The organism is Pseudomonas sp. S1(2024) (assembly GCF_046557535.1).
Map to the genome: position 1 here is coordinate 1 of NZ_JBKGFP010000096.1, position 55944 is coordinate 55944.

Annotated in this window: 51 protein-coding genes, 2 tRNA genes and 3 pseudogenes (1 of these 56 only partly in view); 34 read left to right on the forward strand and 22 right to left on the reverse strand. The window is 63.2% G+C overall.

The genetic code is table 11. The features are described from left to right. Nucleotides 1–133: 133 nt before the first annotated feature. From ruvC to ACLCGK_RS26540, 13 genes are all read left to right on the forward strand, one after another. Nucleotides 134–658: a crossover junction endodeoxyribonuclease RuvC gene (gene ruvC, locus ACLCGK_RS26480; RefSeq protein WP_004375291.1), complete on the forward strand. Its 525-nt coding sequence runs from the start codon at nucleotides 134–136 to the stop codon at nucleotides 656–658. Between the two features lie 109 nt (nucleotides 659–767). Next, nucleotides 768–1385: a Holliday junction branch migration protein RuvA gene (gene ruvA, locus ACLCGK_RS26485; protein ID WP_015271473.1), complete on the forward strand. Its 618-nt coding sequence runs from the start codon at nucleotides 768–770 to the stop codon at nucleotides 1383–1385. After that, nucleotides 1382–2428 carry a Holliday junction branch migration DNA helicase RuvB gene (ruvB, locus tag ACLCGK_RS26490; protein ID WP_004375289.1) on the forward strand — a complete coding sequence of 349 codons (1047 nt, stop codon included), beginning with the start codon at nucleotides 1382–1384 and terminating at the stop codon, nucleotides 2426–2428. Before ruvA ends, ruvB begins: the two co-directional genes overlap by 4 nt. Nucleotides 2429–2553: 125 nt before the next feature. After that, on the forward strand, nucleotides 2554–3006 hold the full coding sequence (ybgC, locus tag ACLCGK_RS26495) for a tol-pal system-associated acyl-CoA thioesterase (RefSeq protein WP_023662944.1): 453 nt from the start codon (nucleotides 2554–2556) through the stop codon (nucleotides 3004–3006). A gap of 2 nt (nucleotides 3007–3008) precedes the next feature. Beyond that, nucleotides 3009–3704, forward strand: coding sequence for a protein TolQ (gene tolQ, locus ACLCGK_RS26500; RefSeq protein ID WP_015271471.1), 696 nt, complete (start codon nucleotides 3009–3011; stop codon nucleotides 3702–3704). 14 nt (nucleotides 3705–3718) lie between these two features. Then, entirely contained in the window at nucleotides 3719–4171 is a 453-nt protein-coding gene (gene tolR, locus ACLCGK_RS26505) for a protein TolR (RefSeq protein WP_003254760.1), read from the forward strand. Continuing rightward, the gene (gene tolA / locus ACLCGK_RS26510) at nucleotides 4171–5277 is read left to right on the forward strand and encodes a cell envelope integrity protein TolA (protein ID WP_013973804.1); all 1107 of its coding nucleotides are present in this window, start codon (nucleotides 4171–4173) and stop codon (nucleotides 5275–5277) included. Before tolR ends, tolA begins: the two co-directional genes overlap by 1 nt. Before the next feature lie 26 nt (nucleotides 5278–5303). Further along, on the forward strand, nucleotides 5304–6575 hold the full coding sequence (tolB, locus tag ACLCGK_RS26515; protein WP_038408273.1) for a Tol-Pal system beta propeller repeat protein TolB: 1272 nt from the start codon (nucleotides 5304–5306) through the stop codon (nucleotides 6573–6575). Between the two features lie 53 nt (nucleotides 6576–6628). Further along, entirely contained in the window at nucleotides 6629–7129 is a 501-nt protein-coding gene (pal, locus tag ACLCGK_RS26520; RefSeq protein WP_003254755.1) for a peptidoglycan-associated lipoprotein Pal, read from the forward strand. Nucleotides 7130–7135: 6 nt separating this feature from the next. Next, nucleotides 7136–7942: a tol-pal system protein YbgF gene (ybgF, locus tag ACLCGK_RS26525; protein ID WP_023662947.1), complete on the forward strand. Its 807-nt coding sequence runs from the start codon at nucleotides 7136–7138 to the stop codon at nucleotides 7940–7942. A gap of 160 nt (nucleotides 7943–8102) precedes the next feature. Beyond that, nucleotides 8103–8750 (forward strand): 7-carboxy-7-deazaguanine synthase QueE, encoded by a 648-nt coding sequence (gene queE / locus ACLCGK_RS26530; protein ID WP_015271468.1) that lies wholly within the window; start codon nucleotides 8103–8105, stop codon nucleotides 8748–8750. Nucleotides 8751–8767: 17 nt separating this feature from the next. Then, the gene (gene queC, locus ACLCGK_RS26535; RefSeq protein ID WP_013973801.1) at nucleotides 8768–9442 is read left to right on the forward strand and encodes a 7-cyano-7-deazaguanine synthase QueC; all 675 of its coding nucleotides are present in this window, start codon (nucleotides 8768–8770) and stop codon (nucleotides 9440–9442) included. A 60-nt stretch (nucleotides 9443–9502) separates the two neighbouring features. Beyond that, nucleotides 9503–9578: transfer RNA gene (locus tag ACLCGK_RS26540), tRNA-Lys, on the forward strand. A 177-nt stretch (nucleotides 9579–9755) separates the two neighbouring features. Here the strand turns inward: ACLCGK_RS26540 and ACLCGK_RS26545 are convergent. The 4 genes and pseudogenes from ACLCGK_RS26545 to ACLCGK_RS26560 form a co-directional block, all read right to left on the reverse strand. Next, a complete protein-coding gene (locus tag ACLCGK_RS26545; RefSeq protein WP_015271466.1) occupies nucleotides 9756–10715 on the reverse strand; it encodes a cation diffusion facilitator family transporter in 960 nt (319 codons plus the stop codon). Between the two features lie 155 nt (nucleotides 10716–10870). Beyond that, nucleotides 10871–11626 carry a methyl-accepting chemotaxis protein gene (locus tag ACLCGK_RS26550; protein ID WP_371035244.1) on the reverse strand — a complete coding sequence of 252 codons (756 nt, stop codon included), beginning with the start codon at nucleotides 11624–11626 and terminating at the stop codon, nucleotides 10871–10873. 102 nt (nucleotides 11627–11728) lie between these two features. Continuing rightward, nucleotides 11729–12997 (reverse strand): annotated as a pseudogene (locus ACLCGK_RS26555) (HAMP domain-containing protein); the annotation flags it as partial. Between the two features lie 3 nt (nucleotides 12998–13000). After that, a complete protein-coding gene (locus tag ACLCGK_RS26560) occupies nucleotides 13001–14353 on the reverse strand; it encodes an APC family permease (RefSeq protein ID WP_013973798.1) in 1353 nt (450 codons plus the stop codon). A 445-nt stretch (nucleotides 14354–14798) separates the two neighbouring features. On the opposite strand from ACLCGK_RS26560, the gene ACLCGK_RS26565 reads away from it, so the two are divergent. Further along, entirely contained in the window at nucleotides 14799–16307 is a 1509-nt protein-coding gene (locus ACLCGK_RS26565) for a YdgA family protein (protein ID WP_410953301.1), read from the forward strand. A gap of 296 nt (nucleotides 16308–16603) precedes the next feature. Next, nucleotides 16604–17662 carry a quinolinate synthase NadA gene (gene nadA, locus ACLCGK_RS26570; RefSeq protein ID WP_266031675.1) on the forward strand — a complete coding sequence of 353 codons (1059 nt, stop codon included), beginning with the start codon at nucleotides 16604–16606 and terminating at the stop codon, nucleotides 17660–17662. A gap of 46 nt (nucleotides 17663–17708) precedes the next feature. On the opposite strand, the gene ACLCGK_RS26575 is transcribed toward nadA, so the two are convergent. After that, entirely contained in the window at nucleotides 17709–19145 is a 1437-nt protein-coding gene (locus tag ACLCGK_RS26575; RefSeq protein ID WP_025340255.1) for a M48 family metalloprotease, read from the reverse strand. A 122-nt stretch (nucleotides 19146–19267) separates the two neighbouring features. Here ACLCGK_RS26575 and ACLCGK_RS26580 point away from each other — a divergent pair, with 122 nt between their 5' ends. Continuing rightward, nucleotides 19268–19507 carry a sulfurtransferase TusA family protein gene (locus ACLCGK_RS26580; RefSeq protein ID WP_004375233.1) on the forward strand — a complete coding sequence of 80 codons (240 nt, stop codon included), beginning with the start codon at nucleotides 19268–19270 and terminating at the stop codon, nucleotides 19505–19507. 19 nt (nucleotides 19508–19526) lie between these two features. Continuing rightward, on the forward strand, nucleotides 19527–20597 hold the full coding sequence (locus ACLCGK_RS26585; RefSeq protein WP_015271461.1) for an AI-2E family transporter: 1071 nt from the start codon (nucleotides 19527–19529) through the stop codon (nucleotides 20595–20597). Between the two features lie 114 nt (nucleotides 20598–20711). On the opposite strand, the gene ACLCGK_RS26590 is transcribed toward ACLCGK_RS26585, so the two are convergent. Both ACLCGK_RS26590 and ACLCGK_RS26595 read right to left on the reverse strand, forming a co-directional pair. Next, a complete protein-coding gene (locus ACLCGK_RS26590; protein WP_004375231.1) occupies nucleotides 20712–21185 on the reverse strand; it encodes a peroxiredoxin in 474 nt (157 codons plus the stop codon). A gap of 11 nt (nucleotides 21186–21196) precedes the next feature. Next, a complete protein-coding gene (locus tag ACLCGK_RS26595; protein ID WP_013973793.1) occupies nucleotides 21197–21757 on the reverse strand; it encodes a glycine cleavage system protein R in 561 nt (186 codons plus the stop codon). Nucleotides 21758–22016: 259 nt separating this feature from the next. Here ACLCGK_RS26595 and dapA point away from each other — a divergent pair, with 259 nt between their 5' ends. The 5 genes from dapA (at nucleotide 22017) to ACLCGK_RS26620 (ending at nucleotide 25722) form a co-directional block, all read left to right on the forward strand. Next, a complete protein-coding gene (dapA, locus tag ACLCGK_RS26600; RefSeq protein WP_023660687.1) occupies nucleotides 22017–22904 on the forward strand; it encodes a 4-hydroxy-tetrahydrodipicolinate synthase in 888 nt (295 codons plus the stop codon). A 15-nt stretch (nucleotides 22905–22919) separates the two neighbouring features. Continuing rightward, nucleotides 22920–24041 (forward strand): outer membrane protein assembly factor BamC, encoded by a 1122-nt coding sequence (gene bamC / locus ACLCGK_RS26605; protein WP_004375223.1) that lies wholly within the window; start codon nucleotides 22920–22922, stop codon nucleotides 24039–24041. Further along, entirely contained in the window at nucleotides 24042–24800 is a 759-nt protein-coding gene (locus ACLCGK_RS26610; RefSeq protein WP_015271459.1) for an MBL fold metallo-hydrolase, read from the forward strand. A gap of 30 nt (nucleotides 24801–24830) precedes the next feature. Further along, nucleotides 24831–25541 carry a phosphoribosylaminoimidazolesuccinocarboxamide synthase gene (purC, locus tag ACLCGK_RS26615; RefSeq protein ID WP_004375217.1) on the forward strand — a complete coding sequence of 237 codons (711 nt, stop codon included), beginning with the start codon at nucleotides 24831–24833 and terminating at the stop codon, nucleotides 25539–25541. Between the two features lie 91 nt (nucleotides 25542–25632). Next, nucleotides 25633–25722 (forward strand) — tRNA-Ser (locus ACLCGK_RS26620). A 167-nt stretch (nucleotides 25723–25889) separates the two neighbouring features. On the opposite strand, the pseudogene ACLCGK_RS26625 reads toward ACLCGK_RS26620, so the two are convergent. From ACLCGK_RS26625 to ACLCGK_RS26635, 3 genes and pseudogenes are all read right to left on the reverse strand, one after another. Further along, nucleotides 25890–25970 (reverse strand): annotated as a pseudogene (locus tag ACLCGK_RS26625) (chloride channel protein); the annotation flags it as partial. Between the two features lie 38 nt (nucleotides 25971–26008). Then, nucleotides 26009–27370, reverse strand: a complete 1362-nt coding sequence (nhaA, locus tag ACLCGK_RS26630; RefSeq protein WP_410953302.1) for a Na+/H+ antiporter NhaA — start codon at nucleotides 27368–27370, stop codon at nucleotides 26009–26011. 161 nt (nucleotides 27371–27531) lie between these two features. Beyond that, nucleotides 27532–28986 (reverse strand): annotated as a pseudogene (locus tag ACLCGK_RS26635) (TrkH family potassium uptake protein). 220 nt (nucleotides 28987–29206) lie between these two features. On the opposite strand from ACLCGK_RS26635, the gene ACLCGK_RS26640 reads away from it, so the two are divergent. Next, nucleotides 29207–29398 carry a YhfL family protein gene (locus tag ACLCGK_RS26640; protein ID WP_003254720.1) on the forward strand — a complete coding sequence of 64 codons (192 nt, stop codon included), beginning with the start codon at nucleotides 29207–29209 and terminating at the stop codon, nucleotides 29396–29398. Between the two features lie 152 nt (nucleotides 29399–29550). Here the strand turns inward: ACLCGK_RS26640 and ACLCGK_RS26645 are convergent, their stop codons facing one another. After that, nucleotides 29551–30603, reverse strand: coding sequence for a proline racemase family protein (locus ACLCGK_RS26645; RefSeq protein WP_410953303.1), 1053 nt, complete (start codon nucleotides 30601–30603; stop codon nucleotides 29551–29553). A 404-nt stretch (nucleotides 30604–31007) separates the two neighbouring features. Between ACLCGK_RS26645 and mqo the strand changes: the two genes are divergently transcribed. From mqo to ACLCGK_RS26660, 3 genes are all read left to right on the forward strand, one after another. After that, nucleotides 31008–32645 (forward strand): malate dehydrogenase (quinone), encoded by a 1638-nt coding sequence (mqo, locus tag ACLCGK_RS26650; protein WP_013973787.1) that lies wholly within the window; start codon nucleotides 31008–31010, stop codon nucleotides 32643–32645. A 261-nt stretch (nucleotides 32646–32906) separates the two neighbouring features. Next, nucleotides 32907–33551: a hypothetical protein gene (locus tag ACLCGK_RS26655; protein ID WP_410953304.1), complete on the forward strand. Its 645-nt coding sequence runs from the start codon at nucleotides 32907–32909 to the stop codon at nucleotides 33549–33551. Next, complete coding sequence (locus tag ACLCGK_RS26660; RefSeq protein ID WP_410953305.1) at nucleotides 33551–34168, forward strand: helix-turn-helix transcriptional regulator; 618 nt, start codon at nucleotides 33551–33553, stop codon at nucleotides 34166–34168. The genes ACLCGK_RS26655 and ACLCGK_RS26660 overlap by 1 nt, the downstream gene beginning before the upstream one ends. 119 nt (nucleotides 34169–34287) lie before the next feature. Here the strand turns inward: ACLCGK_RS26660 and ACLCGK_RS26665 are convergent, their stop codons facing one another. Next, nucleotides 34288–34623: an ArsR/SmtB family transcription factor gene (locus ACLCGK_RS26665; RefSeq protein ID WP_003259528.1), complete on the reverse strand. Its 336-nt coding sequence runs from the start codon at nucleotides 34621–34623 to the stop codon at nucleotides 34288–34290. Nucleotides 34624–34673: 50 nt separating this feature from the next. On the opposite strand from ACLCGK_RS26665, the gene xenA reads away from it, so the two are divergent. Beyond that, nucleotides 34674–35765 carry a xenobiotic reductase XenA gene (xenA, locus tag ACLCGK_RS26670; RefSeq protein ID WP_015271369.1) on the forward strand — a complete coding sequence of 364 codons (1092 nt, stop codon included), beginning with the start codon at nucleotides 34674–34676 and terminating at the stop codon, nucleotides 35763–35765. Nucleotides 35766–35898: 133 nt separating this feature from the next. On the opposite strand, the gene ACLCGK_RS26675 is transcribed toward xenA, so the two are convergent. From ACLCGK_RS26675 to ACLCGK_RS26695, 5 genes are all read right to left on the reverse strand, one after another. Continuing rightward, nucleotides 35899–37146, reverse strand: coding sequence for an NAD(P)/FAD-dependent oxidoreductase (locus ACLCGK_RS26675; protein WP_410953306.1), 1248 nt, complete (start codon nucleotides 37144–37146; stop codon nucleotides 35899–35901). Between the two features lie 2 nt (nucleotides 37147–37148). After that, entirely contained in the window at nucleotides 37149–38726 is a 1578-nt protein-coding gene (locus tag ACLCGK_RS26680) for an aldehyde dehydrogenase (NADP(+)) (RefSeq protein ID WP_410953307.1), read from the reverse strand. A gap of 152 nt (nucleotides 38727–38878) precedes the next feature. Then, nucleotides 38879–39826: a dihydrodipicolinate synthase family protein gene (locus ACLCGK_RS26685; protein ID WP_410953308.1), complete on the reverse strand. Its 948-nt coding sequence runs from the start codon at nucleotides 39824–39826 to the stop codon at nucleotides 38879–38881. Between the two features lie 44 nt (nucleotides 39827–39870). Continuing rightward, nucleotides 39871–40797 carry a 4-hydroxyproline epimerase gene (locus ACLCGK_RS26690; RefSeq protein WP_410953309.1) on the reverse strand — a complete coding sequence of 309 codons (927 nt, stop codon included), beginning with the start codon at nucleotides 40795–40797 and terminating at the stop codon, nucleotides 39871–39873. Nucleotides 40798–40945: 148 nt separating this feature from the next. After that, nucleotides 40946–42562, reverse strand: coding sequence for an APC family permease (locus ACLCGK_RS26695; RefSeq protein WP_015271365.1), 1617 nt, complete (start codon nucleotides 42560–42562; stop codon nucleotides 40946–40948). Nucleotides 42563–42941: 379 nt separating this feature from the next. Between ACLCGK_RS26695 and ACLCGK_RS26700 the strand changes: the two genes are divergently transcribed. Beyond that, nucleotides 42942–43724: an AraC family transcriptional regulator gene (locus ACLCGK_RS26700; RefSeq protein ID WP_013973777.1), complete on the forward strand. Its 783-nt coding sequence runs from the start codon at nucleotides 42942–42944 to the stop codon at nucleotides 43722–43724. Here ACLCGK_RS26700 and ACLCGK_RS26705 read toward each other — a convergent pair. After that, a complete protein-coding gene (locus ACLCGK_RS26705; protein WP_085665272.1) occupies nucleotides 43712–44599 on the reverse strand; it encodes a LysR family transcriptional regulator in 888 nt (295 codons plus the stop codon). The two genes, ACLCGK_RS26700 and ACLCGK_RS26705, sit on opposite strands and share 13 nt — an antisense overlap. 140 nt (nucleotides 44600–44739) lie before the next feature. On the opposite strand from ACLCGK_RS26705, the gene moaB reads away from it, so the two are divergent. Further along, the gene (moaB, locus tag ACLCGK_RS26710) at nucleotides 44740–45279 is read left to right on the forward strand and encodes a molybdenum cofactor biosynthesis protein B (RefSeq protein ID WP_003259533.1); all 540 of its coding nucleotides are present in this window, start codon (nucleotides 44740–44742) and stop codon (nucleotides 45277–45279) included. A 130-nt stretch (nucleotides 45280–45409) separates the two neighbouring features. On the opposite strand, the gene ACLCGK_RS26715 is transcribed toward moaB, so the two are convergent. Both ACLCGK_RS26715 and moaA read right to left on the reverse strand, forming a co-directional pair. Continuing rightward, nucleotides 45410–46309 carry a bestrophin family protein gene (locus tag ACLCGK_RS26715; RefSeq protein ID WP_015271362.1) on the reverse strand — a complete coding sequence of 300 codons (900 nt, stop codon included), beginning with the start codon at nucleotides 46307–46309 and terminating at the stop codon, nucleotides 45410–45412. 20 nt (nucleotides 46310–46329) lie between these two features. Beyond that, nucleotides 46330–47334 (reverse strand): GTP 3',8-cyclase MoaA, encoded by a 1005-nt coding sequence (gene moaA / locus ACLCGK_RS26720; RefSeq protein WP_039613983.1) that lies wholly within the window; start codon nucleotides 47332–47334, stop codon nucleotides 46330–46332. Between the two features lie 349 nt (nucleotides 47335–47683). Between moaA and ACLCGK_RS26725 the strand changes: the two genes are divergently transcribed. Further along, entirely contained in the window at nucleotides 47684–50014 is a 2331-nt protein-coding gene (locus ACLCGK_RS26725; RefSeq protein ID WP_410953310.1) for an FdhF/YdeP family oxidoreductase, read from the forward strand. 188 nt (nucleotides 50015–50202) lie between these two features. Here ACLCGK_RS26725 and ACLCGK_RS26730 read toward each other — a convergent pair whose 3' ends face one another. Beyond that, nucleotides 50203–50664, reverse strand: a complete 462-nt coding sequence (locus ACLCGK_RS26730) for an Lrp/AsnC family transcriptional regulator (protein ID WP_015271359.1) — start codon at nucleotides 50662–50664, stop codon at nucleotides 50203–50205. A gap of 92 nt (nucleotides 50665–50756) precedes the next feature. Between ACLCGK_RS26730 and ACLCGK_RS26735 the strand changes: the two genes are divergently transcribed. Beyond that, on the forward strand, nucleotides 50757–51941 hold the full coding sequence (locus ACLCGK_RS26735; RefSeq protein ID WP_410953312.1) for a trans-sulfuration enzyme family protein: 1185 nt from the start codon (nucleotides 50757–50759) through the stop codon (nucleotides 51939–51941). A 146-nt stretch (nucleotides 51942–52087) separates the two neighbouring features. On the opposite strand, the gene ACLCGK_RS26740 is transcribed toward ACLCGK_RS26735, so the two are convergent. Further along, entirely contained in the window at nucleotides 52088–52327 is a 240-nt protein-coding gene (locus tag ACLCGK_RS26740) for a YdcH family protein (RefSeq protein WP_054573758.1), read from the reverse strand. Nucleotides 52328–52444: 117 nt separating this feature from the next. On the opposite strand from ACLCGK_RS26740, the gene ACLCGK_RS26745 reads away from it, so the two are divergent. From ACLCGK_RS26745 to rnd, 3 genes are all read left to right on the forward strand, one after another. After that, on the forward strand, nucleotides 52445–52810 hold the full coding sequence (locus ACLCGK_RS26745; RefSeq protein ID WP_085665276.1) for a 5-carboxymethyl-2-hydroxymuconate Delta-isomerase: 366 nt from the start codon (nucleotides 52445–52447) through the stop codon (nucleotides 52808–52810). 165 nt (nucleotides 52811–52975) lie between these two features. Then, nucleotides 52976–54613: a phosphoethanolamine transferase gene (locus tag ACLCGK_RS26750; protein WP_410953311.1), complete on the forward strand. Its 1638-nt coding sequence runs from the start codon at nucleotides 52976–52978 to the stop codon at nucleotides 54611–54613. Between the two features lie 275 nt (nucleotides 54614–54888). Continuing rightward, nucleotides 54889–55944 carry the 5' portion of a ribonuclease D gene (gene rnd / locus ACLCGK_RS26755; RefSeq protein WP_013973768.1) on the forward strand. The gene runs 78 nt beyond the window's last position, so only the first 1056 of its 1134 coding nucleotides appear in the window; it begins with the start codon at nucleotides 54889–54891; the stop codon falls past the right edge of the window.

Consider the following 55944-nt stretch of genomic DNA (forward strand, 5'->3'; position numbering starts at 1 on the left):
CCGACAAACCACCCCCAACAGGCACAGCCCCCCCCCCAATTCTTCCACTGCACTTGTGGGAGCTGGCTTGCCGGCGTTGGGCCGCGCAGCGGCCCCAATGGTGTTAAAACATGAGCTTTGTACGACGGGCACTATGACTCTGATTCTTGGTATCGACCCCGGCTCGCGCATCACCGGCTATGGCGTGGTACGCCAGACCGCCCGTGGTTGCGAGTACGTGGCGTCGGGCTGCATTCGCACCGGCAGCGGCGAGCTGCACGAACGGTTGCAGATCGTTTTTCGTGGCGTGGGTGAAATCATCGCCCAGCACGGCCCGGTAACCATGGGCATCGAGCGGGTGTTCATGGCCCGTAACGCCGACTCGGCGCTCAAGCTCGGCCAGGCCCGTGGCGCGGCCATCGTCGCAGCCGCCGAAGCCGGCCTGGAAATCGCCGAGTACAGCGCCACCCAGGTCAAGCAGGCGGTAGCCGGTACCGGGGGGGCGAACAAGGAGCAGGTGATGATGATGGTCATGCACCTGCTGAAACTGACGCAGAAGCCGCAGATCGACGCCTCCGACGCCCTGGCTATCGCCCTGTGCCACGCCCACACCCGTTCCAGCCTGGTGCCGCATGGCCTGGCCACGGCACGGCGGCGCGGCGGGCGCTTGCGTCTGTAGGCGCTTCATGCGCTGATACACATTTTGTTCGGGTGATGCGTTCACCCGCTGCATTTGCTGATAGGGTTGAGCGGTCTTTGACCGGCTCCCCGAGAGGAAGGATCGGAACGTGATTGGACGTTTGCGCGGCACCCTGGCGGAAAAACAGCCGCCGCACCTGATTATCGACGTCAACGGCGTAGGTTACGAACTGGAAGTTCCCATGACCACGCTGTACCGTCTGCCCAAGGTGGGCGAACCCGTAACCGTGCACACCCACCTGGTGGTGCGCGAGGATGCTCACCTGCTCTACGGTTTTGCCGAAAAGCGTGAGCGCGAGCTGTTCCGCGAGCTCATCCGCCTGAACGGCGTAGGGCCGAAGCTGGCCCTGGCGCTCATGTCCGGGCTGGAAGTGGACGAACTGGTGCGCTGCGTGCAGGCCCAGGATACTTCGGCCCTGGTGCGCGTGCCCGGTGTCGGCAAGAAGACCGCCGAACGCCTGCTGGTCGAGCTCAAGGACCGCTTCAAGGCTTGGGAAACATCCCCGGCCATGTTTACCCTGGTCTCCGACGGGCCGCTGCCGGTCGCCAGCGCATCCACAGCAGAAGCCGATGCCGTCAGCGCCCTGGTTTCGCTGGGCTACAAGCCGCAGGAAGCCAGCAAGGCAATCGCCGCGATCAAGGACAAGGCCGGCCTGAGCAGTGAGGAACTGATTCGTCGCAGCCTGAAAGGGATGATTACCAAGTGATCGAAGCCGACCGCCTGATCGCCGCCAGTGGCCGCGACCGTGAAGAAGTCCAGGACCGTGCGATTCGCCCGCTGCGGCTGGACGAGTACATCGGCCAGCCAGTGGTGCGCGAGCAGATGGCGCTGTTCATCCAGGCCGCCCGTGGCCGTAGCGAGTCGCTCGACCACACGCTGATCTTCGGTCCGCCCGGCCTGGGCAAGACCACCCTGGCCAACATCATCGCCCAGGAAATGGGTGTGTCGGTCAAGAGCACTTCGGGGCCCATTCTCGAGCGCCCGGGCGACCTCGCGGCGATGCTGACCAACCTCGAACCGCACGACGTGCTGTTCATCGACGAGATCCACCGGTTGTCACCGGTCGTCGAAGAGGTGCTGTACCCGGCGATGGAGGACTTCCAGCTCGACATCATGATCGGCGAAGGCCCTGCGGCCCGTTCGATCAAGCTGGACCTGCCGCCGTTCACCCTGGTCGGTGCCACCACCCGTGCCGGCATGCTCACCAACCCGCTGCGGGACCGCTTCGGTATCGTCCAGCGCCTGGAGTTCTACAGCGACAAGGACCTGGCCACCATCGTCAGCCGTTCGGCCGGCATCCTTGGCCTGGCCATCGAAGACCAGGGTGCCTACGAGATCGCCCGCCGGGCCCGTGGCACGCCACGTATCGCCAACCGCCTGCTGCGCCGCGTGCGCGACTACGCCGAAGTGCGCGGCAAGGGCCAGATCACCAAGGCCGTGGCCGACATGGCGCTCAACCTGCTGGACGTCGACGAGCGTGGTTTTGACCACTCCGACCGCCGCCTGCTGCTGACCATGATCGAGAAGTTCGACGGTGGCCCGGTCGGCGTGGACAACCTGGCGGCAGCCATCAGTGAAGAGCGCCATACCATCGAGGACGTGCTCGAGCCGTACCTGATCCAGCAAGGCTACATCATGCGCACGCCGCGCGGCCGCGTGGTCACCCGACATGCCTACCTGCACTTCGGCCTGAACGTGCCCGGGCGCCTGGGGGAGGGTGGGGATTTTTCCGAAACGGGCGATGAGTGACAGATCGAAAACGGCTTTTCGTGGTCCTACCGCTGGCATGCCGAGGGTGCGCTGGCAATAAGACATTAATGAAGAAAAAACAGTTGCCACAGCGGATTGGCAAGCTGAGGAGTAAGCACTAGAGTATGCGCGCGCAAAATGGCCTGGAACCGTTCGCACACCGTTGTCGAGTCTATTACGAAGATACCGATGCCGGTGGCGTGGTGTATTACGTCAATTACCTGAAATTCATGGAGCGCGCGCGTACCGAGCGGCTGCGGCACCTGGGCTTTTCCCAGGCGCAGCTGGCCAAAGACAACCTGCTGTTCGTGGTCCACTCCAGCGAAGCGCGCTATCACGCGCCGGCGCGGCTGGACGACGAGCTTCGGGTGACCGCGCAAGTACTTGAACTCAATCGCGCCAGCCTGCGCTTCGTGCAGCAGGTCTGGCGGGAAAAGGATGAAACGCTGCTCTGCGAAGGGCAGTTCCTGGTGGCCGCCGTGCGCGCCGACACTTTCAAACCCCGAGCCATACCCCCGGAGCTGCGTGACGCCTTTGTGGCGGACGGCTCGGGTACTCAATCGAATGCAGGAGAATAAGCGTGGAAGCTAACGTCGTCGACCATACCTCCATGTGGAGTCTGGTCAGCAATGCCAGTGTGCTGGTACAGCTGGTAATGCTGACCCTGGTGGCCGCCTCGGTCACCTCATGGGTCATGATCTTCCAGCGCAGCACCATGCTGCGCGCCGGTCGTCGTGCGCTGGATGCCTTCGAGGAGCGCTTCTGGTCGGGCATCGACCTGTCCAAGCTGTACCGTCAGGCAGGCAGCAACCCAGACCCGGATTCCGGTGTCGAGCAGGTCTTCCGTGCCGGCTTCAAGGAATTCTCGCGCCTGCGCCAGCAGCCTGGCGTTGACCCGGACGCGGTCATGGAGGGCGTTGCCCGTGCCATGCGCGTAGCCATCTCGCGCGAGGAAGAAAAACTCGAGCAGAGCCTGCCGTTCCTGGCCACCGTCGGTTCGACCAGCCCGTACATCGGCCTGTTCGGTACCGTATGGGGCATCATGAACTCCTTCCGCGGCCTGGCCAGCGCCCAGCAGGCCACCCTGGCCACGGTCGCCCCGGGTATTGCCGAAGCGCTGATCGCCACCGCCATCGGCCTGTTCGCGGCAATTCCGGCGGTCATCGCCTACAACCGCTTCTCGGCGCGCAGCGAAGTGCTGATCGGCCGTTACTACACCTTCGCCGACGAGTTCCAGGCGATCCTGCACCGCAAAGTGCACACCAGCGAAGAGTAATCAGGTAGAAGCCCATGGCCCGAGTTCGCCACAAACGCAAGCCCGTCGCCGAGATGAACGTGGTGCCCTACATCGACGTGATGCTGGTACTGCTGGTCATCTTCATGGTGACGGCGCCCATGCTCAACCAGGGCGTCAAGGTAGACCTGCCCAAGGTTTCCAGTGAAGCCTTGCCGCAGGACAACAACGTCCAGATCCTCACCATCTCCATCAAGGCCGACAAGACCTACTACTGGAACCTCGGCAGCGAAGTCGATACCGACAAGCAGATGGACAAGGCCATGACCTTGCCAGCCATGACCGACGCGGTGACCAAGATCATTGCCGCCGGCCGTGACCAGGGCAAGCAGACCCAGGTGTTCATTCGTGGCGACAAGGCTGTCGACTATGGCGCGGTCATGGGTGCCATGGGCGGGTTGCAGAAGGCCGGTGTCGGTAACGTTGGCCTGATTACCGAGGCGCCCTGATGCAACAGCGAGAGCCATCCGCCTCGGAAAGCTACTTCTGGCCCAGTATCTGGGCCATCGGCCTGCATGTGCTGGTGTTCGCCCTGCTGTTCGTCAGTTTTGCCATGACGCCTGAGCTGCCGCCATCCAAGCCGATCGTCCAGGCTACCCTGTACCAGCTCAAGTCCAAGAGCCAGGCGACTACCCAGACCAATCAGAAGATTGCCGGGGAAGCGAAGAAAACCGCTTCGCGCCAGACCGAAGTCGAGCAGCTGGAACAGAAGAAGGTCGAGCAGGAGGCCGTGAAGGCCGCGGAACAAAAGAAAGCCGACGCTGCTCAAAAGGCCGAGGAGGCCCGCGAGGCCGCCGAAGCCAAGAAAGCCGAGGCAGCTGCCGAGGCCGCCAAGGCCGCCGAGGCCAAGAAAGCCGCCGAAGCCAAGAAGGCCGAAGAGGCGAAGAAGGCTGCCGAGAAGCAGCAGGCCGACATCGCCAAGAAGAAGGCCGAGGAAGAAAAGAAAAAAGCCGAAGAAGAGGCCAAGAAAGAGGCCGCTGAAGAGGCGAAGAAACAAGCCGCCGAGGACGCCAAGAAAAAGGCGGCCGAAGAGGCCAAGAAGAAAGCAGCCGAGGACGCCAAGAAGAAAGCGGTAGCCGAGGAAGCGAAGAAGAAGGCAGCTGAAGAGGCCAAGAAAAAGGCCGCTGCAGATGCCCAGAAGAAAAAGGCACAGGAAGCGGCCCGCAAGGCGGCGGAAGACAAGAAAGCCCAGGCCCTGGCCGAGCTGTTGTCCGACACCACCGAACGGCAGCAGGCGCTGGCCGACGAGCAGGGTGACCAGGTGGCCGGCGACTTCGACGACCTGATCCGCATGCGCGCGGCCGAGGGCTGGGCTCGTCCGCCTTCCGCGCGCAAGGGCATGACGGTGGTCCTGCAGATCAACATGTTGCCGGACGGTACCATCACCAGCGTCAGCGTGGCCCGGTCCAGTGGTGACGGCCCGTACGACAGCTCGGCGGTGGCAGCAGTGAAGAACATCGGTCGTCTGACCGAGATGCAGGGTATGAAGCCGAGCGATTTCAACCAATATCGTTCGTTCAAGATGACATTTACACCTGAGGATCTAGCGTTGTGATTAAACGTCTGAGAGGACTGCTGGTCATGCTGTGCTGCGTGGCAGGCATGGCCGTGGCAGAGGAAAAGAACATCCTGGTCACCAGCGGCAGCGACCGGGCCACGCCCATCGCGGTAGTGCCGTTCGGTCTGCAGGGCGGCAGCGTGCTGCCGGAAGACATGGCCGACATCATCGGCAACGACCTGCGCAACTCCGGCTACTACTCGCCGATTCCGCGGCAGAACATGATCAGCCAGCCGTCCCAGGCCAGCGAAGTGATCTTCCGTGACTGGAAAGCGCTGGGTGCGCAGTACGTGATGGTTGGCAGCATCGTGCCGTCGGGCGGTCGCCTGCAGGTGCAATACGCGCTGTTCAACGTCGCCACCGAGCAGCAAGTGCTGACCGGTAGCGTGGCGGGCAGCGTCGACCAGCTGCGCGACATGGCCCACTACATTGCCGACCAGTCGTTCGAGAAGCTCACCGGCATCAAGGGTGCGTTCTCCACCCGCATGCTGTACGTGACGGCCGAGCGCTTCTCCACCAACAACACCCGCTATACCCTGCAGCGTTCGGACTATGACGGTGCACGTGCGGTCACCCTGCTGCAATCGCGCGAGCCGATCCTGTCGCCACGCTTTGCACCGGATGGCAAGCGCATCGCCTATGTCTCGTTCGAGCAGAAGCGTCCGCGCATCTTCGTCCAGCACATCGATACCGGTCGCCGCGAGCAGGTCACCAACTTCGAAGGCCTGAACGGTGCGCCAGCCTGGTCGCCGGATGGCACGCGCCTGGCGTTCGTGCTGTCGAAGGACGGCAACCCGGACATCTACGTGATGAACGTGGCTTCGCGCCAGATCAGCCGTGTCACCGCTGGCCCGGGCATCAACACCGAGCCGTTCTGGGGCAAGGATGGCAACACCCTGTACTTCACCTCCGACCGTGGCGGCAAGCCGCAGATCTACAAGCAGTCGGTCGGTGGCGGTGGTGCCGAGCGTGTAACTTTCGTGGGTAACTACAACGCCAACCCGAAACTGTCGGCGGACGAAAAGACCCTGGTGATGATCCATCGCCAGCAGGGCTTCACCAACTTCAAAGTTGCGGCCCAGGATTTGCAACGCGGAAGTGTAAAGATTCTCTCTGAAACGAGTCTTGATGAGTCTCCCACTGTTGCGCCAAACGGCACCATGCTAATCTACGCCACCCGCCAGCAGGGCCGGGGAGTCTTGATGCTCGTGTCGCTTAATGGCCGCGTGAGGCTCCCACTTCCTACCGCTCAAGGCGAAGTCAGAGAACCGTCCTGGTCCCCTTACCTGAACTGATTGCGGCGTAATACTTTTGCTTAACACACTGGGGTTTCATTAGGAGTTTCACGATGGAAATGCTGAAGTTTGGTAAATTTGCTGCGCTGGCTCTGGCCATGGCCGTAGCTGTAGGTTGCTCCTCGAAGGGCGGTGACAACGCAGGCGAAGGCGCTGCTGTAGATCCGAACGCTGGCTACGGTGCCAACACTGGCGCTGTTGACGGCTCCCTGAGCGAAGAAGCTGCCCTGCGCGCAATCACCACCTTCTACTTCGAATACGACAGCTCGGACCTGAAGCCAGAAGCCATGCGCGCCCTGGACGTTCACGCCAAGGACCTGAAAGCCAACGGCAACCGCGTTGTCCTGGAAGGCAACACCGACGAGCGCGGCACCCGCGAGTACAACATGGCTCTGGGTGAGCGTCGTGCCAAGGCCGTTCAGCGTTACCTGGTTCTGCAGGGCGTTTCCCCTGCTCAGCTGGAACTGGTCTCCTACGGTGAAGAGCGTCCGGTTGCCACTGGCAACGACGAGCAGTCCTGGGCTCAGAACCGTCGCGTAGAACTGCGTAAGTAAGTTCTTATGCGTATGGGCCGCCGTGTAGTAACCGTCCTCGCACTCAGCCTGCCGCTTGCGGCCTGGGCTGAGGTCCCTGTAGTTGATGACAACGCAGGCAGCTATCCGCCTGCGGGTTATGGCACGAGCGGCGCCTATGCCGGGTCAGGGGCTTCGGCCCCTGCCTCTGCACAGGGCCAGCTGTTCATGCAGCTGCAACAGATGCAGGATCAGCTTTCCCGCCAGCAAGGCATCATCGAAGAGCTGCAGAACGATGTGTCGCGCATGAAGCAGGAAAACCTGGAGCGTTACCAGGACCTGGACCGTCGCATCAACAGTGGCGCCGCGCCTGCCGCGACCCCTGACAATTCCTCCGGTGGTGGTGCATCCAATGCCGCCCCCGATGCAGCAGCAGGTGCTGCTGCGCAACAACCGGCCGCCAGTAGCGAGCCCGGTGATCCGGCGAAAGAAAAGCTCTACTACGATGCCGCTTTCGACCTGATCAAGCAGAAAGACTTCAACAAGGCCAGCCAGGCGTTCAACGCCTTCCTGCGCAAGTACCCCAACAGCCAGTACGCCGGCAATGCCCAGTACTGGCTGGGTGAAGTGAACCTGGCCAAGGGCGACCTGCCGGCTGCCAGCCAGGCCTTCGCCCAGGTCAGCCAGAAGTATCCGAAGCACAGCAAGGTGCCGGATTCGCTGTACAAGCTGGCCGACGTCGAGCGCCGCATGGGCCACACCGACAAGGTCAAGGGTATCCTGCAGCAGGTCATCACCCAGTACCCCGGCACCTCGGCCGCGCAACTGGCCCAGCGTGACCTGCAGAAGCTCTAAACAGTACCGCTTGAAAGAAACCCGCGCTTGTCGCGGGTTTTTTCGTTAGAATCAATGCCCTTTTTTCGTAAACACGCTGCTGCGGATAACGCTATGTCGAGTCCGCGACAGTGCCTGACGGAGGCGGGCAGCCTGTTTAGCTGTCACGCCCGTGGCGAGCATGCAAGACACATTACGCATCACCGAAGTCTTTTACTCTTTGCAGGGTGAAACGCGAACGGCTGGGTTGCCCACGGTATTCGTGCGCCTCACCGGTTGCCCCCTGCGCTGCCAGTACTGTGACAGTGCCTATGCCTTCAGTGGCGGCACCGTTCGCACCCTCGATTCGATCCTTGAGCAGGTCGCCGGCTTCAAGCCGCGCTACGTTTGCGTCACCGGCGGCGAGCCATTGGCCCAGCCCAACGCCTTGCCGCTGTTGCAGCGCCTGTGTGACGCCGGTTACGAGGTGTCGCTGGAAACCAGCGGCGCGCTGGATATTGCCGGCACCGACACCCGCGTCAGCCGCGTGGTCGACCTGAAGACCCCAGGCTCCGAAGAGTCGCACCGTAACCGCTACGAGAACATCGAGCAGCTGACCCGCAACGACCAGGTCAAGTTCGTCATCTGTTCCCGTGAGGACTATGACTGGGCGGTCTCCAAGCTGATCCAGTACAACCTGGCCGAGCGTGCCGGCGAGGTGTTGTTCTCGCCCAGCCACCACCAGGTGAACGCCAGCGAGCTGGCGGACTGGATCGTCGCCGACAACCTGCCCGTACGCTTCCAGCTGCAGCTGCACAAGCTGCTGTGGAACGACGAACCCGGACGTTGATTGAGGAGCAAGCACACATGACCGACAAACGCGCAGTAATCCTGTTGTCCGGCGGCCTGGACTCGGCCACCGTGGTCGCCATGGCCAAGGCCGAAGGCTACAGCTGCTACACCATGAGTTTCGACTACGGCCAGCGCCACCGCGCCGAACTGAACGCCGCCGCCCGCGTTGCCCGTGACTTGGGCGTGGTCGAGCACAAGGTGATTGGCCTGAACCTTGACGGCATCGGTGGCTCGGCATTGACCGACAGCAGCATCGACGTACCGGAAACCCCGGGTGAAGGCATCCCGGTCACCTACGTGCCGGCGCGCAACACTGTGTTCCTGTCCCTGGCCCTGGGCTGGGCAGAGGTGCTGGAAGCCCGTGACATCTTCATTGGTGTGAATGCCGTGGATTACTCCGGCTACCCCGATTGCCGCCCCGAGTTCGTCGAAGCCTTCGAGCGCATGGCCAACCTGGCGACCAAGGCTGGCGTCGAAGGGCAGGGCTTCCGCATCCAGGCGCCGCTGCAGAACATGAGCAAGGCGCAGATCGTGCAGGCCGGCATGGCTCGCGGCGTGGACTACAGCCTGACCGTTTCCTGCTACCAGGCCGATGATGACGGCCGTGCCTGCGGTAAATGCGACAGCTGCCGCCTGCGTGCCGACGGCTTCAAGGCCGCCGGAGTCGAAGATCCGACGCGGTATTTTTGAAAAAAGTTTGATGGGGTGTTGATTTCCCGTTAGAAATCAGTATTATACGCGCCATCCGACGGGTCGTTAGCTCAGTTGGTAGAGCAGTTGGCTTTTAACCAATTGGTCGTAGGTTCGAATCCTACACGACCCACCATATGCAGTACGTCAAAGCCCGCTACCGGTAACGGTGGCGGGCTTTTTCGTTTTCGGCTGCTTGTACTGGCCTCATCGCAGGCAAGCCAGCTCCCACAGGGCTTGCGCATGACTTGGGGCTAATGCGGTCGAGGTGGGAGCTGGCTTGCCGGCGAAAGGGGCGCAAAGCGCCCCCAGCTTACTCAGCCCACTCCGGATCCCCGGTAAACACCACCGTCAGCCAGCGGTCCGGCCCTTCACCACCCACGGCATCACCGATCTCGTTGCGCCACGCATCCCATTCATCGATGGTTTTCGCGGCCATGGCCTTCGGCACGATGAAATACAGTTCGATCTCCCGCGAGCGCCCGACCTTGGCCACATAGGCGCGGTACGACTGCAACCCATGGCGTGCGACGAAGGCCTTGGCGACTTCATCCACGTGCAGCTTGAGGTCGCCAGGGGTCACCAGGAAAATTTCCGACAGGGCCTGGCGCACCACCGACATCGGCAACGGCACGATCACCAGGCAGACCAGCGCCAGCACCGCCGGGTCGATATACGGCGACACCCACTCCAGCGATGTGCCTTGCACCGCATAGCCAAAGCAGAAGGCGATCAGCAGCGCGGCGGTGATGCTGGCTGACATCACCCAGCCCTTGACGTCCATGCGCACGAAGTCCGAGCCCAGCTTGCGGTTGGCGCGGGCCTCGACAACAGCGATGGTCACGCAGGCGATCACGGTCAGCACCGCGTAGACCATGGCGATGCCGAACTCCAGGTGGCGCCCGCCTTGCAGCAGGCTGCTGACGGCGTTGATCAGCGCATAGATGGCCACGCCGCTGAGCAGGATGCCGTTGAGCGCCAGCACCATCGGCTCCAGGTGCCAGAAGCCCATGGTGAAGCGCTCGCGCAACTTGCGTGACATCTGCACGCTGGTGGTATGGGCGGTAATCAGCCTGACCACCACCAGCGACAGCCCGCTCATGCTGGCATCGACCAGCGAATAGACGCCGTCGAACACGATGGAGAACGAGCCGGAGGCCAGGCCGAAGGCGATGCCGATGACGGCGATGAACAGGGTGACGGCGATCGAGGTGCGTAACAGGCCCTGTTCGCTGCTGATGTCGAAGAAGGTGGGGCGAGTTGGGTTTTGCATAGGTTGTGCTCGATAAAATCAATAATGCTGTATTGCCTGTTGGGGCCTCTTCGCGGGCTCGCCCGCTCCCACAGGGTATGGCGCCACCCCGAAGGGCTGGGCATTTCCTGTGGGAGCGGGCATGCCCGCGAAGAAGGCGCACTGGCCCTGACAGGTTAGACGCGGAACTGCTCCATCAGCGCCTGCTGCTGGTTGGCCAGCCGGTTCAGGGCCTGGCTGATCCGCGCTGACTCATCGGCCTGGCCTGCCAGCGATTCGGTCACATCGCGAATGCCAGCCACATTGCGGTTCACCTCTTCGGCTACTGCGCTCTGCTCTTCAGCCGCCGAGGCAATCTGCAGGTTCATGTCGCTGATCACTGCCACTGCCTCGCCAATACGTTGTAGCGCCGGCAGCGCCTGTTCCATCCGCGCGGCGCTGTCCTGGGCCTGGCGCTGGCCTTCCTGCATCGCGCCCACCACATCCTGGGTGCCTTGCTGCAAGCCTTCGATGACCTGGCGAATTTCCTCCACCGACAACTGGGTACGCTGGGCCAGACCACGCACTTCATCTGCCACCACGGCAAAACCACGCCCGGCTTCGCCTGCACGGGCGGCTTCGATGGCGGCGTTGAGCGCCAGCAGGTTGGTTTGCTCGGCAATGGTGCGGATCACTTCCAGCACCGATCCGATCTGCCCGCTGCGGCCTTCCAGCGCGCGCGCCTCGTCCATGGCGGTGTTCATGCCAGCGGCCAGGCGGTCGATGCCCTGCCGGGTGCTGTCGATCAGCTGCAGGCCCTCGCGGCTGGCTTGGTCGGCAGCGCGTGCGGCCTGGGCCGCCTGCGAGGCGTTATGGGCGACATCCAGGGCGGTGGCGCTCATTTCATTGGCGGCGGTGGCCACCTGTTCGATTTCGCGGTGCTGTTGCTGCATGCCGGTGCTGGTCTGGCTGGCGATGGCTGCCGACTGGTCGGCGGTGCCGCGGGCTTCCTGCAGTGAGCCTTTGACCTGGGCTATGACTGGCTGCAGCTTGTCGAGAAAGCGGTTGAACCAACCGGTAAGCTGGCCCAGTTCGTCCTGGCGGGCATACTCCAGGCGGCGGGTAAGGTCGCCTTCGCCGCTGGCGATGTCTTCCAGGCGCGCGGCCACGGCCAGGATTGGCCGGGTCACCCCGCGTGCGGTCAGCCACACCAGCAGCAAACCGACTACCGCAGCGCCCAGGCCAACCAGCAGGCTGGTGAGGTTGGCGCTGTGGTTGTGCGCATCCAGGCGCTGGTTGAGGGCGACGGCTGGCGCCTGCAGCACGCTTTCCGGCAGTTCCAGCAATACCTGCCAGGGGGCGGCATCAGGGATTGGCGTGAACGGGTGGGCAACACGCAGCAGGCCGTCGGCTACCACCTTGTCCATGGGCTCGCCGAGCTTGCTGTCGTCGCGGCTGTTGCCGGCCAGCAGGCCGGCCGCGCTAGCGATACTGACCTGGCCCTGGCCGTCGAACAGCTCCCGGCGGCCGTCCAGGCTCAGCTGTTGCAGGTTGGCCAGGCCGATGTCCAGGCCGACCACGCCGACCACCTTGCCGTGCTCCAGCAGCGGCAGGGCGATACTGGTCATCAGCACCTGGCGGCCATTCACTTCGTCGAGGTATGGCTCGAGCATGCAAGTTCTGGCGGTATCCTGCGGGCAGGTCAGCCAGCGGTTCTTCGCCACGCCGTTGCTGCCGATGCTGGCGTCTCCGAGCATCGATTCCGGCATGGCTTCAAGCTCCAGGGTGCCGGGGCGGGGTTGTGACCAGTACAGCGAGAAGCGCCCGCTCTCGTTGCTGCCCATTGCATCCTGGCCGAGGTACTGGCTGTCCGGGTCCAGGGCGTTGGGCTGGAACACCAGGTACAGGCCGATCACATCCGGGTTGCCGGCCAGGCTGGCGCGGGCCTGGCGCGTCAGTTCGGCGCGCAGGTCGTTGCCGCCACGGGCCTTGAGCACCTGCACCAGGCGGGCAAAGCCATTGCCGTACTGGTAGGCGTCCATGAAATAGCGCTGGATGCGCAGGGCCTGGGTTTCGGCATGGGCCTGCAGGCGCAGGCGTGCGCTGCTGTCGAGCATTTCGGTATTGGCCTGGTTGACCAATGCCGCGCTGCGCCGCGCCTGGGCCAGCGATGTGGTTACCAGCAGGGCGACGATGGCCAGCAGGCACAGGCCGGCGAGCAGGGTGATCTTCCACTGGATGGAGAGGCGACGCAGCGGCATGAGGGCTTTCCTTTTCGAGCAAATGCAACGCCCGCGATCAGGCGCGGGCGTTGTCGGCAGCATGGGTCATTCAGCGATGTAGTTGGGCGGGGAGTCCCTGAAGGCTTTGGTCAACCAGGCCAGGTACAGCAGGCCGAGCAGTGCCCAGACGCCACCGAACAGCAGCGAATGTGCGTTCAGGTCCAGCCACAGCGAGACGATGATGCAAAAGCCGATGGTCGGGGCCACCAGGTACGTCAGCTGGTTGGCAAGTCCCTGGCGCCTGCCTTCACGCAGATAGCAGTGGTTGATCACCGACAGGTTGACGAAGCTGAACGCGACCAGCGCACCGAAGTTGATGATCGAGGTGGCGGTAACCAGGTCGAAGAAGATCGCCGACAGTGAAATCAGCCCCACCACCGCAATATTCAGCACTGGCGTCTTGTAACGCGAGTGCAGGCGGGCGAACAGGCTGGCCGGGATCACATTGTCGCGGCCCATCACGTACAGCAGGCGCGACACGCTGGTCTGCGAGGCCAGGCCCGAGGCGATGGTGTTGATCACGGTGCAGGCGATGAAGATCGACTGGAACAGCTTGCCGCCGACGTACAGGGCGATTTCCGGCAGTGCCGCTTCCTGGTCGTGGAAGCGGGACATGGTCGGGAAGTAGGCCTGGATGAAGTACGACACGGTGATGAACACCAGGCCGCCAATCAGGGCGGTGAGGAAGATCGCGCGAGGGATGGTCTTGCCCGGGTCGCGGGTTTCTTCGGACAGGCAGGTCACCGCGTCGAAGCCGAGGAACGAGAAGCACAGGATGGTCGCACCGGCGGCCAGGGCGCTGAGCTGGGTCTGATTGTCGGCGAACGGCAGCAGGCTCCAGGCGGTACCTAGCCCTTCACCCTGGTCCAGGCCGCGCACGCACAGGTAGATGAACACGGCGATGATCGCCACCTGCACGGCCACGAACAGCAGGTTGAAGTGCGCCACCAGGTTAACGCTGCGCATGTTGATCAGGCTGATCAGGGTGACGAAGCCGGCCACCCACATCCACTCCGGTACTTCCGGGAACATGGCCGAAAGGTACAGCTTGGCCAGCAACGCATTGACCATTGGCAGCAGCAGGTAGTCCAGCAACGACGACCAGCCGACCAGGAAGCCGACGTGCGGGTTGATCGCGCGCTGGGTGTAGGTATAGGCCGAGCCCGACTGCGGGAAGCGCCTTACCAGGGTGCCGTAGCTCACGGCGGTGAACAGGATCCCGGCCAGTGCCAGGATGTAGGCGCTGGGTACGTGGCCGGCAGTTATACCGGAAACGATGCCGAAGGTGTCGAACACGGTCATCGGGGTCAGGTAGGCCAGACCGATGATGATCACGTGCCAGAGACGCAGGGTTTTACGGAGTTGGCCGTTGCCGGAAGCGCTGTGGTCAGGCTGCATGCTGGCATGGCTCCTGCGGCTGGGCGTAAACGGCGGGCACGGTGTACTGCGCATGCGGCAAGGGCGAGCGGGTGGGCTCCATGTTGTTCACCTTTATTGTTGGAGCAGCGGGGGCGCGGGGGAGCGCGCAAAGTGGTGAAAATAAAAAACGATGGGTAGCTTGGTGTCAAGTTAAACATGACAAGATGTTGCTGGATTGAAATATTTATCGATTAAAGTGGGGTTTTGTTCGGTTTTTGCGCGTTTTTTTGCGGTTGTGATCAATTTTGGTGTTCGCAAAAATTAACGAATGCCGGTCTCCCTTGGCAGGTCTGTCAGGCGTTTCCCAAAAACCGGATTTCTCGAGCCTGGCCAGCGCCAGGGCTGGGCGGCAGTGGTACTCTTGGCGTCCTGTGTGGCCCTTGGCCGCCTACGAAGCCCATATGGACAGCAATCGGTTCTATTCATGAAGAAATCAGTTGGCATCCTTTCCGGCCTGGCTATCGCCATCGCCGTCGCAACCACCGCTGGCGCCTGGTACACCGGCAAGCAGCTGCCTGCGGAGCTGGACAACGCCCTGGTCCGCAGCAACGCGGAACTCAAGAAGGCCCTGGTGAGCACCGGTGGCAGCATGAGCATCGAACGGGTGTCGCTGGAGCAGCATTTCTTCAGCAGTACCGCCCAGTACCGGCTCAAGGCCCGCGATATCAATCTGGGCGAAGGCGAAGTGGTGAATTTCGACGTTGGCGTGACCGACCAGATCGAGCACGGCCCGTTCCCCTGGTCGCGGGTAAAGGCACTGAAGCTGATGCCGGTGCTGGCAGTCAGCAACAGCACGCTGCAGAAGGACGACGCCACCGCGCCGTGGTTCGCCGCAGCGGGCGAGCAGGCCCCGGTCAGCGCACAGACCAGCCTGGGCTACGACGGCAATGTGGTCAGCCAGGTGCAGCTGGCCCCGGTCAAGCTCGACGAAGCGGATGGCAACAGCCTCGACTTCTCGGGCATGCAACTGCAAGTCAGTGGTGACCAGGAAGGCAAGGCCTCGAGCTTCCACGGCCAGGCCGATCGGTTCGTGATGAAACTGGTACGCGATGACCAGCCGCCTGCCACCTTCGAGCTCAATGGGCTGAAGGTCGGCGGCCAACTGGCGGCCACCGCGCACGAGGCCATCTACGTTGGCAACGTCGACCTGGCACTGGCCGAAACCAAGGTCACCCTGGGGCCGAAACAGCAGGTGCTGGTGGTCAAGGGGCTGGAGCAGAACGCCCTGCAAACCCTTGAGGGCCCGGATACCGTGGGTGGCCGCGTGGAGTACAAGGTCGGGGATATCACCTGGGATGGCCGTGCGGTGGGCAAGGCGCAGATGGCGGTGAGCATCACGTCGGTCAACGCGCCGGCGCTACAGGCGTTGTCGACGTGGTACCAGGCGCACCTGCCGGAATTCGAGGCCGCAGCTGCCGCTGGCCAGCCGGTGCCGGAAATCCAGATGGACGATGAGGAGAAGGCCAGGTTCCAGGGCGAGCTGCAGAAACTGCTGGCTGCCAAGCCCCGGGTGGCGGTGGAAAACCTGTCGTTCAGGACTGCCAATGGTGAAAGCCGCTTCGACCTGTCGATGGGCTTCGCCGCCCCGGCCAGCTTCGACCTGCCGCCTGACCAGTTGAGCAAGCAACTTATCACCGAGGTGAAGAGCAAGCTGTCGTTGTCCAAGCCGATGATCGGTGACCTGGCAACCTTGCAGGCACTGCTGGATGGCCAGACCGACGCCCAGGCCATTGCCATGCAATCGAGCCAGGCCGGGGAAATGGTCGGCATGATGGCGCTGCAGAGCGGCATGGCCACTGTGCAGGGCAATGATGTGGTGAGCAGCCTGCACTATGCCGACGGCATGGTCGACTTCAACGGCAAGAAGATGACCGTGGAAGAGTTCGCCATGCTCATGGCGGCGCAGCTGGCGGCCCTGTCGCCGCAGGGCTGATCGTTTCTCCTGTTCCGGCCTCTTCGCGGGCGCGCCCGCTCCCACAGGTTACTCTCTGCCCCCTGGGGCAGCGCTGTACCTGTGGGAGCGGGCGTGCCCGCGAAGAGGCCGGAACAGGCAACACAAAAACCACTTTAGAATTCGCTGGATTGTCTGTAGCCTTCGGCCTCCGATAATAATCCGCGCCCGCAGAGGGCCGTGGCGGCCTTTGTGCCGTCCGGCACCCTTAGCCGATCTGTCAGGGCCGGGTGATACACTCGATTTGACGCGCGCACGCGCCTGCAGGTCCAGCGATCATGACCCAGATTTCCGAACGCCTGTTGGTTCAGGCCCACCTCGACGCCAAGCAGCCAAACCCGCTGACAGCCGAGCAGGAGGCCGAATACCGTGCGGCCATCGCTGCCGAGCTCAAGGCCCAGAACGCCGTGCTGGTCGCCCACTATTACTGTGACCCGGTCATCCAGGCGCTGGCCGAAGAAACCGGCGGTTGCGTGTCCGACTCGCTGGAAATGGCCCGTTTCGGCAAGAACCACCCGGCCGAAACCGTGATCGTTGCCGGTGTGCGCTTCATGGGCGAGACGGCGAAAATCCTAACCCCGGAAAAGCGCGTGCTGATGCCCACCCTGGAGGCCACCTGCTCGCTTGACCTGGGTTGCCCGGTAGAAGAGTTCTCGGCCTTCTGTGACCAGCACCCCGAGCGCACCGTGGTGGTTTACGCCAACACTTCCGCAGCCGTGAAGGCCCGTGCCGACTGGGTGGTGACCTCGAGCTGCGCGCTGGAAATCGTCGAAAGCCTGATGGACAACGGCGAAACCATCATCTGGGGCCCGGACCAGCACCTGGGGCGCTACATCCAGAAGCAAACCGGTGCCGACATGCTGCTGTGGGACGGTGCCTGCATCGTTCACGAAGAGTTCAAGTCACGCCAGTTGGCCGACATGAAGGCGCTGTACCCGGATGCGGCGATTCTGGTGCACCCCGAGTCGCCTGAAGCGGTGATCGAGCTGGCCGACGCGGTGGGCTCCACCAGCCAGCTGATCAAGGCTGCCCAGACCCTGCCGAACAAGACCTTCATCGTTGCCACCGACCGCGGCATCTTCTACAAGATGCAGCAGCTGTGCCCGGACAAGGCGTTCGTCGAAGCCCCCACCGCCGGTAACGGCGCGGCATGCCGCAGCTGTGCGCACTGCCCGTGGATGGCGATGAACACCCTGGAGCGTGTACTGGATTGCCTGCGTAATGGCACGAACGAGATCTTTGTCGACCCGGCGCTGGTGCCAAAGGCGATCAAGCCGTTGAACCGGATGCTGGACTTTACCCAGGCAGCGCGCCTGAAGTTGTCCGGTAACGCCTGACGCCAGACCGAGTCGCTTTCTTCGCGGGCGTGCCCGCGAATGGCCCTCAGCGCCCCATCATTTCCTGAACCATGCGCTGCTGCTCCATGATCTCGCGCTGGCGCTGGTCAATCTGTGCTGCCAGCGGGAAGTTCCCACCCGACCGGCGCTTGGCGTAATCCAGCTGCTGGATGGCCTGGTCGAAATCGCCCACCAGGGTGAAGTACTCGGCCCGCGCCCGGTGCAAGCCAATGGTATTGCCCGAAAGGCCCCGCACTTCGGCCATGTCGTACCACACATCCGGGTCATCCGGCCGGCTCTTCACCAGTTCGTTCAGCACCTTTTCCGCCTCGGCGGGCTTGTTCAGCTTCACCAGCAGATCGGCACGCACTTGCTTCAGCGGGTAGTTGCCCGGGTACAACCCCTGCATGCGTTCGGCGCGCTGCTGCGCGTCGGCCAGGCGGTTGTTGGTGATGTCCAGGTCGATCTGCGCCAGGTTGTAGGTAATGTCGTTGGGTGCCTTGGCCAGCAGCGGCTTGAGCAGTTCACGCGCCTCGTTCAGCTGGCCGCCCTTGATCTGCGCCAGGGCCAGGCCGTAACGCGCGGCGTCCAACTTGGGGTCTTCGTCCAGCTGGGCGCGGAAGCGTTTGGCCGCCAGCCCCGGGGTGCCTTCGTAGGTCAGCGCCACCCGGGCACGGATCAGCTGGTAGCGCATGCTGTCCTCGACGCCGCCCTTGGGGGCCTGCTCGGCGCGGTTGCGGGTGTCGGCGATACGCGACTCGGTTACCGGGTGGGTCAGCAGGAACTCCGGCGGCTTGGCGTCGTAGCGGTACTGCCGGGCCAGGCGCTCGAACATGGTTGGCATGTTGCGCGGGTCGTAGCCGGCCTTTTCCAGGTTCTGGATGCCGATGCGGTCGGCTTCCTGTTCGTTCTGCCGCGAGAAGCGCCGCTGTTCCTGGATCGCCGCCGCCTGGGTGCCGGCGATCACACCGATACCGGCATCACCGCCGCCACCTGCCGCCAGCACGATACCGGCCAGCAGCGCTGCCATCATCGGCAGTTGCATGCGCTGCTGGGCCTCGACGCCGCGGGCGAAGTGGCGCTGCGACAAGTGCGCCAGTTCGTGGGCCAGTACCGAGGCGTACTCGCCTTCGGTCTGGGCGTTGAGGAACAGCCCGCCGTTTACCCCGACGATGCCGCCGGGGGCGGCAAAGGCGTTGAGCTCGCGGCTATCGATGAGGATGAATTCCAGGCGGCGGTCCTGCAGCTGGCTGGTTTCGGCCAGGCGGTACACGCTGGTTTCGACGTAGTCCTTCAGCTGCGGGTCGTTGAGCTGGTTGACCTGGCCGCGCAGCAGGCTCAGCCAGGCACGGCCGAGCTGGTGCTCCTGTTGCGGCGAGACGATCGCGGAACTGGCATCACCCAGTGATGGCAGGTCGTCAGCATGGCCGGGAAGGGCCAACAGGCAGGCCAGCGTCAGCAGGGTAGGGCGCAGTAGATTCATGCATGAAGCTCGCGTCGGTCAAAGATACCTACTGTAGCGGGCTCACACGTTGGCGACCAGTGGCGCTATCCTAGCCGGCCAAATCCAGATACAGCCTGGTAATGCCTTTGGAGAGCCCCGCAATGAGTGAAACCCTGACCTGTGACGCCGAACTGGACGCCAGCGGGCTGAATTGCCCTTTGCCGCTGCTGAAGGCCAAGATGGAGCTCAACCGCCTGGCCAGCGGCGCGGTGCTCAAGGTAATCGCCACCGACGCCGGCTCCCAGCGCGACTTCCGCACTTTCGCCCAGTTGGCCGGTCATACCCTGCTGCGGGAAACGGCCGAGGCCGGTACCTACACTTACTGGCTGCGCAAGGCCTGAGTCTTTCCAAGGATCGTCAATGTTCAAAGTGCTTCGCGACTGGATGCAGCGCTACTTCTCCGATGAGGAAGCGGTGGTGCTGGCGGTCCTGTTGTTCCTGGCTTTTACTGCGGTACTCACCCTGGGTGGCATGCTTGCGCCGGTGCTGGCGGGCATGGTGCTGGCGTTTCTGATGCAGGGGCTGGTCAATGCCCTGGAGCGCTTGCGGGTACCCACCCGGTTGGCGGTGATGCTGGTGTTCGCCCTGTTCATGGGCGCGTTGGCGGTGTTCATGCTGGTGCTGGTGCCGCTGCTGTGGCACCAGTTGATCACCCTGTTCAACGAACTGCCGGGCATGCTCGGCAAGTGGCAGTCGCTGCTGTTGCTGTTGCCCGAGCGCTACCCGCACCTGGTGTCGGACGAGCAGGTGCTGCATGCCATCGAGTCGGTGCGCGGGGAAATCGGCAAGTTCGGCCAGTGGGCGCTGACCTTCTCGCTATCGAGCCTGCCGCTGCTGGTCAACGCCATGATCTACCTGGTGCTGGTGCCGATCCTGGTGTTTTTCTTTCTCAAGGACCGCGAACTGATCGGCCGTTGGGTCAGCGGCTACCTGCCGCGTCAGCGCAGCCTGCTGAACCGGGTGGGCAGCGAGATGAACCGGCAGATCGCCAACTACATCCGCGGCAAGGGCATCGAGATCCTGATCTGCGGCATTGCCACCTACATCGCCTTCATCAGCCTGGGGCTCAACTACGCCGCGTTGCTGGCGCTGCTGGTGGGGCTGTCGGTGGTGGTGCCTTACGTGGGCGCGGTTGTGGTGACCGTGCCGGTGACGTTGATCGCACTGTTCCAGTGGGGCTGGGGTGACCAGTTCATCTACCTGATGACGGTGTACGCGATCATCCAGGCGCTGGACGGCAACGTGCTGGTGCCGCTGCTGTTCTCCGAGGCGGTGAGCCTGCACCCGGTGGCGATCATTTGCGCGGTGTTGCTGTTTGGCGGGTTGTGGGGGTTCTGGGGGATCTTCTTTGCCATCCCGCTGGCGACCTTGATCAAGGCCGTGCTGGATGCCTGGCCGCGGCAGGAGCCTAGTGTGTCACCGATGCTGTAATTTTGGGGCTGCTTTGCAGCCCATCGCGACACAAGGCCGCTCCTACAGGGATACGCGATTTCCTGTAGGAGCGGCCTTGTGTCACGAAAGGGGCGCAAAGCGCCCCCAACGATCTCAAGCCTTGTTCAGGGCCTGGGCAGCAGCCAGTACTGCATCCACATGCCCTGGCACCTTCACCCCGCGCCATTCGTGGCGCAGCACACCGTCCTTGTCGATCAGGAAGGTGCTGCGGTCAACGCCCATATATTCCTTGCCATACAGCTTCTTCAGCTTGATCACATCGAACAGCTGGCACAGGGCTTCGTCCTTGTCGCTGATCAGCTCGAACGGGAAGCCTTGCTTGGCCTTGAAGTTCTCGTGCGACTTGATGCCATCGCGCGACACGCCGAACACCACGGTGTTGGCTGCGGCAAAGGCATCGTGCTGGTCACGAAAACCCTGGCCCTCGGTGGTGCAGCCCGGGGTACTGTCCTTCGGGTAGAAGTACACCACCACCTGCCGGCCCTTGAGCTCGGCCAGGCTGACGGTTTGCCCGCTGGTGGCCTGGGCCTGGAAGTCGGCAACGGGTTGGTCGAGTGCTACGGCCATGGTTGGTTTCCTTACATTGGGTTCTGTGGACGCCATGGCTCGATCAGCGCATCGAGGTTCAGGGCATCGGCAAAGTCCAGGAACTGGTCACGCAGCCAGCTGATCTGGGTGCCGGCAGGCAGAATCACGGTGAACTGGGCGTTGAGCATGCTGCTGCCGGTCTGCGGTGCCAGGTAGGTATCGCAGGTCATGGCTTCCAGCTCGACGCGGTGGTCGAGGAAGAACTGGCACAGCTCGTTGATGATGTCCGGCCGGTAGGCGGCGCTGACGTAGGCGACGTAGGGCAGGGCCTGCGGGCGCACTTCCTGGTCGGCGCTGCGCACCACGTCCAGGGTCAGGCCGTGCTTCTTGCCCAGGCCCGGCAGCATGGCTTCGAGGCGTGCCAGGGCGTCCCAGCTGCCACCTACCTGCAGTACCAGGGCGCTGGTCTCGCCGTGGCGGCTCAGGCGCGAGGTGACCACCGCGCAGCGGTTCTCGAACGCAGCGCGGCTGAGGACGTTGGCCAGTTCCATGGGGTTCGGGCCCAGGGCACTGATGACAAGGAATTGTTCGCGGACGGTGGGGGTGGACATGCAGCATTCCTAAAGCGATGAGCGGTCGGCACAGGACGGGCGAAAGCCTCCTGTCGGCAGGGCCCGGGGCTCGCATGCGAGGTCGTGGACGCTGGCGGGGAGCAAGGTCGACGGCCCGGCGGGCCGCGCTGCACCGATCAAAGCATCAAGGGTAGCGAAATAAGGCGCCGAGGGGAATGCTCCGCCCGCCTGCTTCGCTTGTGCAAGGCCGATGCCCCCAGTACCATTACCGCTCTCTTTTTCCGGCAGGAGCAGTTACATGATTGCGGGCAGTATGGTGGCATTGGTCACTCCCATGGATGCACAAGGGCGTCTTGACTGGGACAGCCTCGACAAACTTGTAGACTTCCACCTGGAAAACGGCACCCATGCGATCGTCGCTGTCGGCACCACCGGTGAGTCCGCCACGCTGGATGTCGAAGAACACATCCTGGTCATCAAGCACGTGGTTGAGCGCGTCAAGCGCAGCAGCCGCCGCATCCCGGTCATCGCCGGCACCGGTGCCAACTCCACTGCCGAAGCCGTGCACCTGACCCAGAACGCCAAGAATGCCGGCGCCGACGCCTGCCTGCTGGTGGTACCGTATTACAACAAGCCGACGCAAGAAGGCCTGTACCAGCACTTCAAGCACATCGCCGAAGCCGTCGACATCCCGCAGATTCTCTACAACGTACCCGGCCGCACCTCCTGCGACATGCAGGCCGATACCGTGATCCGCCTGTCGAAGGTCAAGAACATCATCGGCATCAAGGAAGCCACCGGCGACCTGGTACGCGCCAAGGCCATCCTCGATGGCGTCGACAAAGACTTCATCGTCATGTCCGGCGACGACCCGACCGCCGTCGAGCTGATCCTGATGGGCGGCAAAGGCAACATCTCCGTCACCGCCAACGTCGCCCCGCGCGAAATGGCCGACCTGTGCGAGGCCGCCCTTGAGGGCAATGCCGAGAAGGCCCGCGCAATCAACGAAAAACTCATGCCGCTGCACAAAGACCTGTTCTGCGAGTCCAACCCGATCCCGGTGAAATGGGCGCTCGTCGAAATGGGCCTGATGCACAAAGGCATTCGCCTGCCGCTGACCTGGCTGAGCGAAGGCTGCCACGAAAAAGTCCGTACTGCCTTGCGCCAGTCCGGCGTACTGGTTTAAGAGGAAGTACACCGCATGAAGCGACTGGCTGGTCTTTCCGCCCTTGCCCTGATCATTTCCAGCACCAGTGGGTGTGGCTGGCTGTGGGGCGAGGATGGCTATTTCCGCGACCGCGGCAGCGATTACCTGCAAGCGCGCCCGACTGCGCCGATGCAGCTGCCGCCGGACGCCAGCAACGTCAAGCGCCTTGACCCGCTGCTGCCGATCCCGCGCAACGTCGCCGACGACAGCGCCACCGGTGAGTTCGAGGTGCCGCGCCCGCAACCGATGACCGGTGGCGCCGCCCAGGTTACCGACTACAGCCTGCAGCGCAGCGGCAGCAGCCGTTGGGTGCTGGCCCAGCATTCGCCGGCCGAGGTATGGCCGGTGGCTCGCCAGTTCTTCGAGGACAATGGCTTCCGCATCGCCGAAGAGCGCCCGCAGACCGGTGAATTCAACACCACCTGGCAGCGTTTCGACGAACTGTCGGCTTCGCTCGGCCAGCGCCTGGCCAGCACTGCCAGCAGCGCTGACAGCGAAGTGCGCGTGCGTGTACGCATGGAACCTGGCGTGCAGCGCAACACCTCCGAGGTGTATGTGGTCAGCGTCGAGCGCCCGGCCGGCAGCACTGCCGAGCCCGATTTCCCGTCCACCTCCAGCAACACCGGTGCCGATGCCCTGCTGGTCGACGAAATGCTTGCCAGCATGAACCGCAGCGCCGAGAAGGGCGGTTCGGTATCGCTGCTGGCCGCGCGCGATTTCGATGCGCCAAGCCGCGTCAGCCTGAGCGAAGACGGCAGCGGCAACCCGGTGCTGTACCTGGGCGCCGACCTGGACCGCGCGTGGTCCAGCGTGGGTCGTGCCCTGGAGCAGGGGGGCGAGTGGCGTGTCGAGGACATCAACCGCAGCCTTGGCCTGTACTACATCAACCTGTCTGAAAAGCCTGAAGACAAGCAGAACCAGCCTGGCTTCTTCGGCCGCATGTTCGGCAGCGAACCGACCAAGGAAGAGCGTGAAGCCCGTGCCGAGCGCTACCAGGTTCGCCTGAGCAAGGTGGGTGAGAGCGTGCAGGTCACGGTCGAGAAGAACATCAACACTGTGGCCCCGGCCGATGTCGCCCGCCGCGTGCTGAGCGCCATTCAGGACCACCTGGGCTAAGTGCGCTTCGCGGTACTCGGAAGCGGCAGCCAGGGAAACGGCACGCTGATCGCCAGTGGTGACACGTTCATCCTGGTCGATTGCGGGTTCTCCCTGCGCGAGACCGAGCGGCGCCTGGCGCTGCTCGGCGTGTCGGCGGCACAGCTCAGTGCGGTACTGGTCACCCACGAACATGCCGACCACGTGCATGGGGTCGGCTTGCTGTCACGGCGCTACAATGTACCGGTCTACCTCAGCCAGGGGACCTTGCGCGGCATGCGCAAGCCGGTGGAGGTGGCCGGTTTTCTCGCTTGTGGCCAAAGCCTGCGTATCGGCAGCCTGGAAGTGACCGCGGCGCGGGTCGAGCACGACGCCTACGAGCCGCTGCAGTACGTGGTCAGCGACGGCCAGCGGCGCTTCGGCATGCTGACCGACCTGGGCTCGTACGACGCGCTGCTGCTGGAGCGTTACCAGGGCCTGGATGCGCTGCTGATCGAGGCCAACCACTGCCGCGACCTGCTGGCACGCGGTCACTACCCGGCCTTCCTGAAGCAGCGGGTGGGTGGCATGCAAGGACATTTGAACAATCACCAGGCCGCGCGCCTGGTGCACGAGTTGGGCTGGAGCAACCTGCAACACCTGGTGCTGGCCCACCTCAGCAGCAAGAACAACCTGCCACACTTGGCTCGCCAGTGCTTCGTCGACACCCTTGGGTGCGACCCGGACTGGCTCCAGGTGGCGAATCAGGAACACGGGCTCGACTGGCGTGAAATCGCCTAGCCCAACACCTCAAGCAAGCGGAGCCCAATCATGGAAAAACGCGACGAACTCTACCGCGGCAAGGCCAAATCGGTTTACAAGACCGACGACGCCGACCGCTTGATCCTGCTGTTCCGTAACGACACTTCGGCGTTCGACGGCAAGCGCATCGAACAGCTCGACCGCAAAGGCATGGTGAACAACAAGTTCAACGCCTTCATCATGCAGAAACTGGAAGAAGCCGGTGTGCCGACCCAGTTCGACAAGCTGCTGGGCGACAACGAGTGCCTGGTGAAGAAGCTGGACATGATTCCGGTCGAGTGCGTGGTGCGCAACTACGCCGCCGGCAGCCTGGTCAAGCGCCTGGGCGTGGAGGAGGGCATCAAGCTGGAGCCGTCCACCTTCGAACTGTTCCTGAAGAACGACGAGAAGGGCGACCCCTTCATCAACGAATCCCACGTTGTCGCGTTTGGCTGGGGCACTGCCGAGCAGCTGGCCGAAATGAAAAAGCTGTCGCTGAAAGTCAACGAAGTGCTGAGCAAGCTGTTTGATGACGCCGGCCTGCTGCTGGTCGACTTCAAGCTGGAATTCGGCGTATTCCATGGCCAGATCGTGCTGGGCGACGAGTTCAGCCCGGACGGCTGCCGCCTGTGGGACAAAGAGACCCGCAAGAAGATGGACAAGGACCGCTTCCGTCAGGGCCTGGGCGACGTTATCGAAGCCTACGAAGAAGTTGCCAAGCGCCTGGGCGTGCCGCTGTAAGCGGTGCGTTCACGCAAGCGCCTGATACCACGCGATTTTTTTTAAAAAAAGGTTTGCGTTTTAAAAGAACGCTGGTATGATGCGCGGCATTGGAGAGATGCCGGAGTGGTCGAACGGGACGGATTCGAAATCCGTTGTACTGGCAACAGTACCTAGGGTTCAAATCCCTATCTCTCCGCCATACGCGAAGTAAGCGAAGCCCCCGAAAACGTTAAAGTTTTCGGGGGCTTTGTCGTTTCTGGCCATTGGGTTAGGGCAAATTCAGGGCAGAAATTTAACATGCGAGGCCGTGTCCGGCACAGCTTTCGGCAAAGAGCACCGGCGTTGCTCGAACGTGCGGCTTGGTTACTCAATGGCAAACACCATACCGGCCAGAGGCGCGTTTAAGGCCGCCGCAATGCCCGCTGCGCCCCCGGCAAGTATCGAACCCCACTTGCGTGATAGAAGTGGGTCGCCAGTCAGATTTTCTAGGTCATCGAACTTGCTTTGGTCATGGCAGATGCTTTACGGATGCTGTATGCACCCCAGGCCAGGCCAAGCAATGCTGCAATCACCGATGCCGAAAGCACGCCAAGTTTCGCCGCCCCCAGCGCGCCAGGATCGACGAAGGCGAGATTGGCAATGAAGATCGACATGGTGAAACCGATGCCGGCCAGCAGCCCGACCAAGGTGATGCTGCGCCAGCTCACCTCGGCGGGAAGCGCGCACCAGCCCAAGCGGACCATCAGCCAACTGACGCTGACGATGCCCAAGGGTTTGCCAACTACCAGAGCGACAGCGACGGCGATCATCACCCACTGCGGGGCCTCGGCTGACAAATCGACACCCGAAAGATTTACCCCGGCATTGGCCAAGGCAAACACCGGCATGATGCCGAAGGCTACCCAAGGGTGCAGGGTGCCTTGCATGCGCACCACTGGCGGCACCAGTTCGCGCTGGGCCAGGCGCAGGTGCTTCAACGGGTTCATGAGGTCGCTGACATCGCGCTCGGGCGCCCTGGCGCGCCCCAGCAGCTCTCCGGTGAATCGGCTGATTGCATCCAGTGGTCGCTCGCGCATCGGCATTGCGACCACTGGCGTCATCAGGCCCAGCACAACGCCTGCGAGGGTGGGGTGGGCTCCGGTCAACAGGATGCCCAGCCAGGTGACAAAGCCGGGAATGATGTACGCGTAGGCCGAACCCACTCCGATCTTCTGCAGCCCGATCACCATCAGCAGGCCGATCAGCGCAACGCCGAAACCGCTGTAATCGAGGCCGCCCGAGTAGAAGAACGCGATGATCAGTACTGCGATGATGTCATCGATGATGGCCAGGGCCAGCAGAAACACGCGGACGTTGGACGGGATCGACTTGCCGAGCAGCGCCAGTACACCTACCGCAAAGGCGATATCCGTAGCCGTCGGTACGGCCCAGCCTTGTTGTTCCGCCGCAGCGTGACCAAAACCCAGGTAGAAGAGCGCGGGTACGGCTACACCGCCAATGGCGGCTGCCATGGGCAGCATGGCCTGCCGAAGGCTGGACAGTGCGCCCTCGTGGATCTCGCGACGGATCTCCATGCCCACGACAAGGAAGAAGATGGTCATCAAGCCATCATTGATCCAGAAATGCAGCGACTGTGAATAGATCAGCGAACCCACGCCGATCGTCAACGGTGTGTGCCAAAGGGCGTCGTAGCTTTCGGCGGCCGGGGAGTTGGCCCAGATAAGCGCAGCAATAGCTGCAACCAGTAGAACGATGCCGCTGACCGCTTCAATGTGCAGAAAGCGTTCAAGGTTGGCGAAGGCACGCTCGGCCAATTCCTGGGCGCGAGACAATTCCTTTTTTTGCATAGGCGCAAGTACTCCCGCATGGCGGCCCGACCTGCGCTGTTCTTTAACCTGCCCCACTGCACCGTGCAGCTGGCACCCGTTCGGTAGTCTACCGAACAACCGCTACTCAAAGCTATGACGTGACCGTGAATGAGCGCGAAGATGGGCGGGTAACCTCTGGCCTAGAATCGCCAGAAAGCTGGAGAGACGAGTACCAGTACGGTCAGGATTTCGAGCCGTCCAAGCAGCATGCCGACAGTCAGCAGCCATTTGGCAGCGTCCGATAACGAGGCGAAATTACCTGCAGGACCGATAAGCGTTCCCAGCCCCGGGCCGACGTTGCACACGGCGGTAGCGGCCCCGCTCAATGCCGTTGTCCAGTCGAGCCCTAGCAGCGAGAGGCCAAGGGCGATGACCGCGATGGTGACTGAGAAGAAGAACGAAAACGTCAGCAGTGAGCGCACGATCTCTTCATCGATCGGGTGCCCATTGTATTTCTTCGAGATTGTTGCCCTTGGATGGATCAACTGTTTCAGGCTGCTGACAAGCAAGGCCGCGGCCACCTGGAAACGGAATATCTTCAGGCCTCCAGCGGTAGACCCCGAGCAGCCACCGACGAACGTCAGGTAAAAGAACAGCATGATGGCGAAGCTGCCCCAGAGCGTGTAGTCGCCCACGGCAATGCCCGTGGTGGTCACCACGGAGGTGACGTTGACCGCCACGATACGGAACGCATCCCACCATGACAGATCGCTGTGCAAGCAGAGCCAGGTTCCGACCGTGAGTCAGATGAAGACGAGAAAGCCAATGAAACCGCGGACTTGATGGTCATCGAGCAGGATGCGCCGATGGCCACGCAGCGTGGCCACATACAGGGTGAAAGGGAGGCTGCCGAGGATCATGATGACAACGGCTACCCAATGCACCGCAGGCTGCACCCAGTGGCCCAGCGAGGCATCGGAGGTAGAGAAACCACCGGTTGAAATCAGTGCCATCGAATGATTGATGGCTTCGAACGGGGTCATGCCGGCAGCCCACAACGCCCATGTTCCCAAGACTGTCAGGCCCACATAGATGATCAGGATCATCTTGGCCGCAACATGCGAGCGGGGTGTCACTTTGTCTGACCAATCCGAAGATTCGGTCTGGAACAGGCGCATGCCACCTACGCGCAGCAGGGGCAGGATCGCGACAGCCATGCCGATAAAGCCGATGCCTCCCAGCCAGTGCAGCAAAGACCGCCATATCAGCAACCCAGGCGATGCATTGTCCAGCCCGGTCAGTACCGTCGAGCCGGTGGTAGTGATCCCTGACATGGTTTCGAAGAACGCGTCCGTGTAACTGATGTGCCGGATGAACACCATCGGCAAGGCCGCAAATGCGCAAACGATGACCCAGCTTGCCGTTGTAAGCAGGTACATGTCCCTGGCGCGCAGTTGCGGTGCGCCGGGAGCGCCTCGGGCCACCATGACCAGGCCTGCGCAGAGCACGATAAGGCTTGACTAGACGAAAGCGCCGAGATCATCGCTGCGGTCGTACAGCAGCAGTGTCAGCATCGGGATTACCATGCTGACGGCCAAGGTGATCAGGAATACACCAATAATGAAGGCTATGAAGCGCAACGCTGGAAGCGGCATTAGTTGAGCTCGTGCGGACAATGCCGGCAGTATTGCCTGCCGTACAGCAATGTCGAGTAAAAAAGCCGTAATGTCTTAGGACAGTTCATACAGAGCCACTCGATTGTTGCACAGGTGCAACTAGCCAGTGCACCTTGCGGCTTGGATCCAATGCCAGGGTTCTGTATCATCCCGCCGCCATCAGACGATGGCCGAAGATGATTCATTTAAAGGACTTAGTATGAAAAAGCTGTTCAAGGCTACTGTAGCCGTTGCTGTCGTTTCGGGTGTTGCCCTGCTGTCGGGTTGCACTGGCCAGGTTTACAACCAGCCAAAAAACTGCACCTACGACTACCTGTTCCACCCTTCGGTTTCCATCTCCAAGATCATCGGTGGCTGCGGCCCGATCGATAAACTGCCTCAGCAGCAGTAATCTTGGCGGTACCCTGATCGCGACGCTTGCGGCGTGATCCAAGGCCCCCGGTCATGTACATGGCCGGGGGTTTTTGTTTGTGGCCACTTCAGATGCAGTTCTTGCCAGAAGGCCCGGCTCGCGGATACCAGTGCATTGAACGCTGCCTGGGCTCAGGCCCAGATATCACCGATGGTAAACCCTTCGGGGAACGGGTCGTCGTGGTCGAGCACGAAGGTGTTCAGGCCGTAGATCCAGCTTTTGCCGGTGATGGTTGGTACCACGGCCTCGTTGCCGCCGATGCTGGTTTCATCGATCAGGCGGCCGGTGTAGATGTTGCCGAGCAGGCCCTGATGGCGGAAGTCCTGGTGCAATGGCAGCTCGCCCTTGGCGTGCAGGGTGGCCATCTTCGCCGAGGTGCCGGTACCGCACGGGGAGCGGTCCAGCGCCCCGGTCCAGGTGGCCGGGTCGTCCCACGAGAACTCGCCGCAGGTCATGGTCACCGCGTTCTTCCAGTCGGCGTTGGGGTCTTCGCTGGGGCCGGACAGCTGCGAGATGGTAATGCCGATGCCCGGGTAGTCGGGGTGTGCCACCGGCAGTTGCTCGATAGCCGCCTGGCGGATCATCGACGATACCCGGGCGATTTCGGCGCCGTGCTGCGGGATCAGTTGCAGGCCTTTGAACTGGCGCACGTCGGCGATCACATAGAACATGCCGCCCCAGCCCACGTCCACGCGCACCTTGCCCAAGTGCGGTACGTCGATTTCGGCATCCAAGTGTGCGGCGAACGCCGGTACGTTCTGGAAGGTGACGGCCTTGACCTTGCCGCCCTCGCATCGGGCCTTGATACCGATCAGCCCGGCCGGGGCCTCCAGTACCAGCTCGGTGAGCGGCTCCTGCATCGGCAGCATGCCCATCTCCAAAAGCACGGTGGCCACCGAGATGGTATTGCTGCCGGACATCACCGGGTACTCGATCTGCTCCATGATGATGTAGCCGGCGTCGGCCTCGGGGTGGCTTGGCGGGACGATGATGTTGCAGCAGTGCGCCGGATAGCCGCGCGGTTCACGCAGCATCAGCTTGCGCAACTGATCGTCGTTGGTTTCGAGCCATTTCATCTTGGCGTGTACGCTGTCACCGGGGATGTGCGGTACGCCGCCTGTGATGACGCGCATGGGGATGCCGGCGTGGGTGTCGACGGCGTGGATGGTGCGTTTGAATGACATATGGGCGGCCCTGTTCTGATCGGATTGAGGCGGGGTCTGGGGCGCAGGATAAAGCGGTGGGGCGGGGCTGTAAGTCGAATAAATCCGATCGGGTGACCGGTTTTTTGAATGGCATTTGCGCAGGCCTGTGCCGGCCCTTTCGCGGGCAAGCCCGCTCCCACACGGGCGCACAGGCCTGAGACAACCCGCCACCTTGACTCCCGGGCCGGCAATTTGTTTGTGCTGGCATTTAAGTTACAATCGGAAAAACGATTCAGCCTTGTCGGTCAATTCGACAAAAGGCCGAGTCGTTTTCTGGTTCTCTGGCTGCTGAACAATGATCAACAACAAGCCTGCGCTGCAGAACATGCTTTACCTGGGCCAGCCACAGGCCCGCCCTCTGTTCTCCTGACTGGAATCGATCAATGTTCAAGAAAGCTGGCAAGACCTTGCTGGGTCTGGCTGTCGCTGCAAGCGTCATGCAAGCGCACGCCGCAGAAACCAAGAAAGTAGATGTGCTGCTGGTCGGCGGCGGCATCATGAGCTCGACCCTGGCCGTGTGGCTGCACGAGCTGGAGCCAAGCTGGTCGATGGAAATGGTCGAACGCCTGGATGGCGTGGCCGAAGAAAGCTCCAACGGCTGGAACAACGCCGGTACCGGCCACTCCGCGCTGGCCGAGCTGAACTACACCCCGGAAGACAAGGACGGCAACGTCAACATCGCCAAGGCCATCGAAATCAACGAGGCCTTCCAGATCTCCCGCCAGTTCTGGTCGTGGCAGGTCCGCCAGGGCGTGCTGAAGAACCCGCACTCGTTCATCAACACCACGCCGCACATGAGCTTCGTGTGGGGCGATGACAACATCAAGTTCCTGAAAAAGCGTTATGACGCGCTGCAGGCCAGCCCGCTGTTCCGCCCGATGCAGTACTCCGAGGACCACGCGCAGATCGCCAAGTGGGTCCCGCTGATGATGGAAGGCCGCGACCCGAACCAGAAGCTGGCCGTGACCTGGACGCCAATCGGCACCGACGTCAACTTCGGCGAGATCACCCGCCAGTTCGTCGGCCACCTGAAAACCCAGGAAAACTTCGACCTGAAGCTGTCCAGCGAAGTGCAGGACATCACCCGCAACAAGGACGGCTCGTGGCACGTTGAGTACAAGAACCTGAAGGACGGTAGCGAATCGGCTACCGACGCCAAGTTCCTGTTCATCGGTGCCGGTGGCGGCGCGCTGAAGCTGCTGCAGAAGTCGGGCATTCCTGAAGCCAAGGAATACGCAGGCTTCCCGGTGGGCGGCTCGTTCCTGGTGACCGAGAACCCGACCGTGGCCATGCAGCACATGGCCAAGGCCTACGGCATCGCCTCTACCGGTGCGCCACCCATGTCGGTTCCGCACCTGGACACCCGCGTGCTGGATGGCAAGCGCGTGATCCTGTTCGGCCCATTCGCCACCTTCTCGACCAAGTTCCTGAAGAACGGCTCGTACCTGGACCTGCTGAGCAGCACCACCACCCACAACGTGTGGCCGATGACCAAGGTCGGCATCGAGCAGTACCCGCTGGTGGAATACCTCGCTGGCCAGCTGATGCTGTCTGACGACGACCGCTTCGAAGCCCTGCGTACCTACTTCCCGAACGCCAAGAAGGAAGACTGGCGCCTGTGGCAGGCCGGTCAGCGCGTGCAGATCATCAAGCGTGATGCCGAGAAGGGCGGCGTGCTGAAACTGGGCACCGAAGTGGTTGCTTCCGAAGACCGCACCATCGCCGGCCTGCTGGGTGCATCGCCAGGTGCTTCGACTGCGGCACCGATCATGCTGAACGTGCTGGAAACCGTGTTCAAGGAGAAGGTCGCTACCCCAGAGTGGCAGGCCAAGATCAAGCAGATCGTGCCAAGCTACGGCACCAAGCTGAACGACTCGGCGGCAGCCACCCAGAAAGAGTGGAACTACACCGCTGAAGTGCTGCAGCTGGAGAAACCACCGGTAATCGACGAGAGCGTCGGCACTACGGTTGCACCTAGCCAGCCGGTTGAAAGCAAGCCTGAGAATGACATGGCACTGTAATCGGCCATTGTTGTGACAGAAGCCACGGGGGAGACCTCGTGGCTTTTTTGTTGCCTGTACCGGCCCTTTCGCGGGCTTGCCCGCTCCCACAGGTACATCACAGTTCTCGAAAGCTGTGGTGTACCTGTGGGAGCGGGCAAGCCCGCGAAGAGGCCGGTACAGGAGAACCACTGATCTGAAATCTGGGCTGAACCTAATAAAAACATATTTTGATGCTTAAATTAATCTTGTCAGTCGATCCCCCTCCAGGAGGGTGCCGTCATGAACATCAAGATTGCCGCCTTACTGCTGCTCGCCCTGTGCGCCCAGCCGGCATGGAGCCAAAGCTACTCCTACTCCAGCGAAACCCCTGCCGCCAAACCTGCCGAATCTGCTGCTATGACCACACGCATGGCCCTGCGCGACCTGTGGGTCGAGCACATCTTCTGGGTGCGCAACTATGCCGTGGCCAATCAAGCCGGCAATGCCAAGGAGGCCGAAGTCGCTGCCAAGGAAGTGGTCACCGACGCCACCAGGATCGCCAACAGTTTTGCCCCGCTGTACGGCCAGCCTGCCGCCGATCAGTTGCTGAAGCTGCTGGCCGGCCACTGGGGCGCCATCAAGCACTACAGCGACGCCACCGTGGCCAAGGACAAAAAAGGCCAGCAAGCCGCGGTCAACGAGCTGACCAGCAATGCCAAGGCCATCGCCGCGTTTCTGGCCAAGGCCAACCCGAACCTGCCCGAGCCGACCCTGCTGACGCTGCTCAGCGCCCACGGCGGGCACCACGTGGCCCAGATCGACCAGTTGGCGGCCGCTGACTATGTAGGCGAGGCGCGCACCTGGGCGATGATGCGCGAGCATATTCTGACCTTGTCCGATGCTCTGGCTGCGGCGTTGGTCAAACAGTTCCCGGACAAATTCTGATGCTCGAAGGCCTGGGCCGTACCCAACAGGACCTGCTCCATGCGTTGCTGCTCCAGCCGGCCGGCATGAGCATCGACGACCTGGCGCAGGCCCTGGAAATCACCCGCACGGCGGTGCGCCAGCACCTGGCAGCACTGGAGCGCGACGGCCTGGTCAAGCGTGGCGCTACCCGGCCCACCGGGCGCCGCCCGGAGCAGCTGCACGAGCTGACCGAACAGGCCCGCGAACTGTTCCCGCGGCAGTACCCGTTGCTGGCCAACCTGCTGATTGCGGAAGTGGCCGGCTTGCTGGGGCAGGAGGCGTTGCTGGCGCTGATGCGCCAGCTGGGGCGCAAGCTGGCGGCGGACCTGGAGCACCAAGTGGTGGATGAGGCACGCATCGTCGAGCACATGAACAATGCCGGGTACGAGGCACAGGTGTTCTTCCGCTCGGGGGGCGAGCCGCAGATCGTTGCGCACAATTGCGTGTTCCATCACCTGGCCAAGGCGCACCCGGTGGTGTGCGAGCTGGACCTGGCGCTGATCGGGGCCTTGGGTGGGGCCGAGGTGAGCCATGAGGAGTGCATGCTCAGGGGAGGGCAGGTATGCCGGTTTGCCCTAGGCAAGAAAGAAGATTGATTTTGCCTGTTCTGGCCCTTTCGCGGGTAAACCCGCTCCCACAGAGATCGCACAGGTCTTGAAGACAGTGATTATCCTGTAGGAGCGGGTTTACCCGCGAAGAGGCCGGCACAGGAAAATCACTGCTGCCGCAGAATGCAGTCCAGCAGCCCGGGAAACCGCTCCCCCAGCATCTCGCTACGCAACGAATTCATATGGGTAGTCCCCACATTGCGGGTATGCACCAACCCCGCATCACGCAGCACGCGAAAATGGTGGGACATGCTCGACTTCGGCCGGCCGCCGTCCAGCTCGCCACAGCTGGCTTCGGCCACGCCCGCCAGGTGGCGCACGATACCCAGACGCACCGGGTCGCTCAGGGCATAGAGCAGGCGTTCCAGGGTGAGGTCTTCAGAATTGGGATGTTGATAGGCTCGCATGGTCGTCATGATAACGGGGCTATCATTAATTGCCATAGTTCGATTATGATCGAACTATCGTAATCAGATAGCCCGGGAGCTTGCCCATGTCCGCTTTGTTCGAACCGTATACCCTCAAGGACGTCACCCTGCGCAACCGCATTGCCATTCCACCGATGTGCCAATACATGGCCGAGGACGGCATGATCAACGACTGGCACCACGTGCACCTGGCCGGCCTGGCCCGTGGCGGTGCCGGCTTGCTGGTGGTGGAGGCCACTGCCGTGGCACCGGAAGGGCGCATCACCCCCGGTTGCGCCGGCATCTGGAGCGATGCCCACGCCCAGGCTTTCGTGCCGGTGGTGCAGGCAATCAAGGCCGCCGGTTCCGTGCCAGGTATCCAGATTGCCCACGCCGGGCGCAAGGCCAGCGCCAACCGCCCGTGGGAAGGTGACGACCACATCGCTGCCGATGACGCTCGTGGCTGGGAAACCATTGCCCCGTCCGCCATCGCCTTCGGCGCGCACCTGCCACAAGTGCCGCGCGAGATGACCCTGGACGACATTGCCCGGGTCAAACAGGACTTCGTCGATGCCGCCCGCCGTGCGCGCGATGCCGGTTTCGAGTGGATCGAACTGCACTTTGCCCATGGCTACCTGGGCCAGAGCTTCTTCTCCGAACACTCCAACAAGCGTACCGACGCCTACGGTGGCAGCTTCGACAACCGCAGCCGCTTCCTGCTGGAAACTTTGGCAGCGGTACGTGAGGTATGGCCAGAGAACCTGCCCCTGACCGCGCGTTTTGGTGTGCTGGAGTACGACGGCCGGGATGAGCAGACGCTGGAAGAGTCGATCGAACTGGCGCGCCGTTTCAAGGCTGGCGGCCTCGACCTGCTGAGCGTGAGTGTCGGCTTCACCATTCCCGACACCAATATCCCGTGGGGCCCGGCGTTCATGGGGCCGATTGCCGAGCGCGTGCGTCGTGAGGCGAAGCTGCCGGTGACCTCGGCGTGGGGTTTTGGTACGCCGCAACTGGCGGAAGCAGCGCTGCAAGCCAATCAGCTGGACCTGGTATCGGTAGGGCGTGCGCACCTGGCAGACCCGCACTGGGCTTACTTTGCGGCCAAGGAGTTGGGGGTGGAGAAAGCCTCCTGGACCTTGCCTGCACCGTATGCGCACTGGCTCGAGCGTTATCGCTGAGGCATGAAGGGGCTGCTTTGCAGCCCAATCGCCGGCAAGCCAGCTCCCACAGGTACCGCACAGGGCTTGAGGTCTATGCGATCGAGGTGGGAGCTGGCTTGCCGGCGAATGGGCCGCAAGGCGGCCCCCGAATCTAGAACCGATCCAACCGGTAAGCCCCCATCTCCGGTCCACCGGCCCGCTCGGCCAACCGCCCCACCCATTCCGCTGTCACCGCCGCCTGGGTCAAACCCAGGTGCTGATGCCCGAATGCCAACAAAACCCGTCCATCACACACCCGGTCGATCACCGGTAACGAATCTGGCAACGAAGGCCGGAAGCCCATCCAAGGCGTCGCTCCCTCAACACTCAGGTCCCTCCTGAACAACCCTTTGCTCAGCCGGTGCAACTGCCAAGCCCGCTGCATGCTCGGCGGCGCGTCCAGCCCGGCGAACTCCACCGTGCCGGCCAGGCGCAGGCCCTCGGCCATGGGCGTCATGATGAACTTGCGCTCCAGCGATGTGACTGCAAACGGCAAACGCTGATGCTCGCCAGGCAACATCAGGTGGTAGCCGCGCTCGGTGTCCAGCGGCACCTGCTTGCCGGTCAGTGTGGCGGTCAACCGCGCGGAATGCGCACCACAACTGATCAGCACCTGGCGGGCATCGAGCGTGCCCTGATCGCTGGCCAGCCTGACCCCGCCGCTGTGCAGCCGCCCGCCATCGACGTGCGCCTGGACAAAGCGCACACCACTGGCCTTGGCCGCTTCGAACAGTTCGCACACCACCCGGTAGGGGTCGATGAAGTGCCCGGTACGCGGGAAGAACAGCCCACCCTGCAACGACGGGCTCAGTTGCGGCGCCGCCTCGCGCACGGTGTCGGCCGACCAGAAGTCCACCGCCACCGCCTGCTGTTGCATGCGTGCGCGCAAGGCCTCCAGGGCCTGGCGCGACTCCGGCCGCTCGAATACCAGCAACGAGCCATCTTCCTGAAACAGTTCGCCGCGCCCGATCGAGCCCAGCAGCCGCTGCCAGGCACCCAGGCTGCCTTCGTTCAACGAGCGGATGCCGGCCACGCTGCGCTGGAACGGGCCAGGGCGCAGGTTGAGCAGCAGGCGGGTGAACCACGGCATGGCCTTGGGCAGGTACTTCCAGTCCAGGCGCAACGGGCCCATCGGGTCCAGCAACATGCGCGGCAGGCGTTTGAGAATCGACAGGTCGGCAATCGGGAATACCTGCTCGGTGGCCAGGTGCCCGGCGTTGCCGTAGGACGCGCCTCGACCGGGTGCCTGGCGGTCGACCAGGGTTACCCGGCGGCCTTTGCGGGCCAGTTGCAGGGCACAGGCGACGCCGACAATGCCGGCGCCGACCACGGCGATATCGGTTTCAGCGGTTTCGACCATGCTCAGCCTTCCCGTTTACCGTCGAGCAGGCGCCGAAGCTGCAGCGGGTTGCCGTGTTTCAGTGCCTGCGGCAGCAGGGCATCGGGGAAGTCCTGGTAGCACACCGGGCGCAGGAAGCGCAGGATCGCCGCCGTGCCCACCGAAGTGGTGCGGGCATCGGAGGTGGCCGGGAACGGCCCGCCGTGGACCATCGCGTCGCATACCTCTACACCGGTCGGCCAGCCATTGACCAGGATGCGGCCAGCCTTGCGCTCAAGGGTCGGCAGCAGGGCGCGGGCGCTGTCGATGTCGGCATCGTCCAGTTGCAGGGTGGCGGTCAGTTGGCCTTCCAGATGCTCGGCCACCTGGCGCACTTGCTCATCGTTGGCGCAGGCCACCACCAGCGACGCCGCGCCGAAGACTTCGGCCTGCAACGCCGGGTCGGCGAGGAACGCTTCGGCCTGGGTCACGAACAGCTGCGCCTGGCACTGGTTGGGGCCTTGCCCGGCCTGGCCACTGGCGGCGGCTTGGGCATTGGCGTTTGCGGCCAGGGCGCCGACACCGGCCTGGTAGGCACTAAAGATGCCCGGGGTGAGCATGGTCTGCGCCGCAGCCTTGCGCACGTGTTCGCTGGCGGCGTCGATGAAACGCTGCAACGCCGGCCCTTGACGGGCAATCACCAGGCCGGGGTTGGTGCAGAACTGGCCGGCACCCTGGGTCAGCGAGGCGACGAAGCCTTGTGCCAGTGCCTCGGCGCGGGTCTGCAGGGCGGTGTCGAACAGGAACACCGGGTTGATCGAGCTCATTTCGGCGTACACGGGGATTGGCTCGCGGCGGGCCTGGGCCGCCTGGCACAGCGCAATGCCACCGCTGCGCGAGCCGGTAAAGCCAACGGCCTTGATGTGCGGGTCGCTGACCAGCGCAATGCCCACTTCACGACCGGAGCCGTACAACAGCGAAAACACACCGGCCGGCAAGCCGCACTGCTTCACGGCCTTTGCCACTGCCTGGCCGACCAGTTCGCTGGTGCCCGGGTGGGCGCCGTGGGCCTTGACCACCACCGGGCAACCGGCGGCCAGGGCCGAGGCGGTGTCGCCACCGGCCACCGAGAAGGCCAAAGGGAAATTGCTGGCGCCGAATACCGCCACTGGCCCCAGGGCCACCTGGCGCTGGCGCAGGTCGGCACGCGGCAGGGGCTGGCGCTCAGGCAGGGCATTGTCGACCCGCACGTCCAGCCATTCGCCAGCCCGCACCACACGGGCGAAGGTGCGCAACTGGGTGCAGGTGCGGCCACGTTCGCCCTGGATGCGCGCCTTTGGCAGGCCGCTTTCGGCCACGGCGCGATCGATCAGGGCATCACCCAGCGCTTCGATCTGCGTGGCGATGGTTTCGAGGAATTGTGCCCGTTGCTCGAGCGAGGTTTCGCGGTAGGCATCGAACGCCGCCCAGGCCAGGGCGCAGGCCTGGGCCACGTGTTCGCCGGTGCCGCCGAGGTAGGCCGGTTCCAGTGTCTGGCCGGTGGCCGGGTCGATGCCACGGATGGCTTCGCGGCTGCCGGTTACCGGCGTCTGGCCGATCAGCAGGTTGCCTGTGAGGGTCATGGAGCCTCCTTTGGAAATTACATGCAGTTGCAAGGGTGTACTACTTACCCTGTGGGAGCGGGCGAGCCCGCGAACACCGGCAAAGCCGGTGCCAGGCACCGAGTCGCCTGCTTCGCGGGCATGCCCGCTCCCACAGAGAAAGCAGTGGCTGCTTAGGCGATGTTCTGCTCAGCCGACCAGCTGGCGTACCAGCTGCGGAACAGCGCGTACTGCTGCTCGGCATAGTTGCGCTGGGCGTCGGTCAGCACGTCGGTCTCGTTGAAGTGCAGGCTGTATTCGCTGTCACCGTTCAGCACCATCAGGTGCTTGTAGTAGAGCACCAGGTCGCAGCCTTCATCGAACGACGACAGCACCGCCAGCGCAGCCTCCAGTTCACGCGCCAGGCGGCGGGCCTTGGCATCACCCTTGGCCGCCTGCTTGCTCAGGCTCACCAGGTGCAGCACCTCACGCGGCAGGGCGTTGCCGATGCCGGTGATGGCGCCGGTGGCGTTGCAGTTGACGAAGCCATGTACCACCTGGGTGTCGACGCCGACCATCAGGGTCACGTCGTCATCCTTGGAGGTGATGTGCTCGGCGGCGTAGCGCAGGTCGGCGCCACCGCCGAACTCCTTGAAGCCGATCAGGTTGGGGAACTCGCTGCGCAGTTCGAAGAACAGGTCGGCGCGGGTGGCGAAGCCATAGTAGGGGCTGTTGTAGATCACCGCCGGCAGCTTCGGTGCGGCTGCCAGGATGGCCGAGAAGTGGTGCTTCTGGGCAATCAGCGAGGCGCCGCGGCTGAGCACGCGGGGGATGACCATCAGGCCGGCGGCGCCAACTTTGGCCGCGTGGGCGGCGTGGGATACTGCTTCACGGGTGTTCACCGCGCCGGTGCCGACGATGGTCGGGATGCCGGCGGCCACCAGGCGCGCCACGCCTTCCTGGCGCTCGGCTTCGGTCAGCAGCGGCCAGTCGCCCATCGAGCCGCAGTACACCACGGCGCTCATACCGGCCTCGATCAGTTCGCGGCCCTTGCGCACCAGGGCGTCGAAGTCCGGCTTGCGCTCGGCGGTGCAGGGGGTCATCAGGGCGGGCATGGTGCCGGTGAAGATGTTGTTGGTCATTGTTGTCACTCCTCGCGATATTCGTTTTTTGGAAAAAGCCGGGGTCAGATGCCCCAGGCGAACGGGTCCTGTTCGTCGATCAGCAGGGTGCTGTCGGCGGTCATGTAGGCGCGGCCGGTGATGAACGGGCGAATGCGTTCGCCGTCGCGCTCGTAGCGGCCCTGGAACTGGCTGCCGGTGATACTGGCCTGTACCCAGATCTGGCCTTCGTCGAGCTTGCCGTCGGCGGCCAGGCAGGCCAGCTTGGCGCTGGTGCCCGTGCCGCAGGGCGAGCGGTCGTAGGCCTTGCCCGGGCACATCACGAAGTTGCGGCTGTCGGCGTTGGCGCCGTCGGCGAACAGTTCGACGTGGTCGATGGGGGCACCGTTTTCACCGGTGATGCCCTGGGCTTCGAGGGCCTTGAGCATCGCCCAGGTGTATTCGGTCAGCGCCTCGCGGTTGCCCAGCTCGATGCGCTGGCCGTGTTCGGAGACGAGGAAAAACCAGTTGCCACCCCAGGCGATGTCGCCGCGCACCGGACCATGGCCGGGCACGTCCACCAGCACCTGCTGGCGGTAGCGGTAGGACGGCACGTTGCCGACGGTTATGGCGCCGTCTTCATGCAGGGTGGCGCTGACCTGGCCGACCGGGGTATCGATCTTGTGTACGCCCGGTGCGATCAGACCCAGGTGCTGCAGCGAGGCGACCAGGCCGATGGTGCCGTGCCCGCACATGTTCAGGTAGCCAGCGTTGTTGAAGAAGATCACCCCGCACGTGGCGTCGGCCGATACCGGTGGGCAGTACAGTGCACCGACCAGCACATCGTTGCCGCGAGGCTCCAGCAGGCAGGCGCGGCGCCACTGGTCGTGCAGCTCGCGCAGCTCGTCGCGCTGCTCGGCCATGTTGCGGCCATGCAGTTGCGGGAAGCCTTTCATCACCAGGCGGGTCGGTTCCCCGCCGGTGTGCGAGTCGATGACGTGAATCTGTTTCATGAGCTTGTCCATTCTTTGATCAGCCAAGTCTTGTGCTGTTTGTGCGGGCCTCATCGCCGGCAAGCCAGCTCCCACAGGTATTGCATCGGCCTCTTGGGCAGCGCGGCCCCTGTGGGAGCCGGTTTGCCGGCGATAGGGCCAGTAGCCGTTACGGAGCCAGTGCAGCCGGGCGCTGGCCTACCAGAGGTTCATGGCTGGCTTCGCTTTCGTCCTCACCTTCCAGGCGCACCAGGTGGGCAGGCACGCCGGTGGCCGCGCCCCAGTAGTAGATGCCCAGCGCACAAGCGGCCACGACCACGGTGTCGAACGGGTGGCCGAGCACCCCCAGGCCGCCGAAGCTGCCCAGCCACGACAGCAGGATGGTCACCGCGTAGAAGCCGATCAGCCATGCCGACGAGCGCACTTGCTGGGCCAGCGACAGGTGCTGGGTCGGCACGAAGCGGCCGCACAGCAGGTAAAGCACGAACATCACGATCTGCAGGGCCAGCAGCCACGACACGGTCTTCCAGCCCGACCAGTACACGATCAGCGCGGCGATGATGAATGACAGCGGGCCGAGCACGCCCATGCCCTTGACCCGGAACGGGCGCGGCATGTCGGGGGCGTTGCGGCGCAGGGCGGCGACAGTGACCGGGGCCACGGCGTAGCTCAGTACCAGGGCGGCGGAAACCACGTTGATCAGCGCTTCCCAGGACGGGAACGGCAGGGTCCAGAACACCGACAGGCCAAAGGTCAGCCACAGCGCCGGGCGCGGGATGCCGGACTCGGCGTCGATACGGGTGAAGTACTTGAAGAAGGTGCCGGTCTGCGCCCAGCCATAGACCACGCGCGGGGTGGCGTTCATGTAGATGTTGCCGCAGCCGCTGGGCGAGATCACCGCGTCGGCCACCACCAGATAGGCCAGCCAGCCCACACCCAAAGCCAGGGCGATGTCGCGGTAGGGCAGGGCCAGTTCCTTGGTCACCGCGGCCCAGCCGTTGCTCAGCATTTCGGTCGGCACGCTGCCGAGGAAGGCCAGTTGCAGCAGGGCGTAGATCGCGGTGGACAGCAGTACCGAGAGGATCAGCGCGATGGGGATGGTGCGTTGCGGGTTCTTTACCTCGCTGGCCACCGAAATGATCGGCGTCAGGCCCAGGTAAGCGAAGATGATGCCACCGGCCGATACCGCCATTTCAACGCCGGACAGACCGAACGGGGCAAAGCCCTGGACCTCGAAGTTTTCCGGTTTGAAGAAGGTGAACAGCACGCCGATCACCAGCAGCGGCACGATGAACTTGAACACACTGACCAGGTTGTTGGCCTTGGCGAAGGTTTTCACGCTGCGGTAGTTGAGGAAGAAGAACAGCCCCAGCAGGGCGAACTGCACCAGCCAGCCGAGCACGGTCGGGTCGCTGGAGCCGGCCTTGGTCAGCCCGGGGAACCAGGCGGCGGCGTATTGACGCGAAGCGACCACTTCGATGGCGATCAGGCTGGAAAAGGCGATCAGGGTGATAAAGCCCATCAAGTAGCCCAGCAGCGGGCCGTGGGAGTACACCGGGTAGCGCACCACGCCCCCGGCACGCGGCAGGGCAGCGCCCAGTTCGCAATAGACGATGCCCAGCAACAGTACGGCGAAGCCGCCAAGGAACCAGGACAGGATGCCGGCCGGGCCGGCGATGGCCGAGACGTGGCTGGCGGCGAACAGCCAGCCGGAGCCGAAGATGGCGCCTAGGCCGATGAAGGTGAGGTCCAGCAATGACAACTGTTTTTTGAATTTGCCTGACATGGGTTCGCCTTTTTGTTGGTTATTGGATAGGCAGGTCTGATGTCACGAGATGCGGCTTTTTGGGCCGCGCTCTTGTAGGACTTGGGGCGGCTTGCGTGGGGCATAGAGTGGACCGATCGGGGCGGCGGTTCTTGATGGTTTTCTGCAGGGGGGATGACGAAATCGGCACAGTTTCGAAAAAGCAGTGGTAGGAGGGAAGGGTGGGGGATAGGCTGTAAGCCTTAACGCATAAGGGTTGTAGACATTTACTTGCTGTGCCGGCCTCTTCGCGGGTGAACCCGCTCCTACAGGTATCTCCGCAGCTTCGAGGGCTGCGCAGTACCTGTGGGAGCGGGTTTACCCGCGAAAGAGGCCGGCACAGCAAACCGAGAGAGAGCAGATGACCGACACCCCCCTGGCAACCCTGTACCAGTCCCTCGACCAGCACCGCCCCGCCAACCTCGAGGCCCTGCTCGCCGGTGTGTCCCTGCTGCTGCCGATCCTCGACGCCATCCCCAACGCCGCGATCTTCATCAAGGACCCGGCCGCCCGCTATGTGCTGGCCAACAACACCCTGGTCCAGCGCTGTGGCCTCAAGCGCCTGCAACCGCTGCTGGGCAAGACCAGTGCCGAAGTGTTCCCGGCACAGCTGGGCCCCGGCTACACCGAGCAGGACCGTCGCGTTCTCAAGGAGGGTTTGGTGCTGGAAGACCAGCTGGAGCTGCATCTTTACGGCAGCCGCGAGCCTGGCTGGTGCCTGACCCACAAGCGCCCGCTGTACAACCGTGCCGGCGAGATCATCGGCCTGGTCGGCATCTCGGTCGACTTGCAGTCAGCCGCCGACAGCCACCCCGCCTACCAGCGCCTGGCGGCGGTGGACGAGCATATCCGTCGGCATTTCCACCAGCCGATCAGCATGGGCGAGCTGACCCGTATCGCCGGCATTTCCGTGGCCCAGCTGGAGCGCTACTGCAAGCGGGTGTTCCACCTCACGCCACGGCAAATGATCCACAAGGCACGCCTGGAGCACGCCCACCGTTTGCTGCATTCGGAACTGCCGATCACTGAAGTGGCGATGTGCTGCGGCTATACCGACCACAGCGCCTTCAGCCGCCAGTTCAAGCAACTGACCGGCTTCACCCCGCGCCAGTACCGCCAGGCAACCAGCGCTCAGTTGGCCTGAAACAGCGCCCGCGCCTCATCGAAGCACTGCTCGGCAATTGCCGAACGCGGCTCGCTGCGGCGCAGCAGCAGGCCGACCGGGCTGTGGATAGCGGCGTCGGCCACCGGCAGGATGCGCAGGTGCTCGCTCAGGTCTTCCAGGCCGCAGCCCAGCGGCATGACCGCGCAGCACATGCCGGTGTTGATGGCCTGGATCAGCTGGAAGCTCGAGTCGCTTTCCAGTACCGCATTCGGCTCCAGGCCACGGCTGCGGAAACTCAGGTCCAGCGACTGGCGGTAGTGCATGCCCTTGCTCAGCAGGCCCAGCGGAATGTCGCCCAGCTCGTCCCAGCGCAGGGTGTCGCTGGTGAACTTGAAGTGCCGGGTATCGTGCAGCAGGCCCATGGTGGTGGTGCCAAGTTCGATCACTTCGAAGAAGCTGGTGTTGACCTGGTCCAGGTAGCAGATGCCCAGGTCGAGCTGGTTGCGGCTGAGCCCGTCGATGACCTGTTCCGAGCTTAGCGAGCTGATCTGGAAGTGCAGTTCGGGGTATTTTTCACGCAGCGGCAGCAGCAGGTGCATGGGGTTGAAGCTGGCCAGCGGCACCGTGCCCAGGCGCAGGCTGCCGACCACCTGGCCGCGGCAACTGGCGGCTTCGGCCTGCAAGCCATCGTGCGCGGCGAGCAGGGTACGGGCCCAGGCCAGGATTCGCTCGCCCGCTTCGGTGAAGCCTTCGAAGCGCTGGCCGCGTTTGACCAACACCAGGTCCAGTTCGTCCTCCAGGTTGCGCAGGCGCATGGACAGCGTCGGCTGGGTGATATGGCATAGCGCCGCCGCCTGGCCGAAGTGGCGGGTCTGGTCGAGGGCGATGAGGAATTTGAGCTGCTTGATGTCCATGGAGGTGCCTGGTATCGGGTTATGCAGACCTTAACCCACGTCTGCGATAGATGTCATTGATGAGTCGGTACGCCATATCGATTGGACGCCCCCGGGCCATGCCTCTAGCGTGGCGGCAATGCCACTCGAGGAGCCCCACCGTGCGCGTCCAACCCGATGCGGTCTTCGTACCGCTCAACATCGCCGTGCTGACAGTCAGCGATACCCGTACCTACGACAACGACACTTCCGGTGAGCTGCTGGCCAGCCGCTCGGTTGAGATCGGCCACCGCCTGGTGGCGCGGGCGTTGCTCAAGGACGACCTTTACAAGATCCGCGCCCAGGTCGCCACCTGGATTGCCGACGAACAGGTGCAGGTGGTGCTGATCACCGGCGGTACCGGTTTTACCGGGCGTGACAGCACGCCGGAAGCGGTCGAGTGCCTGCTGGACAAGCGCATCGATGGCTTTGGCGAACTGTTCCGGGCCCTGTCGATTCTCGATATCGGCACCTCGACCGTGCAGAGCCGGGCGCTGGCCGGGCTGTCCAACCGCACGTTGGTGTGCTGCCTGCCGGGCTCCACCGGGGCCTGCCGTACGGCGTGGGAGGGCATCCTGGCGGAGCAGCTGGATGCGCGGCACCGGCCGTGCAACTTCGTCAAGCACCTGAAGCCGATCGAGGCCTGTGCAAGCCGGGGCTGATCTTTCGTCTGTCCTGGCCTCTTCGCGGGCTTGCCCGCTCCCACAGGTACTCCACAGGTCTTGAGGGCAGTGGTGACCCTGTGGGAGCGGGCCAGCCCGCGAAGAGGCCAGGACAGGCAACAACAATCGCTCAGCTCAATACATGGTCCACCGGCAACAACACCGGCGGTAGCTGTTGTTCCCCCAACCCCGCCAGCACATCGCGCTCCACGGTCCGCACCATGGCATCGGTCGGCAGGTCGTTCTCATCGCGCCCGAATGGGTCTTCCAGTTCGTTGCCAATCGCATCCAGCCCGAAGAACGTGTACCCCACGATGGTGGTGAACAGCGGCGCCAGCCAGCCCAGCGGCTCGGCCAGGGCAAACGGCAGCAACAGGCAGAAGATGTAGATGGTGCGGTGCAGCAACAGCGTGTAGGGGAACGGCAACGGCGTGCCCTTGATCCGCTCGCAGGTAGCCTGCACTTCGGTCAGCCCCACCAGCCGCTGCTCCAGCAGGCTGTAGCGCCAGTCACTGATCTGCTGCTGTGTTGCCAGCCGCGAGCAGTGCCCGCCGATTTCGCGCAGGATGGCGTCGCACACGTTGTGCGGGCTGATTGCATCGGGCCGGGCCAGCCAGGGCCGGGCGGCGGCCAGTTCGTCCTCGCTGCGCAGCCGAGCATTCAGCGCATGGGCAAAGCCGCACAGGCTGCGCAACAGTTCGGCACGCAGGGTTTCGTCGGTAATCACCAGGCTTTCGCGCACGAACGAACGGGTTTCGATGATCAGCTTGCCCCAGGCCTTGCGCCCCTCCCACCAGCGGTCATAGCAGGCGTTGTTGCGAAAACTCATGAAAATCGACAGTGACAGGCCCAGCAAGGTGAACGGGGTGGCGCTGACCGGATAGAAAAACGCCGGGAAATGCCGCTCGACCAACACGATCAGCGCGGCCAGCAGGGTGATCGTCAGGCAACGCAGGGCGATGCGCTTGACGATCGAACCCTTGAGGGTGAACAGCACACGCAGCACATCGGGGGTGGGGTGGACGATCATGGAAATCCAGAGACGGCTGCCTAGCCGCCGGTCATGTTCATGAAACGCAGGATCTGCACGTCGCCACCGACTTCGAAATGATGGCGGTAGGGCTTGAGGTGCAAGGAATCACGAATGGCCTTTTCCAGGCGTTCGGGGTTGCCGGGGTGGGCGCGCAGCACCTGCTTCAGGTCCACCGAGTGTTCATTGCCCAGGCACAGCAGCAGGCGGCCTTCGACGGTGAGTCGCACGCGGTTGCAGGTGGCGCAGAAGTTGTGGCTGTGTGGCGAAATGAAGCCGACCCGAGTGTTGGCGGCTTCGGCCAGGCGCCAGTAGCGGGCGGGGCCCTGGGACGACTCGGTCGATTCGACCAATGTGAACTGCTCGGCCAGCAGCGCACGTACTTCGTCACTGGAGCAGAACGACTCGCCGCGTTCATGTTCGCTGATCACGCCCAACGGCATTTCTTCGATGAAGGTGATGTCCAGTTCGCGGTCGATGGCAAAGCGCACCAGGTCGACCAGTTCGTGGTCGTTGCGGCCTTTGAGGACTACGCAGTTGAGCTTGGTGCGCTTGAAACCGGCCTGGCGGGCGGCGTCGATGCCGGCGATCACCTGGTGCAGGTCGCCGGTGCGGGTCAGTTGCTTGAAGCGCTCGGCGTCCAGGCTGTCGAGGCTGATGTTCAGGCGCGTGACACCTGCGTCGAACAGCGGCTGGGCCAGGCGCCCGAGTTGCGAGCCGTTGCTGGTCAGGCACAACTCGCGCAGGCCGGGCAGGGCGGCGATCCGCCCGCACAGGTCGACGATGCCCTGGCGCACCAGCGGCTCGCCGCCGGTCAGGCGGATCTTGCGGGTACCAAGGGCGACGAAGCGCTCGGCCACCTGGAGCAGTTCCTCGAGGCTGAGGATTTGCTGGCGCGGCAGGAACTGCATGTCTTCGGCCATGCAGTACACGCAACGGAAGTCGCAGCGGTCGGTGACCGACATCCGCAGGTAGTCGATTTTCCGGTTGAAGCCGTCGATCAGGGCCCGGCTGTTCTGTTCCACGTTCGCGCTCGAATGGGTAGGGACTCAATCCAAGCTATAACTTGGGCGCAGGGCCGTCAAATTGCTTTGTCCGACCGATTGATCGATGGTCTCTATCATGGCTGCAGGTCACGCATTTCAAAATGTTGACCGCGTCGCACCGTTCGCGGGCATGCCCGCTCCCACAGGGTTATCGCTGCTCTCGGGAACTGCACTGTACCTGTGGGAGCGGGCGCGCCCGCGAACGAGCTAACACCATTTCCGGCCCATGATCGAAACCGCCTATCACCCCGTAAGATCTTTCGATTGGACGGCTCTACCCCACGCTCCATAGGCTGAAAAAAAGCATCGAAGCGTGAGGATTCACCGCATGAGCCAGGACCAACATATCAGGGACTACAAAGGCGCCGCCGCCGGCTGGGGGGCGCTCAAGAGCGTGACCAAGAGCTGGCTGGGCAGCGACAATGCTTTCAAGAACCTGCGGGCCATGCTCAAGACCAACCAGAACGGCGGCTTCGACTGCCCCGGCTGCGCCTGGGGCGAGTCGCCGGAAAACGACATGGTCAAGTTCTGCGAGAACGGCGCCAAGGCGGTCAACTGGGAAGCCACCGGCCGCTCGGTGGACCCGGCATTCTTCGCCAGGTACAGCGTCAGTGCGTTGGCCGAGCAGACCGACTACTGGCTGGAGTACCAGGGCCGCCTGACCCACCCGATGCGCTACGACGCGGCCACCGACCACTATGTCGAAACCAGCTGGGAAGAAGCCTTTGCGCTGGTTGCGCAACACTTGCGCGCACTCGAATCGCCCGACCAGGCCGAGTTCTACACCTCGGGCCGGGCCAGCAACGAGGCGGCGTTCCTCTACCAGCTGTTCGTCCGCGCCTACGGCACCAACAACTTCCCCGACTGCTCGAACATGTGCCATGAAGCCAGCGGCGTGGGCATGTCGGAAACCCTCGGCGTGGGCAAGGGCACCGTGGTGTTCCACGACCTGGAACTGGCCGATGCCATCTTCGTCATCGGCCAGAACCCCGGCACCAACCACCCGCGCATGCTCGAACCGCTGCGTGAAGCGGTGAAGCGTGGTGCCCAGGTGGTCTGTTTCAACCCGCTCAAGGAGCGCGGCCTGGAGCGCTTCCAGCACCCGCAGCACCCGTTCGAGATGCTCAGCAATGGCTCCGAACCAACCAACACGGCCTACTTCCGCCCGGCCCTGGGCGGCGACATGGCAGTGATGCGCGGCATTGCCAAGTACCTGCTGCAGTGGGAACGCGAAGCCCAGGCCAATGGCGAACCGGCGGTTTTCGACCATGCCTTCATCGCCGAGCACACCAGTGGCATCGACGCATACCTGGAAACCGTGGATGCCACGCCCTGGGGGCACATCGTCGATCAATCGGGCCTGACCCAGGCCGAGATCGAACTGGCCGCGCGCATGTACCGCAAGGCCGAACGGGTAATCATGTGCTGGGCCATGGGCGTCACCCAGCACCGCCACTCGGTGCCGACCGTTCAGGAAATCGTCAACCTGCAGCTGCTGCGCGGCAACGTCGGCAAGCCCGGCGCCGGCCTGTCACCGGTGCGTGGCCACAGCAACGTGCAGGGCGACCGCACCATGGGCATCGACGAGAAGCCCGGGGCGGTCCTGCTCGATGCCATTGAAAAACGCTTCCAGTTCCGCGTGCCGCGTGCCCACGGGCACAACGCCGTGCTGGCGATCAAGGCCATGGAAGAGGGGCGGGCCAAGGTGTTCATCGGCCTGGGTGGCAACTTTGCCCAAGCCACGCCGGATACGCCGCGCACTCATGCGGCCATGCGCAATTGCGCGCTGACCGTGCAGATTTCCACCAAGCTCAACCGCTCGCACCTGGTCACCGGCCGCGATGCGTTGATCCTGCCGTGCCTGGGCCGTACCGAAATCGACATGCAGGCCAGCGGGCCGCAAGGCGTGACCGTGGAGGACACCTTCAGCATGGTGCACATCTCCCACGGCCAGCTGCGCCCGCGCTCGCCGCACCTGCGCTCGGAGCCGTGGATCATCGCCGGCATGGCCCAGGCGACCCTGGGCAAGCAGCCGATCGACTGGGAATACGCTGTTGCCGACTACGGCCGCATCCGCAGCATGATTGCCGATGTGATCCCCGGCTTTGCCGCTTTCAACGAGCGCCTGCAGCACCCGGGCGGCTTCCACCTGGGCAACAATGCCGCCGACCGTACCTGGCGCACGGCCACAGGCAAGGCGCGCTTCAGCCCGCACCGGCTGCCGGAGCAACTGGTGAATGCCAAGGTGCTGGCGCGCGGTGACAAGCCCGACCTGATCCTGCAGACCCTGCGCTCGCACGATCAGTACAACACCACCCTGTATGGCCTGGACGACCGTTATCGCGGGGTGTTCGGCCTGCGTGAAGTGGTGTTCGTCAACGAGGTGGACATCCGTCGGATGGGCTTCGAGCCGGGCGAGCATGTGGACCTGGTGTCGCTGTGGGAGGATGGCGTGGAGCGGCGCGTGTCGGGCTTCCGCCTGGTGGCGTATGACGTGCCCGAAGGGCAGGCGGCGGCCTATTACCCGGAGACCAACCCGCTGGTGCCGCTGGAAAGCTATGGCGAGGGGACCTATACCCCGACCTCGAAGTTCGTGGCGATCAAGGTCGAGAAAGCCAAGGCGGGGAACCGGATTGCGGCGGTGCTTGCCGCGGATTGATCGGTTGCCTGTGCTGGCCTCTTCGCGGGCTTGCCCGCTCCCACAGGGACCCCACAGTTTTCAGCACCTGTGGTACTCCTGTGGGAGCGGGCAAGGGTGTTCTCCTCGTCCACAACGCACCCCCCGGTTTTTGGGCAGTTTGTGTCTTCTGGGGGGAGCGGGCAAGCCCGCGAAGAATCCAGCACCGATCAGGAACGGTTCACCGGGTAAGCCGTGGTGTATTTCATCTGCTCCATGGCAAAACTGGAAGTGATGTTCGACAGCCCATCAGTACTGGTGATCAGCTTTTTATAAAACCGGTCATACGCCGCAATGTCCCCCACCACCACCCGCAGCATGTAATCCCAGTCTCCCGACATGCGGTAGAACTCCATCACTTCCTCGAACCCGGTCACGGTCGCGGCAAACTGCTCCAGCCAGGCGCTGTCGTGGCGCTGGGTCTTGAGCTGGACGAACACCGTCAGCCCCAGCCCCAGCCGTTCCGGGTCGAGCAGGGCGACACGGCCGACAATGTAGCCGTCTTCCTCCAGGCGCTTGACCCGCTTCCAGCACGGCGTGGTGGAGAGGTTGACGGCCTCGGCCAGGTCCTTGAGCGAGATCGAGGCGTCGCGCTGAAGCAGGGTGAGAATGTGCTGGTCGAAGCTGTCCATATCGCGCGTGGGCCGTGGAGAAAAATATTTCACAGATTACCCCAAGGCTAGAAGATTTGGGTTGTGCGATAGTGGCGACTTTCACTCTGCCAATGGGCCTGACCATGTCCGACAAGCCGCGCAATTTCGCCACCCGTACCATTCACGCCGGTGAGCAGTTCAGCGTCGCCGATAACGCTATTTTCCCGGCGATCGTCACCGCCAGCTCGTTCACCAAGCGCAGCCTGGACGACAAGCCGGAATACTCCTACAGCCGTGTCGGCAACCCCACCCGGCATGCCTATGAAACCTGTGTCGCCGCCCTGGAAGAGGGCGTTGGCGCGGTCGCCTGCGCCTCGGGCGTGAACGCCACCGCCACCGTGCTGGAGCTGCTGCCCAAGGATGCCCACGTCGTGGTGATGAACGGCGTGTACGGCGGTACCTTCCGTATCATGGAAGACTACCGCAGCCGCACCTCGGGCCTGACCACCACCTACGTCGACCTCAACGACCTCGAGGCGGTGGCCGCCGCCATCAAGCCGGAAACCCAGCTGATCTGGATCGAATCGCCGACCAACCCGTTGCTGCACCTGGTCGACATCAAGGCGGTGTGCGACCTGGCCAAGGCGCGGGGCATCCTCACCTGTATCGACAACACCTTCTGCTCGCCGTGGAACCAGCGCCCGATCACCCTGGGCGTGGACCTGGTGATGCACTCGGCCAGCAAGTACATCGGCGGCCACTCCGACCTCACCGGTGGCGTGGTGGTAGCTGCCAACGATGCGCTGTTGGCGCGCCTGCGCCGCATCAGCATGGCGATTGGCGCGGTGCAGGGGCCGTTCGACTGCTATCTGGCCCTGCGCGGTCTGAAGACCCTGGATGTGCGCATGGAGCGCCAGTGTGCCAATGCCCTGCAGGTGGCACGCTTCCTCGAAAGCCACGCGCAGATCGAGCAGGTGTATTACCCAGGGCTGGAAAGCCACTCGCAACATGAGTTGTGCAAACGGCAGATGCGCAGTGGCGGGGCGGTGGTGGCGATGAAGGTCAAGGGCGACCGGGCTGCGCTAAACCGCCTGGTGGAGGCGCTGCAGATCTTCGTGCTGGCCGACTCGCTGGGCGGGGTGGAAAGCATGATCAACCACTCCTGGAGCATGTCGCACTGCTCGCTGAGCCCGGAGCAGAAGGGCGTGATGGGGATCAGCGAGAACCTGCTGCGGTTGTCGGTGGGGATCGAGGATTACCGCGACCTGGTCGAGGACCTGGATGGGGCGTTGAAGGCTGCGGCTGCTGGCTCGTGATGATGCGGTTGTAGGAGCGGCCTTGTGTCGCGATGGGCTGCGCAGCAGCCCCAGAATCTATGTCTCTGTCGAGATTTTCGGGGCTGCTGCGCAGCCCATCGCGACACAAGGCCGCTCCTACAGGGGGCCGTGCAGGCCTGTGGTATCTATCTGGATTTGGGCGGATGAATGATCCGTTCGATCTTGTCCTTGATCAGCAAGCGCTCCTTGCGCAGGCGGTTGACGGTTTCGTCGTTGGTGCCGTTGCCTTCGGCAGCGACCACCTCTTTGTCTTTTGCGTTGTATTCCTTGTGCAGTGAGTGCAGCGTCTGGTCCTTGTCCATGAGCGCCTGGAATGCATCAGCGGTAACGTGCAGGTCAGCGAGCAGATCATGCGGAACTGGCATTTCTTCACCTCTGTCGGGGGTTGGCGGATGGTTCTGACCTTTGAGGATAGTCGTCTTTGCGCAGGTAGGGGACTGGGGTAGGCTGTCGCATCTCCCCCGTGACCCGGAACCTGCGCCATGCCTCACCTGAACCTGGAATACAGCGACAACCTGCGTGAGCTGAATGTCGACGTCCTGCTGCTGCGCCTGAACCATGCCCTGGTCGGCAGTGGCCAGTTCGCCGACGAGGCCGATATCAAAAGCCGCGCCGAAGCCTTCAAGCACTATCGGGTGGGCACCGCGCCCGGCGAGCGTGCCTTTGCCCATGTGCGCCTGGCCATCCTCAGCGGGCGCTCGCCCGAGGTGAAGACGCAACTGTCCACCAGCCTGCTCGACGTGTTGCGTGACGCCATCCCCGAGCAACCCGGGCTTGATATCCAGCTGTGCGTGGAAGTGCTGGACATCGACCGCGAGCCGTATGCCAAGGCACGCCTGCCAGGCTGAACAAGCGCTGAATGAACTTCTTTTAATGTAGAAAAGGCGCCTGCTCACGAATTTGTTGGCGTCTTTTTCACAAAATATTGATGGCACGCTTTCTAGAGTTCAGCCAAGTTTCCCCGGTGCCGCGCAGGCCCTCGGGCTGATAATCACTCTTGATTGCGAACACTGATGCTCAACTTCAAATCCCTGCGGACTGAATGGGTCACGCTGCTGGCCAGCCTTTACCTGCTGATAGGCTTCAATGTCTTCCTCTGGCAGCATCTCGAACAGGTCGTGCCGCCCGGTTTGCCGGGGCTTTGGCTGAGCCTGGCGTTTGCCGTGCTGATGCTGTTCGCGTTCAACCTGATTCTCACGTTGTTCGCCTTCCGTTATGTATTGAAGCCAATACTTATCGTGTTGTTCATGAGTGGCGCGGGCGTGGCTTACTTCATGAACCAGTACGGCGTACTTATTGACGCGGGCATGTTCCGCAATATTGCGGAAACCAACGTGGCGGAAGTGCGTGACCTGCTTTCGTTAAAGTTTGCCTTGTATATCCTGGGCCTCGGTGTAGTGCCTTCGCTGCTGTTGTGGAAGGCGCCGATCGCCTATCGCGCCTGGCACCGTGAACTGCTCGGCAAGCTGGTGGTTGGCGGTGCCTGCGTGGTGGCCCTGGGCTCGGTGGCACTGGTCAACTACCAGGGCCTTTCGTCGCTGTTTCGCAACCACCACGAACTGCGCCTGATGCTCACCCCCAGCAATATCGTGGGTGCCTCCATCGGTTATGTCAGCGAGCGCGTCGGTACCGCATCACGGCCCTTCCAGCATTACGGCGAAGATGCCAGGCGTGACGCTGCCTGGCAAAAGCATGAACGCAAGTCGCTGACTGTACTGGTGGTGGGTGAAAGTGCGCGGGCAGATCACTTCGGCGTGCTCGGCTACAACCGCGATACCACACCGAACCTCGCCAGGGAGCAGGGCCTGCTGGCGTTCTCCGATGTTCACTCCTGCGGCACGGAAACCGCCGTTTCGGTGCCGTGCATGTTCTCTGGCATGAAGCGCAAGGACTACGATGCCCGCGTGGCGAAGAACCGCGAAGGGTTGCTGGACATCCTCCAGCGGACCGGCCTGGCGGTGCAGTGGCGTGACAATCAATCGGGCTGCAAGGGTACCTGCGACCGCGTGCAGTTCATCGATGTCAGCAAACTCCAGGACCCGCAGTTGTGCGCTGATGGTGAATGCCATGACCAGATCCTGCTGCAGGGCCTGGGTGAGCTGATCGACAACCTCGACAAGGACACCGTGCTGGTGCTGCACCAGATGGGCAGCCACGGGCCTGAATACTTCAAGCGCTACCCCGGCGCCGACCAGCGCTTTGCCCCGGTGTGCCAGAGCAACGCGCTGGACCAGTGCAGCGAGCAGCAAATCGTCAACGGCTACGACAACACACTGGCCTATACCGACAAGGTGCTGGCCTCGCTGATCGACATCCTGCGTAGCAAGCAGGACAAGGTCGACACGGCGATGATCTACCTGTCCGACCATGGCGAGTCGCTGGGTGAGTACAACCTGTTCCTGCACGGCACGCCTTACGCTATCGCCCCCGAGCAGCAGAAGCACGTGCCGCTGCTGACCTGGTTCTCCGACAGCTACAAGGAGGACTTCGGCGTCGACACCGACTGCCTGGCCAAGCTCAGCGATGCGCCGCTGTCGCAGGACAACCTGTTCCACTCGATGCTCGGCCTGTTGCAGGTGCGTACCGAGGTCTACCAGCAATCGCTGGACATGTTCGCCAGCTGCCGGCCATGGCTGGCGGCCAAGCGGTGAGGCGAAGCGCATTCAAAAAACTCTAGCTTGCGCCGTCTTTGTGGGAGCGGGCGTGCCCGCGAAGCAGGCGACGCGGTGGATGGCACGGGCTTCGCCGGTGTTCGCGGGCATGCCCGCTCCCACAGGGATCGCGAAGCTTGCGGATTTTGCGCACGAGAGTTGCTGCTGCCTGAACACGCACAACAGCACCGCTGATCGATATCAAGGATGGCCCGGGTTTCACCAGCAGTGCCCGCGCCGTATATACTGCGCGCCAATGTTAGTGGGAGAGCCTCGTGGCCATCGAAATACACTGGATCCGTGACGACCAGAGCCTGGCCGAACACTGCCGCGACTGGCACCAGCTGCCCTTTGTCGCCGTCGATACCGAATTCATGCGGGTCGACACCTTCTACCCGAAAGCCGGGCTGATCCAGATCGGCGATGGCCAGCGTGCCTTCCTGATCGACCCGTTGCTGATCGGCAACTGGCAACCCCTGGCCGAACTGCTGGATGACAGCGGTGTGGTCAAGGTGCTGCACGCCTGCAGCGAAGACCTCGAAGTGCTGTTGCGCCTGACCGGCAAGCTGCCACAGCCGCTGTTCGACACCCAACTGGCGGCCGGTTATCTGAACCTGGGGTTCTCCATGGGTTATTCGCGCCTGGTGCAGGATGTGCTGGGTATCGACCTGCCCAAGGGCGAAACCCGCTCCGACTGGCTGCAGCGCCCGCTCTCGGAAACCCAGGTCAGCTATGCCGCCGAGGATGCCGTGCACTTGGCCGAGCTGTTCACCGTGTTGCGCCCGCGCCTGAGTGACGACAAGTACGCCTGGGTGCTGGAGGACGGCGCCGAGCTGGTGGCCGCATTGCGCCGCGAAGTCGAGCCCGAAAGCCTGTACCGCGACGTCAAGCTGGCCTGGAAGCTGGCCCCCCAGCAACTGGCAGTGCTGCGTGAGCTGTGTGCCTGGCGCGAGCGTGAAGCGCGCAACCGCGACGTACCGCGCAATCGCATCCTCAAGGAGCACTCGCTGTGGCCTATGGCCAAGAGCCAGCCGAGCAACCTGTCGGCGCTGGCCAAGATCGACGAGATGCATCCGCGCACCATTCGTCAGGACGGTGAGTTCCTCATCCAGCTGATCAAGCGTGCCGCCAGCCTGCCAGCCGAGCAATGGCCACAGGCCTTGCCCGAGCCTTTGCCGATCGAGGCTGCAGGTATCCTCAAGCAGCTGCGTGCCATCGGCCAGGCCGAAGGTGAGCGCCTGGGCATTGCCCCCGAGCTGATGCTGCGCAAAAAAGCCCTGGAAGCGCTGCTCAAGAGCGGCTACCCCAATGGCCCCTATCAATTGCCCGAT

Excerpts from the sequence above, each read along its gene's own strand:
- tolA (WP_013973804.1), top strand. The coding sequence starts at position 4,171 with ATGCAACAGCGAGAGCCATCCGCCTCGGAAAGCTACTTCTGGCCCAGT.
- mqo (WP_013973787.1), top strand. The coding sequence starts at position 31,008 with ATGTTCAAGAAAGCTGGCAAGACCTTGCTGGGTCTGGCTGTCGCTGCA.
- purC (WP_004375217.1), top strand. The coding sequence starts at position 24,831 with ATGGAAAAACGCGACGAACTCTACCGCGGCAAGGCCAAATCGGTTTAC.
- ACLCGK_RS26560 (WP_013973798.1), bottom strand. The coding sequence starts at position 14,353 with ATGCAGCCTGACCACAGCGCTTCCGGCAACGGCCAACTCCGTAAAACC.
- queC (WP_013973801.1), top strand. The coding sequence starts at position 8,768 with ATGACCGACAAACGCGCAGTAATCCTGTTGTCCGGCGGCCTGGACTCG.
- ACLCGK_RS26685 (WP_410953308.1), bottom strand. The coding sequence starts at position 39,826 with ATGACCAACAACATCTTCACCGGCACCATGCCCGCCCTGATGACCCCC.
- ACLCGK_RS26700 (WP_013973777.1), top strand. The coding sequence starts at position 42,942 with ATGACCGACACCCCCCTGGCAACCCTGTACCAGTCCCTCGACCAGCAC.
- tolR (WP_003254760.1), top strand. The coding sequence starts at position 3,719 with ATGGCCCGAGTTCGCCACAAACGCAAGCCCGTCGCCGAGATGAACGTG.
- ACLCGK_RS26715 (WP_015271362.1), bottom strand. The coding sequence starts at position 46,309 with ATGATCGTCCACCCCACCCCCGATGTGCTGCGTGTGCTGTTCACCCTC.
- ACLCGK_RS26705 (WP_085665272.1), bottom strand. The coding sequence starts at position 44,599 with ATGGACATCAAGCAGCTCAAATTCCTCATCGCCCTCGACCAGACCCGC.
- nhaA (WP_410953302.1), bottom strand. The coding sequence starts at position 27,370 with ATGCAAAAAAAGGAATTGTCTCGCGCCCAGGAATTGGCCGAGCGTGCC.
- ACLCGK_RS26690 (WP_410953309.1), bottom strand. The coding sequence starts at position 40,797 with ATGAAACAGATTCACGTCATCGACTCGCACACCGGCGGGGAACCGACC.
- xenA (WP_015271369.1), top strand. The coding sequence starts at position 34,674 with ATGTCCGCTTTGTTCGAACCGTATACCCTCAAGGACGTCACCCTGCGC.
- ACLCGK_RS26655 (WP_410953304.1), top strand. The coding sequence starts at position 32,907 with ATGAACATCAAGATTGCCGCCTTACTGCTGCTCGCCCTGTGCGCCCAG.
- ACLCGK_RS26575 (WP_025340255.1), bottom strand. The coding sequence starts at position 19,145 with ATGAATCTACTGCGCCCTACCCTGCTGACGCTGGCCTGCCTGTTGGCC.
- ACLCGK_RS26730 (WP_015271359.1), bottom strand. The coding sequence starts at position 50,664 with ATGGACAGCTTCGACCAGCACATTCTCACCCTGCTTCAGCGCGACGCC.
- ybgC (WP_023662944.1), top strand. The coding sequence starts at position 2,554 with ATGCGCGCGCAAAATGGCCTGGAACCGTTCGCACACCGTTGTCGAGTC.
- ACLCGK_RS26590 (WP_004375231.1), bottom strand. The coding sequence starts at position 21,185 with ATGGCCGTAGCACTCGACCAACCCGTTGCCGACTTCCAGGCCCAGGCC.
- ACLCGK_RS26660 (WP_410953305.1), top strand. The coding sequence starts at position 33,551 with ATGCTCGAAGGCCTGGGCCGTACCCAACAGGACCTGCTCCATGCGTTG.
- ACLCGK_RS26745 (WP_085665276.1), top strand. The coding sequence starts at position 52,445 with ATGCCTCACCTGAACCTGGAATACAGCGACAACCTGCGTGAGCTGAAT.
- ACLCGK_RS26675 (WP_410953306.1), bottom strand. The coding sequence starts at position 37,146 with ATGGTCGAAACCGCTGAAACCGATATCGCCGTGGTCGGCGCCGGCATT.
- ACLCGK_RS26580 (WP_004375233.1), top strand. The coding sequence starts at position 19,268 with ATGAGTGAAACCCTGACCTGTGACGCCGAACTGGACGCCAGCGGGCTG.
- pal (WP_003254755.1), top strand. The coding sequence starts at position 6,629 with ATGGAAATGCTGAAGTTTGGTAAATTTGCTGCGCTGGCTCTGGCCATG.
- ACLCGK_RS26640 (WP_003254720.1), top strand. The coding sequence starts at position 29,207 with ATGAAAAAGCTGTTCAAGGCTACTGTAGCCGTTGCTGTCGTTTCGGGT.
- ACLCGK_RS26550 (WP_371035244.1), bottom strand. The coding sequence starts at position 11,626 with ATGCAGCAACAGCACCGCGAAATCGAACAGGTGGCCACCGCCGCCAAT.
- ybgF (WP_023662947.1), top strand. The coding sequence starts at position 7,136 with ATGCGTATGGGCCGCCGTGTAGTAACCGTCCTCGCACTCAGCCTGCCG.
- bamC (WP_004375223.1), top strand. The coding sequence starts at position 22,920 with ATGAAGCGACTGGCTGGTCTTTCCGCCCTTGCCCTGATCATTTCCAGC.
- ACLCGK_RS26680 (WP_410953307.1), bottom strand. The coding sequence starts at position 38,726 with ATGACCCTCACAGGCAACCTGCTGATCGGCCAGACGCCGGTAACCGGC.
- ACLCGK_RS26645 (WP_410953303.1), bottom strand. The coding sequence starts at position 30,603 with ATGTCATTCAAACGCACCATCCACGCCGTCGACACCCACGCCGGCATC.
- ruvC (WP_004375291.1), top strand. The coding sequence starts at position 134 with ATGACTCTGATTCTTGGTATCGACCCCGGCTCGCGCATCACCGGCTAT.
- ACLCGK_RS26740 (WP_054573758.1), bottom strand. The coding sequence starts at position 52,327 with ATGCCAGTTCCGCATGATCTGCTCGCTGACCTGCACGTTACCGCTGAT.
- queE (WP_015271468.1), top strand. The coding sequence starts at position 8,103 with ATGCAAGACACATTACGCATCACCGAAGTCTTTTACTCTTTGCAGGGT.
- ACLCGK_RS26735 (WP_410953312.1), top strand. The coding sequence starts at position 50,757 with ATGGGCCTGACCATGTCCGACAAGCCGCGCAATTTCGCCACCCGTACC.
- ACLCGK_RS26585 (WP_015271461.1), top strand. The coding sequence starts at position 19,527 with ATGTTCAAAGTGCTTCGCGACTGGATGCAGCGCTACTTCTCCGATGAG.
- tolB (WP_038408273.1), top strand. The coding sequence starts at position 5,304 with ATGCTGTGCTGCGTGGCAGGCATGGCCGTGGCAGAGGAAAAGAACATC.
- nadA (WP_266031675.1), top strand. The coding sequence starts at position 16,604 with ATGACCCAGATTTCCGAACGCCTGTTGGTTCAGGCCCACCTCGACGCC.
- ACLCGK_RS26545 (WP_015271466.1), bottom strand. The coding sequence starts at position 10,715 with ATGCAAAACCCAACTCGCCCCACCTTCTTCGACATCAGCAGCGAACAG.
- ACLCGK_RS26595 (WP_013973793.1), bottom strand. The coding sequence starts at position 21,757 with ATGTCCACCCCCACCGTCCGCGAACAATTCCTTGTCATCAGTGCCCTG.
- ACLCGK_RS26725 (WP_410953310.1), top strand. The coding sequence starts at position 47,684 with ATGAGCCAGGACCAACATATCAGGGACTACAAAGGCGCCGCCGCCGGC.
- dapA (WP_023660687.1), top strand. The coding sequence starts at position 22,017 with ATGATTGCGGGCAGTATGGTGGCATTGGTCACTCCCATGGATGCACAA.
- ACLCGK_RS26750 (WP_410953311.1), top strand. The coding sequence starts at position 52,976 with ATGCTCAACTTCAAATCCCTGCGGACTGAATGGGTCACGCTGCTGGCC.
- ACLCGK_RS26665 (WP_003259528.1), bottom strand. The coding sequence starts at position 34,623 with ATGGCAATTAATGATAGCCCCGTTATCATGACGACCATGCGAGCCTAT.
- ACLCGK_RS26695 (WP_015271365.1), bottom strand. The coding sequence starts at position 42,562 with ATGTCAGGCAAATTCAAAAAACAGTTGTCATTGCTGGACCTCACCTTC.
- ACLCGK_RS26565 (WP_410953301.1), top strand. The coding sequence starts at position 14,799 with ATGAAGAAATCAGTTGGCATCCTTTCCGGCCTGGCTATCGCCATCGCC.